Annotated in this window: 62 protein-coding genes (1 of these 62 running past the window's edge); 55 read left to right on the forward strand and 7 right to left on the reverse strand. The window is 45.7% G+C overall.

The window, feature by feature from the left end:
* The 3 genes in view from AYY16_RS19165 to AYY16_RS19175 are tightly spaced (at most 60 nt apart) and all read left to right on the forward strand, a layout consistent with a single transcriptional unit that may run on beyond the window.
* Positions 1-22, forward strand: partial view of an AAA family ATPase gene (locus tag AYY16_RS19165; protein ID WP_067370539.1) — the 3' end only. 632 nt of this gene lie to the left of the window's left edge; the window shows 22 of its 654 coding nt (coding positions 633-654); the start codon falls outside the window, past its left edge; it ends in the stop codon at positions 20-22.
* Positions 23-82: 60 nt separating this feature from the next.
* A complete protein-coding gene (locus AYY16_RS19170) occupies positions 83-547 on the forward strand; it encodes a hypothetical protein (RefSeq protein ID WP_067370543.1) in 465 nt (154 codons plus the stop codon).
* The gene (locus tag AYY16_RS19175) at positions 544-1155 is read left to right on the forward strand and encodes a 3'-5' exonuclease (RefSeq protein ID WP_223861257.1); all 612 of its coding nucleotides are present in this window, start codon (positions 544-546) and stop codon (positions 1153-1155) included. The genes AYY16_RS19170 and AYY16_RS19175 overlap by 4 nt, the downstream gene beginning before the upstream one ends.
* A 234-nt stretch (positions 1156-1389) precedes the next feature.
* On the opposite strand, the gene AYY16_RS19180 is transcribed toward AYY16_RS19175, so the two are convergent.
* Positions 1390-1959 carry a hypothetical protein gene (locus AYY16_RS19180; RefSeq protein ID WP_067370546.1) on the reverse strand — a complete coding sequence of 190 codons (570 nt, stop codon included), beginning with the start codon at positions 1957-1959 and terminating at the stop codon, positions 1390-1392.
* Between the two features lie 234 nt (positions 1960-2193).
* Here AYY16_RS19180 and AYY16_RS19185 point away from each other — a divergent pair, with 234 nt between their 5' ends.
* The 3 genes from AYY16_RS19185 (at position 2194) to AYY16_RS19195 (ending at position 4222) form a co-directional block, all read left to right on the forward strand.
* A complete protein-coding gene (locus tag AYY16_RS19185) occupies positions 2194-3081 on the forward strand; it encodes a hypothetical protein (RefSeq protein ID WP_067370550.1) in 888 nt (295 codons plus the stop codon).
* Between the two features lie 172 nt (positions 3082-3253).
* The gene (locus AYY16_RS19190; RefSeq protein WP_067370552.1) at positions 3254-3862 is read left to right on the forward strand and encodes a phage N-6-adenine-methyltransferase; all 609 of its coding nucleotides are present in this window, start codon (positions 3254-3256) and stop codon (positions 3860-3862) included.
* Between the two features lie 132 nt (positions 3863-3994).
* Positions 3995-4222 carry a hypothetical protein gene (locus AYY16_RS19195; protein WP_067370555.1) on the forward strand — a complete coding sequence of 76 codons (228 nt, stop codon included), beginning with the start codon at positions 3995-3997 and terminating at the stop codon, positions 4220-4222.
* Between the two features lie 44 nt (positions 4223-4266).
* On the opposite strand, the gene AYY16_RS19200 is transcribed toward AYY16_RS19195, so the two are convergent.
* Positions 4267-4554 (reverse strand): hypothetical protein, encoded by a 288-nt coding sequence (locus tag AYY16_RS19200; RefSeq protein ID WP_067370558.1) that lies wholly within the window; start codon positions 4552-4554, stop codon positions 4267-4269.
* 747 nt (positions 4555-5301) lie between these two features.
* On the opposite strand from AYY16_RS19200, the gene AYY16_RS19205 reads away from it, so the two are divergent.
* From AYY16_RS19205 to AYY16_RS19285, 20 genes are all read left to right on the forward strand, one after another.
* Positions 5302-5772: an SLOG family protein gene (locus tag AYY16_RS19205; RefSeq protein WP_067370560.1), complete on the forward strand. Its 471-nt coding sequence runs from the start codon at positions 5302-5304 to the stop codon at positions 5770-5772.
* Between the two features lie 247 nt (positions 5773-6019).
* The gene (locus tag AYY16_RS19210) at positions 6020-6334 is read left to right on the forward strand and encodes a hypothetical protein (RefSeq protein WP_067370564.1); all 315 of its coding nucleotides are present in this window, start codon (positions 6020-6022) and stop codon (positions 6332-6334) included.
* Between the two features lie 20 nt (positions 6335-6354).
* Complete coding sequence (locus AYY16_RS20670) at positions 6355-6729, forward strand: hypothetical protein (protein WP_067370569.1); 375 nt, start codon at positions 6355-6357, stop codon at positions 6727-6729.
* Between the two features lie 4 nt (positions 6730-6733).
* Positions 6734-7105, forward strand: a complete 372-nt coding sequence (locus AYY16_RS19220; RefSeq protein ID WP_067370572.1) for a hypothetical protein — start codon at positions 6734-6736, stop codon at positions 7103-7105.
* Positions 7106-7360: 255 nt separating this feature from the next.
* Positions 7361-8269, forward strand: coding sequence for an HD domain-containing protein (locus AYY16_RS19225; RefSeq protein ID WP_067370575.1), 909 nt, complete (start codon positions 7361-7363; stop codon positions 8267-8269).
* The gene (locus AYY16_RS19230) at positions 8247-8687 is read left to right on the forward strand and encodes a zinc-finger-containing protein (protein WP_067370579.1); all 441 of its coding nucleotides are present in this window, start codon (positions 8247-8249) and stop codon (positions 8685-8687) included. Before AYY16_RS19225 ends, AYY16_RS19230 begins: the two co-directional genes overlap by 23 nt.
* Positions 8684-9139, forward strand: a complete 456-nt coding sequence (locus tag AYY16_RS19235; RefSeq protein ID WP_067370583.1) for a deaminase — start codon at positions 8684-8686, stop codon at positions 9137-9139. The genes AYY16_RS19230 and AYY16_RS19235 overlap by 4 nt, the downstream gene beginning before the upstream one ends.
* Positions 9140-9185: 46 nt before the next feature.
* Positions 9186-9899, forward strand: coding sequence for a hypothetical protein (locus AYY16_RS19240; RefSeq protein WP_067370589.1), 714 nt, complete (start codon positions 9186-9188; stop codon positions 9897-9899).
* Between the two features lie 107 nt (positions 9900-10006).
* Positions 10007-11704 carry a DUF4942 domain-containing protein gene (locus AYY16_RS19245; RefSeq protein ID WP_067370592.1) on the forward strand — a complete coding sequence of 566 codons (1698 nt, stop codon included), beginning with the start codon at positions 10007-10009 and terminating at the stop codon, positions 11702-11704.
* Between the two features lie 70 nt (positions 11705-11774).
* On the forward strand, positions 11775-12146 hold the full coding sequence (locus tag AYY16_RS19250; RefSeq protein ID WP_150385159.1) for a hypothetical protein: 372 nt from the start codon (positions 11775-11777) through the stop codon (positions 12144-12146).
* A gap of 161 nt (positions 12147-12307) precedes the next feature.
* Entirely contained in the window at positions 12308-12901 is a 594-nt protein-coding gene (locus tag AYY16_RS20060; RefSeq protein ID WP_156665036.1) for a hypothetical protein, read from the forward strand.
* Positions 12902-12962: 61 nt separating this feature from the next.
* Positions 12963-14453, forward strand: a complete 1491-nt coding sequence (locus AYY16_RS21305) for an AAA family ATPase (RefSeq protein WP_235846354.1) — start codon at positions 12963-12965, stop codon at positions 14451-14453.
* Complete coding sequence (locus AYY16_RS21310) at positions 14383-14868, forward strand: hypothetical protein (RefSeq protein WP_235846355.1); 486 nt, start codon at positions 14383-14385, stop codon at positions 14866-14868. Before AYY16_RS21305 ends, AYY16_RS21310 begins: the two co-directional genes overlap by 71 nt.
* A gap of 1077 nt (positions 14869-15945) precedes the next feature.
* Positions 15946-16152 (forward strand): hypothetical protein, encoded by a 207-nt coding sequence (locus AYY16_RS20385; RefSeq protein WP_150385158.1) that lies wholly within the window; start codon positions 15946-15948, stop codon positions 16150-16152.
* Positions 16153-16554: 402 nt separating this feature from the next.
* On the forward strand, positions 16555-16908 hold the full coding sequence (locus AYY16_RS19260) for a hypothetical protein (protein WP_067370599.1): 354 nt from the start codon (positions 16555-16557) through the stop codon (positions 16906-16908).
* A 328-nt stretch (positions 16909-17236) separates the two neighbouring features.
* Positions 17237-17668: a hypothetical protein gene (locus tag AYY16_RS19265; RefSeq protein ID WP_067370604.1), complete on the forward strand. Its 432-nt coding sequence runs from the start codon at positions 17237-17239 to the stop codon at positions 17666-17668.
* Between the two features lie 150 nt (positions 17669-17818).
* Positions 17819-18136, forward strand: a complete 318-nt coding sequence (locus tag AYY16_RS19270) for a hypothetical protein (RefSeq protein ID WP_067370606.1) — start codon at positions 17819-17821, stop codon at positions 18134-18136.
* 389 nt (positions 18137-18525) lie between these two features.
* Positions 18526-18837 carry a type II toxin-antitoxin system HigB family toxin gene (locus tag AYY16_RS19275; RefSeq protein ID WP_067370609.1) on the forward strand — a complete coding sequence of 104 codons (312 nt, stop codon included), beginning with the start codon at positions 18526-18528 and terminating at the stop codon, positions 18835-18837.
* Positions 18834-19259 carry a helix-turn-helix domain-containing protein gene (locus tag AYY16_RS19280; protein WP_067370611.1) on the forward strand — a complete coding sequence of 142 codons (426 nt, stop codon included), beginning with the start codon at positions 18834-18836 and terminating at the stop codon, positions 19257-19259. Before AYY16_RS19275 ends, AYY16_RS19280 begins: the two co-directional genes overlap by 4 nt.
* 249 nt (positions 19260-19508) lie before the next feature.
* Positions 19509-19814 carry a hypothetical protein gene (locus AYY16_RS19285; RefSeq protein ID WP_067370614.1) on the forward strand — a complete coding sequence of 102 codons (306 nt, stop codon included), beginning with the start codon at positions 19509-19511 and terminating at the stop codon, positions 19812-19814.
* A 783-nt stretch (positions 19815-20597) separates the two neighbouring features.
* Here the strand turns inward: AYY16_RS19285 and AYY16_RS19295 are convergent.
* Both AYY16_RS19295 and AYY16_RS20390 read right to left on the reverse strand, forming a co-directional pair.
* A complete protein-coding gene (locus AYY16_RS19295; RefSeq protein ID WP_067370621.1) occupies positions 20598-21272 on the reverse strand; it encodes a hypothetical protein in 675 nt (224 codons plus the stop codon).
* 481 nt (positions 21273-21753) lie between these two features.
* Positions 21754-22179, reverse strand: a complete 426-nt coding sequence (locus tag AYY16_RS20390) for a hypothetical protein (RefSeq protein WP_156665037.1) — start codon at positions 22177-22179, stop codon at positions 21754-21756.
* Between the two features lie 414 nt (positions 22180-22593).
* Here AYY16_RS20390 and AYY16_RS19300 point away from each other — a divergent pair, with 414 nt between their 5' ends.
* Positions 22594-22860 carry a hypothetical protein gene (locus AYY16_RS19300; RefSeq protein WP_067370624.1) on the forward strand — a complete coding sequence of 89 codons (267 nt, stop codon included), beginning with the start codon at positions 22594-22596 and terminating at the stop codon, positions 22858-22860.
* A gap of 40 nt (positions 22861-22900) precedes the next feature.
* On the opposite strand, the gene AYY16_RS19305 is transcribed toward AYY16_RS19300, so the two are convergent.
* From AYY16_RS19305 to AYY16_RS19310, 3 genes are all read right to left on the reverse strand, one after another.
* Entirely contained in the window at positions 22901-23539 is a 639-nt protein-coding gene (locus AYY16_RS19305; RefSeq protein WP_067370627.1) for a hypothetical protein, read from the reverse strand.
* Positions 23540-23630: 91 nt separating this feature from the next.
* Entirely contained in the window at positions 23631-23804 is a 174-nt protein-coding gene (locus AYY16_RS20395) for a hypothetical protein (protein ID WP_162271081.1), read from the reverse strand.
* Between the two features lie 150 nt (positions 23805-23954).
* The gene (locus AYY16_RS19310; protein ID WP_067370630.1) at positions 23955-25601 is read right to left on the reverse strand and encodes a DEAD/DEAH box helicase; all 1647 of its coding nucleotides are present in this window, start codon (positions 25599-25601) and stop codon (positions 23955-23957) included.
* A gap of 201 nt (positions 25602-25802) precedes the next feature.
* On the opposite strand from AYY16_RS19310, the gene AYY16_RS19315 reads away from it, so the two are divergent.
* The 28 genes from AYY16_RS19315 to AYY16_RS19445 all read left to right on the forward strand — a co-directional run bounded on the left by AYY16_RS19315 (position 25803) and on the right by AYY16_RS19445 (position 45651).
* Positions 25803-26417, forward strand: a complete 615-nt coding sequence (locus AYY16_RS19315) for a ParB/RepB/Spo0J family partition protein (protein WP_455565432.1) — start codon at positions 25803-25805, stop codon at positions 26415-26417.
* Positions 26417-27091, forward strand: a complete 675-nt coding sequence (locus AYY16_RS19320) for a ParB/Srx family N-terminal domain-containing protein (protein ID WP_067370636.1) — start codon at positions 26417-26419, stop codon at positions 27089-27091. Before AYY16_RS19315 ends, AYY16_RS19320 begins: the two co-directional genes overlap by 1 nt.
* A complete protein-coding gene (locus AYY16_RS19325) occupies positions 27088-27732 on the forward strand; it encodes an ATP-binding cassette domain-containing protein (protein WP_067370639.1) in 645 nt (214 codons plus the stop codon). Before AYY16_RS19320 ends, AYY16_RS19325 begins: the two co-directional genes overlap by 4 nt.
* A complete protein-coding gene (locus AYY16_RS19330) occupies positions 27719-28288 on the forward strand; it encodes a hypothetical protein (RefSeq protein ID WP_067370641.1) in 570 nt (189 codons plus the stop codon). Before AYY16_RS19325 ends, AYY16_RS19330 begins: the two co-directional genes overlap by 14 nt.
* A complete protein-coding gene (locus AYY16_RS19335) occupies positions 28278-29171 on the forward strand; it encodes a hypothetical protein (protein WP_067370644.1) in 894 nt (297 codons plus the stop codon). Before AYY16_RS19330 ends, AYY16_RS19335 begins: the two co-directional genes overlap by 11 nt.
* Before the next feature lie 16 nt (positions 29172-29187).
* Positions 29188-29454: a hypothetical protein gene (locus AYY16_RS19340; RefSeq protein ID WP_067370646.1), complete on the forward strand. Its 267-nt coding sequence runs from the start codon at positions 29188-29190 to the stop codon at positions 29452-29454.
* A gap of 151 nt (positions 29455-29605) precedes the next feature.
* A complete protein-coding gene (locus AYY16_RS19345) occupies positions 29606-30211 on the forward strand; it encodes a hypothetical protein (RefSeq protein ID WP_067370649.1) in 606 nt (201 codons plus the stop codon).
* Complete coding sequence (locus tag AYY16_RS19350; RefSeq protein WP_150385180.1) at positions 30211-31470, forward strand: phage terminase large subunit; 1260 nt, start codon at positions 30211-30213, stop codon at positions 31468-31470. Before AYY16_RS19345 ends, AYY16_RS19350 begins: the two co-directional genes overlap by 1 nt.
* A gap of 45 nt (positions 31471-31515) precedes the next feature.
* Positions 31516-33066 carry a hypothetical protein gene (locus tag AYY16_RS19355; protein ID WP_067370652.1) on the forward strand — a complete coding sequence of 517 codons (1551 nt, stop codon included), beginning with the start codon at positions 31516-31518 and terminating at the stop codon, positions 33064-33066.
* A gap of 23 nt (positions 33067-33089) precedes the next feature.
* Positions 33090-33938, forward strand: coding sequence for a DUF6651 domain-containing protein (locus AYY16_RS19360; protein WP_067370655.1), 849 nt, complete (start codon positions 33090-33092; stop codon positions 33936-33938).
* A 58-nt stretch (positions 33939-33996) separates the two neighbouring features.
* Positions 33997-34881 (forward strand): major capsid protein, encoded by an 885-nt coding sequence (locus AYY16_RS19365; RefSeq protein WP_067370658.1) that lies wholly within the window; start codon positions 33997-33999, stop codon positions 34879-34881.
* A gap of 67 nt (positions 34882-34948) precedes the next feature.
* A complete protein-coding gene (locus AYY16_RS20400) occupies positions 34949-35158 on the forward strand; it encodes a hypothetical protein (RefSeq protein WP_150385179.1) in 210 nt (69 codons plus the stop codon).
* A 59-nt stretch (positions 35159-35217) separates the two neighbouring features.
* Positions 35218-35646, forward strand: coding sequence for a hypothetical protein (locus AYY16_RS19370; RefSeq protein ID WP_067370661.1), 429 nt, complete (start codon positions 35218-35220; stop codon positions 35644-35646).
* Positions 35646-36485: a hypothetical protein gene (locus AYY16_RS19375; protein WP_067370664.1), complete on the forward strand. Its 840-nt coding sequence runs from the start codon at positions 35646-35648 to the stop codon at positions 36483-36485. Before AYY16_RS19370 ends, AYY16_RS19375 begins: the two co-directional genes overlap by 1 nt.
* Before the next feature lies 1 nt (position 36486).
* Positions 36487-36840 (forward strand): hypothetical protein, encoded by a 354-nt coding sequence (locus AYY16_RS19380; protein WP_067370667.1) that lies wholly within the window; start codon positions 36487-36489, stop codon positions 36838-36840.
* The gene (locus AYY16_RS19385; RefSeq protein ID WP_067370671.1) at positions 36825-37322 is read left to right on the forward strand and encodes a hypothetical protein; all 498 of its coding nucleotides are present in this window, start codon (positions 36825-36827) and stop codon (positions 37320-37322) included. Before AYY16_RS19380 ends, AYY16_RS19385 begins: the two co-directional genes overlap by 16 nt.
* Complete coding sequence (locus AYY16_RS19390; RefSeq protein ID WP_067370676.1) at positions 37319-37699, forward strand: phage tail terminator protein; 381 nt, start codon at positions 37319-37321, stop codon at positions 37697-37699. Before AYY16_RS19385 ends, AYY16_RS19390 begins: the two co-directional genes overlap by 4 nt.
* A gap of 16 nt (positions 37700-37715) precedes the next feature.
* On the forward strand, positions 37716-38210 hold the full coding sequence (locus tag AYY16_RS19395; protein ID WP_067370679.1) for a hypothetical protein: 495 nt from the start codon (positions 37716-37718) through the stop codon (positions 38208-38210).
* Positions 38207-38347, forward strand: coding sequence for a hypothetical protein (locus tag AYY16_RS20405; RefSeq protein WP_156665039.1), 141 nt, complete (start codon positions 38207-38209; stop codon positions 38345-38347). Before AYY16_RS19395 ends, AYY16_RS20405 begins: the two co-directional genes overlap by 4 nt.
* Before the next feature lie 148 nt (positions 38348-38495).
* Positions 38496-38759, forward strand: coding sequence for a hypothetical protein (locus AYY16_RS19400; protein WP_067370682.1), 264 nt, complete (start codon positions 38496-38498; stop codon positions 38757-38759).
* Positions 38760-39112: 353 nt separating this feature from the next.
* Entirely contained in the window at positions 39113-39958 is an 846-nt protein-coding gene (locus tag AYY16_RS19410; RefSeq protein WP_067370684.1) for a tape measure protein, read from the forward strand.
* Between the two features lie 50 nt (positions 39959-40008).
* Positions 40009-40749, forward strand: coding sequence for a hypothetical protein (locus tag AYY16_RS19415; protein ID WP_067370686.1), 741 nt, complete (start codon positions 40009-40011; stop codon positions 40747-40749).
* Positions 40718-41014 carry a hypothetical protein gene (locus AYY16_RS19420; protein WP_067370689.1) on the forward strand — a complete coding sequence of 99 codons (297 nt, stop codon included), beginning with the start codon at positions 40718-40720 and terminating at the stop codon, positions 41012-41014. The genes AYY16_RS19415 and AYY16_RS19420 overlap by 32 nt, the downstream gene beginning before the upstream one ends.
* Positions 41015-41375: 361 nt before the next feature.
* The gene (locus AYY16_RS19425; RefSeq protein WP_156665040.1) at positions 41376-43160 is read left to right on the forward strand and encodes a phage tail tape measure C-terminal domain-containing protein; all 1785 of its coding nucleotides are present in this window, start codon (positions 41376-41378) and stop codon (positions 43158-43160) included.
* 5 nt (positions 43161-43165) lie between these two features.
* Positions 43166-43498, forward strand: a complete 333-nt coding sequence (locus AYY16_RS19430) for a phage tail protein (protein ID WP_067370697.1) — start codon at positions 43166-43168, stop codon at positions 43496-43498.
* A 52-nt stretch (positions 43499-43550) separates the two neighbouring features.
* Positions 43551-44258, forward strand: a complete 708-nt coding sequence (locus AYY16_RS19435; protein WP_067370702.1) for a phage minor tail protein L — start codon at positions 43551-43553, stop codon at positions 44256-44258.
* Positions 44255-45028, forward strand: a complete 774-nt coding sequence (locus AYY16_RS19440) for a C40 family peptidase (RefSeq protein WP_067370706.1) — start codon at positions 44255-44257, stop codon at positions 45026-45028. Before AYY16_RS19435 ends, AYY16_RS19440 begins: the two co-directional genes overlap by 4 nt.
* Positions 45025-45651: a tail assembly protein gene (locus AYY16_RS19445; protein ID WP_067370710.1), complete on the forward strand. Its 627-nt coding sequence runs from the start codon at positions 45025-45027 to the stop codon at positions 45649-45651. Before AYY16_RS19440 ends, AYY16_RS19445 begins: the two co-directional genes overlap by 4 nt.
* Positions 45652-46318: the final 667 nt, after the last annotated feature.

Raw genomic sequence — 46318 nt, forward strand, 5'->3', positions numbered from 1 at the left:
CCAAACTCAAGCCGCTCACTAATCCTTTAACGCCTGTGTGGTTGGCTGAAAATATACTGACCACACAACGGAGATTTACACAATGTCAGACGAAACTTTTTACGACGAAGACAACCCGGATGCCGGTGTTACCATGCTGGATCTGCGTGAGGAAATCGACCGCAAGGCGATACTTTCTATCGAGAAGATTGTTGACCGTTTTGAGAAGAATTTTATTACCCGCCGTGAAGCATCTACCGGTATTAATGCTGTGTTTGATGCGGTACAGGGACTGGTCAGTTCAGAAATCGGTGAAGTGCTTAACACGGTTCTTACTGAAATCGATAAATCAGAAAAGGCAGACAAATTCCCGATGGTATTTGGTCACAAAGGCAATGTTGTGATCCTCAGACCGGATATGTTCAGCTTGACCCTGAACACCATCATGGTCAATGCCGGCGGTGGCAAAGCGGAAAAAGTAGAACCGTTTGAAAATGAGACTATGCTGCTGAAAGCAGCGGTAACGAAAGCCATGACGTTCAGCAAAAACGGAGCTGTGCGGTTATGATGCCGGCAAAGACAAAAATTGCTGTCGGCATTGACCTTGAAACTACCGGTCTGGAATATGCTGACGGACACCGTATTTTTGAGATTGCTATCTGCGCCCGTGATCTGCTTACAGGGGCGGCTGTTAAGGATCTCGTTTTACGGTTCAATCCACGGCGGGAAATATCAGCAAAAGCGCAGGAAATTACCGGGGTTAAGCTGGCTGATCTGGTCGCAGAGCCGCTGTTTGAAACCAAAGCGAAGTCGATAGCAACAATCCTGAATAACGCCTCAGTCATTGTCGCTCACAACGGGTTAGGGTTCGACAAACCGTTTCTGGATCATGAGCTGGGTCTGTGCGGTGAGCGTCTGCGTTCAAATCTGATCTGGATGGATACCATGCTTCACGGGTTATGGGCGACACAGGACGGGAAACGCCCTACCCTGCGTGAACTGGCATTCTCGCTGGGTTATGAGTATGAAGAGGAAAAAGCCCACGGGGCGCTGTACGATACTCAGCTTATGATGGATTGCTTTTTCACAGCCCGGAACAAATACGGTCTGTTTAAGATACCGGATGAGGAAATTCTTTTGGAAGATAAACTGTCTGAAATGAGCGGTATGTTTTAGTTATACGGATAGCCGTAAATATTTATGGCTATCCGTTAAATTCATCAGTAGTTTTGTAAATCTGTATACCAACTTTCTTTGCCTACAGTTTTAAAAATATTCTCTTGAGATTTTTCAAAAACGGCTTCAAGTTTGGTTCTGTTATTCACGAGTGTCCTACCTTTTTTTTCGCACGTAGATTGAAGTAAGTCCCTATTAATTATTGATATGGATTTATTTTTAAATAAACCTAATTTATGAAATAAAAAAACAACCGTCACGGCCTTTCAGCTTTGCCTTCCAACCGCTATCAGTTGAGAATCCATAAAATATATCACTGCTGTTTTTTATGTTTATGATTTTATCTAGGTTTTCTGTATTTGTTGGCAGCAAGTCTGTTGGTGTTTTTTCCGTATCATAACCTATCGTTAGTGAAATGTTTTCACCATCAAATTTTGTTTTTTCAACTACGCGGAGTATTTCAATATAACTTCTGAGTAAGGAAATTTTATTTTTTAACTTGTTAGCTTTATTGCTTGGCTCTTTACGACTTGCAAAATCATCATAATCATGGCGGTTAACGGAAAATGTCTTGACGAAAAAATCTCGTTCTTGTAATGCACCTTTTGATTTTGCATATTCAACAGCATCTATATATACGGTGTCATAAAATAGTGGCCATGTATTTAAATAACCTGTTTTTAATTCACTCCGTTCATCTGCCTTAGTTTTTACCACCCTGACCATAGATAATTTTGACAAATAGTATTTTATATTTTCTAGTGCTTTTTCTTTGTCTGTTAAAAAAAACAGAGGTTTTATCATAAACGGTCAATTTTTAACTCCATGAGGTTCTGATTATTTATCTATATTACAACATCAAACGAAATAGTTGCCTTGAGTTGTAATAATGTTGAGTTACATCACAAGAAATTGACAGTACGTAAATGGCTAAATAACCTTTTGATTTTCAGTGCCTGTTAAACCATCTTTTCCGCCTGTTTGAGTCGTCCATAATTAGTGCATCAAACGAAAACACTGATTACAGGAAAATGTAAAATGACTATGAACACCACCTCTGTTACTTCCGATAGCGGTCTTTCTCTCGATGAAATGATGGCACTGTTAGATCCGGTTAGTCCTGCTGAAATTGCAGACGAGCCTGTTGCAGAGAAAACCGGCGCTATGGCTGATCTTGATAGCCTTTCTGCACAACTTGATGCGCTTGACGCGGCAGTTGTTACGAAGCAGGTTTCAGCGGTAGAGGCTGTTATCCCTACGACCACTGTAGACAGTAGCGAGGATTTGGATGCGGTGCTGTCAAAACTATCTGATGATTTAGGCAGTGAAGAACCTGACCTGAATAAGATTATTGAGCCTGAACCTGAGCCGGAAGAAGCAAAGGCAGAATCTGTTGCAGTTGCAGCAGCTGTTGTTGATCCGGCTGATGCTCCTGTTTACACAGTTGCAGCAAAGCCACGCCGTAAACGCAAGGCTGCTGCTGAAACAGGCGGGTCTACTGAGCCGGCTAAACCACGCGAACCGCGCAGTAAAATGAGCCTTGATGATCTGACTGACGAGGACTGCGGAAAAATCGGCGTTGATAAAGCGGCGCTGGTTGAGGCATACGAAAAATGTCCGGTAAAGGCGAAAGATAAAGTCGTCAATCTGATCCAGTGGGCGGTCAAAGGCAATGAACTGTCAGTCTATACGCAGTTGTGCATTGAGAACCTGATCAAAAATAACACCTCAACGTCTGAAATGTTCCGTCTTCACATGATGAGCAACCCGACACGTCCATATCCGGCAGCGACGGCTGGTTCTCAAGCGGGTCAGTTAATGGCGGTTCTGCCGGCACTAAATATCGCAGATCGCGTCGGTAAAAATCTGACGCTTAAAGCTGACAGCCCTATCGTCAAATTGTTCGTCTCACAAATGGCAGCGTAACGCCAGAATCGACTCAGGGGAGCGTATTGTGTAGTAGCAATACGTTTCCTCATCTTGTATCTGAAATCCTCTCAGAATTGCATACAGACACTCTACCGGACTTTTAAAACAATGCTTGCTGATCGATCCGGATGTTATAAACTCAATTCTTTTAATAGGTATTTAGGTACGTATGGGAACGACAACGACAGAAACATCCAGAAAAAGGGACAAATCACTAAAAGACCTGTGGCGAACGCCAGGTTGGTGTGTCACGGCAATACAGAAGTTATTGGCGCTGACTTTTGATGTGGATGTTGCCTGTAACAAAGATAACGCGCTTTTCCCGAATTACATCGGTCTGGAAAAAAATGCGCTGATATCCGAATGGGGAGCGTCGGACACGAAAGCGTTTCTGAACCCACCCTACTCCAAAATTGAGCCGTGGATTCACGCTGCTGTCCGGGAGCAAAGTCGAGGCGTGACAACCGTAATGCTGATACCGCAGTCCATCGATACAAAGTGGTATCTGCTGGCACGGGAACACGCTAACGAGGTTGTTTTCATCGTTGGTGGCCGGATAGCGTTTCTGGAGCCGGACGTTATGCTCGGATTCAAGGAGAGTCGTGAGAATACCGGCGGAAGCATGCTGGTGGTATTCCGTGGCTATTCTGGCGGTGTGGGCTGTATCAGCCGCGAAGTCGAAATAAACGTGATGAAAAAGCTGGGCGGGTATGTTCCGCCAGTCAGAGCAAAAAGAGTACCAAAGAAGAAACCCAAAAAAGAGTGTGCCGCTGTGTAACAACGCAAGCCGTGTTCCCATAATATATATTTAGATCTTTATTGGTTTTTCCTTATAAAAATCTCTTTAAATACTATCGGAGCACGGCTTACGAGAATCACTGCGGTTCGATAATAACTGCGGAGAAAATTTATGACGGAAACCGTAAATGTAGTCGCTTTTGTTGAAACCCCGTTCACGGAAAATGTCCGTGATCGCCTACAGGATAAAATGAAAAGTTTTGAACTCGCGGAATGGGCGTTTCAGTGTATTGAAACCGGTGAGAACAAAGACAACATGCGGCAGCTTGTCGGCGTTCTGGTGAATGAGGTGTTTGCACAAAGGAAATTGATCACTGACATGTGCAGTATTGGTAAATAACACATACGGTGTAGCGGGTTGGGCGCCCAACCCGCATTACTAAACTATGCTAAAACAGTATCATCTCCGAGGGTTGACGATGATGCCGGTTTTGGTTTTGGTTTCAAACCTTTCACACCGTCAGCTATGACGGTTTTATATTCAGTTATACCTGTAAGATACTCAACTTGCTGCAACGCCTTGCTCAAGTCAGCAAACTCATTACCAGTGCTGTTTACTCTTGCAATTTCAGTAACAATTTCACCGACAGAGTAACCATTTTTTTGAGCCTTTTTCAAGGCGCGAACCTCTTTTCGGAGGGTTGAAGTTTGGGTTTCTGGTAAAAATCTCATTTCATTTGACCTTTTACTTATTTGACACAGAATTCTAAACGGGGGCAGTGGCTATGACCCGTTTACTCCTAATCAGATGAGTATCTGACTTCAAGATGTAATAACAAAGGTTCGCTGATTACACAATAAATCCTACAGAAAAAGCGTGTTTTCTACCCATTTCTGCATGGAAAGTGTTCGTTGTGCTTGCTTTGTGAGCTGGTTAGGTTTTGAACGTAAATGTCTTATTGACCTTATGGTGGCATGTATTACGGAGCTTGTGGCTTTCCGGTCTTTATACACAAACATCATAGAAATCATGGGTGATAAAATACAGGCATCAGATATGCAGAACCTCTTTTGGGCGGGTCGTCCCGGCATCCATACAGCCTAAGTAGTGTGTGGTAATCGTTCACACCGGCAATAGCATGGTTTGTTATTACTTCGCTGCCACCATCTCCTGCTTTATCCTCGGTCAAAAGTCATTCGCCTGTAAGTTTCCGCATTTGTCACTGGTCATGAGCGCCGTTTTGATTGTTTTCAGGGGAGGATGCGCTAACACCTAACCATCATCACCGTTTACTGCATAATATGCGGTATTTATGCAGTCATAGAGTGATTACCAGCGCGATGATAATAGTTACATTGCATTATTTAATCAATAAGTGAATACATACCTTGTGATTATCGATTGCAATCTGAGCCGACAACTTGATCGCCGCTTATAAGGCGGAGAATTGTTTTATGGATGATTGAAAGGATGGGATTTTGAAACTTGTAGTAACAGGTCACAGGCTGAATAAACTCGGGTATGGGCGATTCGATCAGTTTTTGTGTGACACGCTGGCGGAGGTGTATCTTAAATTCCTCAACCCGGAAGTCGTGTACACCGGCGTTGCTTTGGGGTGGGACACCAATATTGCCAGAGCCTGTATATCTCTTGGTATACCGTTTATTGCCGCCGTACCGTTTGCCGGCCAGGAATGTAGATGGCCGGATCAGGCTCAGGCCGAATACCGGCGAATTTGCGACGCCGCCGAAAAGGTAGTGGTTGTTTGTGCCGGCAGTTACTCCCCTTTCAAGATGCAGGCCAGAAACGAATACATGGTGGATCGCGCCGACAAGGTTTTGGCACTGTTCAATAAAACAACCGGCGGGACGTTTAACTGCGTGAGATACGCTAAAAAGACAGGAAAAGAGGTGATTAACGCTTGGCGTGAGTATGAAATATTTCATTAAATAATGCTGGTGGTATGCAAATACCTATTGAATTAAAAATGTAATTGAGTCATATTAATCCTGTCACGGGATGGACGCATAATGGCGGAAGCCATTTTTACTCAGGACGAGTAAACCGGGTGAGTTGAGTCCGGTATATCCAGACTCACTCCCCAACCTGTTATGCGGGTTTGCACGACACATTGCCATAGCTCCCCTGAAAGCCCACTACGCCACGGTGGGCTTTCGCTTTTCCAGAGGTGACTAAATGTTCTCAAAATTATTCAATTTCTTTTTCGGCAAAAACACATCACGCAGTAATCAAACAGCCAAAAATGACCGCCGGTTATCATCAGGTCTTTACGGTGGCAACAACCGCTTCCGTGCCTCATCAAATTCACAAGGTACGTCCAGCCGCTCGCATCATATCGACCCCCTTTCTGACGATTATATCATTCATACAACAAGCACCAGCAGCACCAGCAGCACATCACCTCGCAGCTTCTCCTGTGATTCGTCCTACAGTGACAGTGACAGCAGTAGCTACAGCGGCGGTGATTCAGGCAGCAGTAGCTGCGATTAATCGAATAAAAGGAAAGGAAAATGCAAGAAGTAACGGTTGATCAGGTACATGAATTTTTGAAGCAGCACTACAAACATGACCGGTTTGAAGGGCGTAACACGGAAACGTGGGGTATTGATTATTCAATGACGGTAGCGGCCGGCGTGACAAAACAACTGAATCACGGCATTTACTCCCTGATCTCACACCATGATTCCAAAACCGGCGAAGCGGTCTGGTTTAACCACAAATTGATCGCTCAGGATAATCCGCCGAGCAGATGGTGGAAGTCTGCCAACCCGAAAGATTACCTGTACGGCGCTTACATCCACACTGATGGCTGCGGGAATTGCGGTGCGGAATTTACCGGCCCGAAGCACGCTGATATCTGTTACGAATGCGTTCTGGAGAGTTAAGGCAATGACATTATCAGAAATCTATGGCGCTTTTGCTGTTGGTCTGACCGGCGTTGCCGCCTGGAAAACTGGTTTTTTTCTTGTATGGCAACTGGGTTATAAGCGGCTGTACAGAAAAGTTTCGTTCAGAAAGCAGAGCTTTGACGCTGCTCTACAGGTGCTTATCCGTGCCGGTGAAAAAGTGAGTCAGAAAACGATGGAGCAGGTAAAAATCTCCTATTCAGACGACTCATATTCGATTTACTCAATCGGGGAATCAGCAGATCAGCTTGAGAGAGTCCTCAGCGGGTTTAACCGGCTGTCCGACGAAGACAAGGTAAAGCTGGATGCCGTGATGAAAGAAATCAGACCGTTTGAATCAGAGGTGAAACATTGAAAGCGAAGCGCGGTTTGATCCTTAATACTTTTCGTTACCTGTATGCCTTTACGTTCATCGTACCGTTGTATGTTGTTTCGGTATGCCTGTATTACCCGTCTAAGGCGGCAATCGCGGTGTTTCATTTCTTTCACCGCAACGGCATGAAAATCTTCTTCGAGCGTAATTCAGATCTCTGACATGCCTTTCAGTGCTGGTTGCTCACCTCGCCAGCACTGTCATCATATCCATATCGAAAAATGAAAGAGAAATCCCATGATAGACCTGATTAAGAAGTCGCGTGACTTTGCAGAAAAAGCACATGCCGGCCAAAAGCGGAAGTACACCGGTGAGGATTACATCACCCACCCTGTTCATGTGGCGCAGATCGTCGGTGGTTTCGCCGGCTCGACGCAGGAAATGACAATTGCCGCTTTACTGCATGATGTGGTTGAGGACACTGGTGTAACACTGAGTGAGATCCGTCTGAATTTCGGCGATGAGGTGGCAGAGCTGGTTCACTGCCTTACCAATATCCGTTTTACCGAAAAACAGAAAGAATCAGTATTTAGCCGCCCGCGACGTTACGGTATGAACGCGGCGAAGATTTTCTTTCAGGATAACCGCGCTGCAAACACGATTAAAATCGCAGATATGATGAGCAACCTCAGCAATGTCTTTGATCATGACCGGAAGTACGGTACACGGTATCTGGCTGAGAAAACATATCTGTGCGACAACATTATCAGCCGAAACTGCAATCCTGCTGCTGTTCACGAGTTTTACGCTCTGGCTTCCCTGCTTTACGACGATTTAAATCAGGACGAAAAGACCCGTTACGGAATGCACTACAACACTCTCGATAACGCGACCAAAGATGAAATCCTTCGCCGCGACCCGATGGTTACTGTTTCATACTCTGCTGCTGTTGGCTTGAAGCCGGCAGAGCCAGTCTTTAAATCAGCAAAAGACCTGCAACCGAATGATGTGATCAACATTATTGGCGGCTGGTATCGCGTTCGTTATATCAATTACAGACCATACGAAATTTCGGTACAGCTACAGCGTAAAGAGCATGAACTGTCGCCGTTACTGGATCAGACCTGCATGACTCTTTCGGTTGACCGTAATCTGAATGTTCTTTTCCCTGTTGAGGTTAGCAATGAAAGTAAAGACACCGTTTAACCCCAGCAAACGCGCCGAATGCCGTGTGAAAGATCCGGTTCCGGCTCCGACGAGCTGTCACTACTGCTCAGGCAATGTGGCGGTCGCCAGTAATGATTGCATTTACGGTCGTGAGTATGGTGTATGGCCGTGGGTGTATCTCTGTGGATCTTGCGGTGCGTATGTTGGTCTGCACCCGTTCACGGCTATTCCGTTGGGGTCACTGGCTGATTATGAAACCAGAGAGGCGAGGAAACACAGTAAACGCTATTTCAGCAACCTGCTTACTGTACGTAACCTAAAACGTAGTGACGGTTATAAGATCATGGCTGATGAAATGGGTATAGACCGGTCGAAATGTCACTTCGGTATGTTTGATATCGAAATGTGTAATCGTGCCGCAGATGCGTGTGAAAGATTGTTAAAGGTGCAGCAATGAAGTTCAAGCCAGAAACTCTGATGGATATGGCGGTACTGGTATCACGCGAATCAAAGTGCGTTAAGTATCAGGTTGGCTGTGTTATCGAGAAAGACGGCAGGATTATCGCCACCGGCTGCAATGGAACGCCAGCCGGTGCGTTAAACTGCTGTGATGTATCAGCGTCGAAAGGCTGGGATATGTCAAAATCAGCAGACCGGCTCAAGCATCGTGAATGGTCGGATGTGAACGAGATCCACGCAGAAATGAACGCCGTCATGACAGCCAGCGAAAGCGTCAAAGGCGCGAACGTTTATGTCACCGTCGAGCCGTGTAACCAGTGTGCGAAAAATCTTGTCCAAGCGGGTGTAAAGTCGGTCACATTTATTCAGTCAAAAAGCGGCAGTGGTGTGTTTATGAGTAAGCATGGCGTTAGTGTATATGGTATAAAAACATGTTTGTTAATTGGTTAATCCGCTAGTATTATTTTTGTGAATTTATAATAACTTTGAGGTAATTATGAATAGTGTTGATTTTTGGGGGTTATTAATAGGTAATGGCGCTATATTCACCGCCGTAGCTGTAGCGCTTAAATTTTTGAATGACAAAAATACGGCAAAACAAATAGATAAAGCGATTAGTAGTTTACATAATTTATCAGAATCTCAAATTGCTAGTGTTATACAAGATAATATTAAAATTTATGAAAATAGAAAGTTTGTTGAGCAACAAATTGTAACGGGCAATATAGCGCACATGCGTCAGGCGTGGATTATTGATCTAAGAACAAAGTCTGCTGATTTTCTTGATAAATCTAGATATTGCCGCATTATTTTGGAAAGAATACTGAGGATAAAAGTCAGTTATAGGGACGTATTTTCTGAAGAAATAAATAATGAGATTAATGATTTAAAAACTAAGTTTGAAAACTCAATTTTATCCATAGGTGGTATAAGCTCGTATATTGATTTATTACTTCCATTCGCATTTAAAAATAAAGAGAGAGAAAAAGATGAACTTGAGGCTGAAAGTGTAAGGGAAGATATGCTTTCTATTGCAGGTAAATTATACGAAATTTATAGTTTAATTGATGAGGATGACGAACTGGTCACAAGAAATATTGAAGAAATATTACAACTGGAAATTTCCATGACCGAGCAACTTAAAGCATTACTTTATAAAGAATGGAAGGTAACCAGTAGCCTTCAAGCGTTGAAAGAAATATATAAGTAGTAATATATCAATGTGTAAATGCCGTCATTAAATAATTATCAGCCTTTTGCGATGTGAGACAATAACATCAATGAGAAAACGAAATTATTTACATGGCGGTATAAACAATGAGCACAGCATTAACCCTTTCCACTCCGCATTTAGATTTCTCCGGTAGTGACTTTGTTTTCCGCGAGGAAATGAATCAGATCCGCAACGTGATTTCAGACTTTCAGGCCGAAATAAAAGAGCGTGAGATGCTGCATTCAATTCTGTTCGCCGGTGATCGCGTTACCAAAATAAACAATCTGCTGGATGAGGCGGCAAAGCCGGGTGAACACAGGCACGGCTCATACCGTCTGCCATACCACATTGACCTCGATTACGTTCGTGGCAACCTGAGAGCCAAATACTGGCAAAAGGTTGTTGATATGACCAACGTCCTGCAACTGATGCCGGCAAAACGCCGTGATGAGTGGAGACGGCAGTTTATCGAGGGGAAAGTCACTATGGATAAGCCAGATCCGTACTGCGGCAGCATGCGGTCTGTTGTCGAGTATGTCGGCGTGCCGGAGTTCAGCGAGGACTCGGTGTTTCCCACCCTGCTTGCGTTGCTTAATGAGCGAAACGTATTCCTGAATGAGCGGGTTTACGGGGTGTTCTGCGCTCTGAGTCCGAAACACAAAACGAACAAAAGCTATGGTTTTTCTGAGCGTCTTATCCTTACGGATGTAATTAGTGACCGCTGGTATGACTCTATTTCGACAACCAGTTACCGTGAGGACAGCATTGACGACCTGCGGATGGTACTGCGGTTTTTCGCACACGGTAGCTTATCAAGGGTAGAGCGTTTGCAGACTGTCCTGAGCGCGGTATACCGTGAAGATGCAGAAAACCATAACTTCGGTAAGTGGGTATCGATAGACGGCAATTTGCTCCGGGTGAAAATGTTTATGAATGGCAACCTGCATATCGAGATCCATCCTGATGTTGCGTGGAAACTTAATGAGGTCTTGGCAGCATCACTGCCGTATGCCATTCCGACCGAGTTCCGCAGTACGCCGGCAAACCGCCGTGTTGTTAAAGATTTCGGGGAGATCCTGACGCCTATCGATGATGAAGTGATAACTCTGATCACGACCCTGGACGGCTCAGAATATGAATTTACGGCTTCTCACTACCATTGGGACAGCGCAAAGGCAGATACAAAGGCGGAGTTTGTTGAAGTCATGAAGAAACTCGGTGGATTCCCCGGCAAGCACAGCAGCGCATGGTGCTTCCCCTACCCGTTCAGTGAAGTGAAAAACTACATCACCAGAAGCCGCTGTATGCCGGAACAGAAATCACACCAATTCTATCCGACACCTGAGCCTATTCAGCGCGTGGTGGCAGATCTGATTGAGTTGCAGGACGGCGATAGACTGCTTGAGCCGTCAGCAGGACGCGGTGATTTACTCACGTTTATCGACGCACCGGATCAGACAACCTGTATCGAGCTGTCACCGATATTCTGCAAAATCCTTGAGTCGAAAGGCTACAAAGCTACAAATGGTGACTTCCTGAAATGGTCAGACGAGAATACCGGCGTTGAGTTCGATAAAATCGCCATGAACCCGCCATACTCAGAGGGGCGTGCCAAGGCACATGTAGAGGCTGCGATACGCCACCTCGAACCGGGCGGGCGCTGTGTGGCAGTTATGCCGGGAAGTGAACGGATGCAGTGGCTGGATGCCGGGCAGTACAGGGTTGAAGACTGCGGAACGTTCAGCGGGGAGTTTGAAGATACGGGTGTAACTGTGAAAGTTTTCAAAATCGTTAAGATGTAACATTTTTAAGGGATAAAATAATATATAATTTTAAGAAAATAGCATATTGGCATGATATATGGTGATTACTGTGAATAAAATGATTGTAGGTATGAGTGTGGCTTTGTTGTCTTTTTGCACAATTGCAGAAGAAATAAAATGTGAGCCTCATAAATCGGGAATTTTAAAATTTGCTAGTGGAACAGATATCGTCGAGAAAATGAGTTTCCATCAATACCTTGATAGTAATATATATAAAGTGTCTGGGAACAAGGATCCGTCGGAAAATTATGATGAAAATAAGGCAATTTTCTGTCAGGCTGCTGATGTTAAGGAAAAAAAAGAATGTGGGGATCTCATAAGTAACTGTATTTCTTGGTATGGTAATTTGTCAAAAAATGAGAAAGATGAATTAATATTTAGACATATAGCTAGCTATTTGGATGCTTTATCGAAAAGTTAAGATATTTATAATATCTAGTTCGGTAATTTTTATTGTGCATATCAGCAAATTGCTGAGAACTATTGGTAATGTTCGTCTCTGTACCAAAATGCATATAAAAGTATTTGAGTCTACGGATTGATGCTGACTTTTTTGAACAGTGATCCCAGAGAGTGATAATTATGGATATAAAAACGGATATCTGTACATGGCTGCTTAAACAGCAGGAATGGTTCCAGGTTCTTGCGGAAAATCTTATCGCTAAAGGTAGTTTGTCAGTTGAAGATATCAACTGTATAGTTGCTTTGATTAAAACTCCAGAAGGTCAAAGTGTTACGAAGAATCGAACATTTGATGGACTTGCATCTCCGGAGGCAAATGACGATACTCTCCGGATCATCAAAATTGATACAGTTCGAGGAATCGAAAATCTCGCTCCTCGTATACCTCTTGACTTTGGTACAGGTAATCTCACAGTTATTTATGGCCACAATGGTTCAGGTAAATCTAGTTACACTCGGGTGCTGAAACGTGTATCAGGTAAGCCTCGAGCCGCCCCATTAAAGCCAAATGTCTTTCAGCCGACGCCACCCGAACAAAGTTGTCATATTACGTGGGAAATAAATGGTGTTAGTGAGAGTGAAAGCTGGACATCCAATAGCGCCGCTATCAATGCTCTTAAGGTGATCGATATTTTTGACACTGATGAGGCTCAACATTATCTCACTCAAGAAAGCACCGCTACCTATATTCCAAGTGTAGTGAGTTTTTTTTGAAAAATTAGCCCAGTATACAAAAATTATTCGTGAAAAACTTAGCAGCGAGCAGGGATTACTAGTGAGCCAACTTCCTATGCTTCCTGACTCTTATCGGCGCTGTATTATCTCTGGGAATTATAGCGCATTAGGAGGTGTCAGCGCCGAGAATATCTCGATAATGACCAATTGGTCAGATGTCGATGAACAGATGCTGAAAGTACTAAATGAACGACTCAGTGTGCAAGATCCTACTGAACACGCTCGACAAAAATTGGCTCTACGTACCTCTGTTATACAAATCATAACCAAACTGGAACAAACGGCACGTGCGTTTAGTGTATCTGGTATCGATACAATTCGAGCCTTGAGAGCTGATGCAAGGACAAAACGTATTGCCGCACAGGAAAGTCAAAAAATTAAAGATGGTTCTCTTGAGGGGGTTGGTACTTCGACATGGAGAGCTATGTGGGAAGCCGCTCGGATATATTCACAGCTGCCTTATCCCGATGTAGCGTTTCCTGTTACAGCCGGAGCGAGCTGTTTGCTTTGTAATCAGGAACTATCCGCAGAGGCGCAACAAAGGTTAGTAAATTTTGAAGCATTCGTGCAATCCCGTATCGAGATCGAGGCTAACGCGGCAGAAGATTATTATGTGCGTGCACTCAGTAATTTAATGGTTTCTCCTTCCACGTCTGAGATTGCTACTCTTTGCGCTGGTGCTGCCCTCCCTGACCAGTGGAAGGAGTACTTGTCAAGTATATGGACCTTAGCATCAGCTTCTCGTCAATCATTAATTGAACACGAAGCGATTCAGAATGCGCAACCAATACCTGATTTGAGTGATGCGATAACAAAATTAATTGTATATCGCGATAAACTTCAGGGTGAAGCTGACCAATTTCAAAAGGATGCTGCTGGATTTGACAAAGCTAAAGCGATACTGGACAAAAATGAAGCAGAGGCTCGTAAGTGGGTCGCTAGTCAAAAAGAATCAATTGAGGCTGAATCAGTTAGGCTTAGAAGATATGACGACTACGATAAATGGATAGGATTTACCAATTCCCGTTTTATTTCATTAAAATCTACTGATGTAACTCAAAAAGTAGTAACGGACGCCTATGCCGCGAGGTTTAATCAGGAATTGAGAGCGCTAGGAGCCGGCACTATTCAGGTTGAGCTTGTGAAAATCAGGACTGAAAATGCGAAGGTTTTACACCAGCTACAATTGATTGGCGTTCAGAGAGATAAGCCGCATAACGTTCTTAGTGAGGGGGAAAGGCGAATTATTTCGTTAGCGGCATTCTTAGCTGACGTAAGTGATAGGCCAGGATCTGCTCCATTTATTTTTGATGACCCTATTTCTTCACTGGATCATGATTTTGAGTGGCATGTTGCGAAGAGATTGGTGGAGCTTGCAAAATCTCGTCAGGTTATTATTTTGACACACAGATTGTCTCTTTTTGGTGTAATAGAGGATTTGGCTAAAAAAAGAAGGCGATGTGTGGAAAAAACAGCATCATCTCTCTATATGTATCGAATCTTACAACGGTGTCGCCGGCCAACCAGCTGATCAGGCTGCTTGGAACGCAAATACTAGATCAGCTAATAATATTCTTCTAGAAAAATTGAGTAAGGCTTTCCAGATTGGTGAAGAACATGGAGCAGAAGCATATCGTGGGCTAGCTCAAGGCATTTGTAGTGATTTTCGAAAACTTATTGAACGCTCTGTTGAAGAGGACTTACTTAATGGGATTGTTTTACGGCACCGCCGAGGCATTCAAACAGATGGGAGGCTTCAGCATATACCAAGTATTTCTTTAGAGGATTGTAAATTAATCGAAAGTCTGATGACTAAATACAGTTGTTTCGAACACAGTCAATCAACCGAAGTGCCTATTTTCATCCCTGAATTTTCAGAGTTGCAAGCTGACCTCACTTGTTTAAAGGAATGGCGCGAGCAACTTAAAAAGCGGCGGACACAATAGAAATATAGTGACTAAAACCACCTCAGCGTTGACGTTTTCTATAAGTGCGAATTGACTATCATTTAAAGCCTCTTTTTGAGGCTTTTATCGTATATAAATCAGATAGATATAGATGTATAAGGATTGCAAAGTCATGATCAACGAATAGTCAACGAAAAATTGACTTTTGAGGGGCAAAAAATTGACCATTTCGCAAAGACATTCTTACAGAGATTCCGGCGATATATCCGAGGAAAAACGAAACCGGAGCAATTCCCAAAACGTAGAATCAGGCAGTCCGGAACAATCAGAATATCCAGCCCAAAACAGCGAACCATAAACCCCAAATCTGGAGAGGAAACAGACCAAAGGCAAAACGAAACCGGAGAGTAATCAGCAGGAGCAATATCGAACCAAAGAGACAACCGCCCTGCCCCACCAATTCCATTCCCAAAGCAATCCCTGAAACAACCCAACCTGATTACCACAGGCAGACCAACCCAATATTTCAAGGCAACCTGATTAACCCAGGCAATCCCAAAGAGTAAACAATCCAGCCAGTTTCCTGATACGTCATTAAGGTATACACGGAGAAAACAACAGAGTGTCAAAACTAACGGGAAAGCCCAAACGTCAACCATTACGATAAGGAAAGCAAGTAAATAACAAAACTACGGCAATAACTAAATAAGATAAATAATCAACACGTCAACGATAACGACAACACGAAAATGACAGCATTTAAATAACGCCAGAAATAACGGGAACAAGACCATCACCCAAAGGAATACCAGTAGAGCCAATAAGACAACAAAGACAATCCCTGAGCATACAGATAGGAATACACGCGGAACAATACAGCCATAGAAAGCAGCAGTAATCAGCAAAGCAACAGAAGCATATCCCTGTAGTAAAGCACCTCAGAAAGAAGCCACCTGAACAGTAGCAGGAGAAGCAGTAAAGCTACACTCCGGAAGCAGTCATACAGAGCAGTAAAAGCAGCAGGTGTGACAGTACGTAGAGCAGCAGTAGAGACAGCAGATATAAGGGTGGCGGGATTGGAGAGGGCGCGAACCTTTACCGTAGAAATTACCCGGCTTGCCTCGCCTGACCGATCTCCACCTTAAAATCAGCCCTGCGGTGAACGCCCTGCGGCTGGAAACGGCGAAAGGCTGGAAACGGGGAGAGGCTGGGTTCGGGAAACGGGGAGAGGCGGGGCACCTGTACTGGCGGATAAGGCATACACGCGGCTTTACCTGCTCTGCCTTAAAATCCGGTGCGGCGACTCCTGTCCCTGTCCGGTAGGCAATTAGGTTGGAATGCGACTGCGCTGCCCCGGCTGCGAAAAGAAGTTGGGTTTGCCTGAACAGCACACTCGCTGAGAATAGTTTACCAGAGGGGCGCAGGGGCACGAAGTGAAACAGTGAGGCATCAGCAGTGAAACCACGGCAGATAAAGCCGGAGGCTCCCTGCGGCGCAACCAGCCCTGCGGCGGATAGATTGTTCTGCCCTACGGCAACCTGCGGCGTGTTTCGCAGAGCATTGTAAAAAGTGCTCCCGAGTGAACGAACGCAGACTCACTGAAAAGGTTCGCATATACCAGATAATATTCTTAAATACCTTATTTGTAATGTTTACAGCCTCATCAGAAGTGCGAAAATAACTTCATTAACGAAATGGCGATAATTGCTAATTGGGGGAAATAAGATGGGCTACTTATTTACTGTGGACACTAAAAGTGAAGATTGTTACGTCATGGTCTGCAACAAGCAGACCCGCGCAAAGTTGGTTGTTCGTGTCAATCAGCGCGGAGTCTTGTCCAACGTGTTCCAGATTGGAGATATCGCCATTGATCAGCAGGAAGTGATCACGATGCTGCCTGTACTGATGAAAGAACGTGAGGATTTAGATATTGAGCTGGGAGAAAGCAGGGCAGATTGGAATAGCTTCAACCTCAGTGCGCCAACAATGGGTTTGGTAGAACGTGAAGTTCAGGTGTTTTATACAGTGGGTGATTTGCACGTTGGCGGTGATGGTCTGACCCGTATCGGGTCGGATTAAAACAGTAATTTAAAGGACTGTACAACAGGTGAAAACCTGTTTTTTGGGAGAGTGTTACCTGCGGCACTACCATACTAACTTGTCAGGGATTTCTGATATTCTCATTTGAACCGCAGGTAACGGAGCGCATTATATTTAATTGATAATAGTTAACAAGTAAAAATGCGTATCATTCTAACTGTTTGATCATAAAGTGATCATGTTGAATAAAATCCAGTCTAGCGCTTGTTAAGAAAATAACATCAATAAGAAAATGCCTTGAATAAGTAAATGACGCAGGTAAGATAATAACGCCAATGACGGCAATATAAAAACAAGGTAAATAATCATGGAACAGATTAACCGCAGCGATTTAGTCTTTGACCTGTTTTACGGTTCCCGTAAGAACGAAACCACTGGCGACCGCATCGCAGAAATCACCGCTGTCGTTCGTGACCGTATGAACGGCAAAGATGTGACCACCGCCGTATTCCGCCGTATCACGGACGCGCAACGCAAGAAAACCTATGAGTTAGGCGAAGTGCGTATGCTGTTAGGTAAAGACGCATTCTGTACTGCCGTGATCGAGCACTATCGCAAAAACCCGCAGGCGCAGTTTGATAATCTCATGACAGAGGTTTCTGAGTTCCTTGAGAGCGGCCTGAATAACTCAACCTGGATCGGAACGTTCGGTCTGCGCGTTATGGGTGATATGGATGTGTCGCTGCATCTGCTGGAAGAGATTCTGAGTATTGCCGGCAAGAAACCCGAAGCGGCATAATACGGTAAGCTGAAATTACGAAAGGCGCTGACTTGCACTCAGTGCCTTTTTTTTTATTCCGCCAAAGCCTGTCACGATTTCTTTTACCCCTGATCGCTGGTGGCAAAATGCATCCATCAAAACGAGAACGAGTAAAAAGGAATACAGCGCATGACCAGTTTAATCACCACTAACACACATCCAGTGATTCATGAAGCGCGTGAAATTGAGCGTGGTGACGTTATCATGTCAGTTAGCATCTCCGGATCTGAATTTGAGCTGGTGGAAGAAGAAGTATACCGCCGTGGCGAGAGCACACCGGTTGATACACGGATTGCGCTGATCCGGAAAGTGTGGAACGGAACGGCAAACGTCACTGCGGTCGCCAAACACTTTCCGATTTCAGATCGGGATAATGCGATTAATGAATTTGTCACCCTCAGCCAGTGGGCTATCGCAGAAATGGCAGTGCGGAAGAAAAGCGCATAACAGAATTATCGGGGGTGGCATGAATTTCAGGTTAATTGAAATGCTGTGCAGACAGGGATGTTCATTAGGTCTTTGATTGGGCGTTTTGCCTGCTCCAGCCGCTGCGGAAACGTGGCGGTTTTTTATTGTGCCTGCAAAACTTCAATGCCGCGCTCCCATAATATTTAAACAGATTCTACTTAATTACTTATTTTCACCGCCTGATAACTGATATCAATATGCAACGGTTATAAACAAGATAATCAATAAAAATAGGAAAATAACTAATCTACGAAAACAACCAACGGTCGCCACACAAAAACAGGACTAGCTGCGGCACTGTCAGATATCTGTTGTTTACGTTATGTAAACATGCTACGATGTTCACATATTGTAAACTATGGTGGTGTATGCACGTCATATCAAAACTTGTATTTGTGGAAGCTGCGGAAACGTATCCTAAACATAAATCATCAATACTGAGTACGTATAAAATTTTGGCAGGCGGGGACTTCAACGACCCGCAGGAAATGAGGAGAGTGTTTTCAACTCTGGATAATTTCAAATACAGGGACAAATGGTGGGTGATCGATATCGCCGGAAACCATTTAAGGCTGATAGCGTATATCAACTTCACGAACAAACGGTGTTTTGTAAAGCATATCGTCACCCACAAGGAATATGACCAGTTAACGAAATACTACCGGGAAAACAAAGAATGAATACTATCATCCAAAAGAACGCCATTGCCGCAATGAACAGTGTCATGCAGTCAATACCGTTTCTCGGCGGGGACAGCTCAGAACAAGCCTATCGTGAGGCACTGGTTTTCGTTGAATACCTGATCGAAAACGACGAATCAAGCCCGCTGATTGATCTGCTGACTATCAAAATTCAGGACTATGAAAACGCAGGTGAGAAATTCACTGCATTCCAGAAAGAGGTCGATGATATCCCTACGGGCGTGGCTGCGCTGAAAGTATTAATGGAGCAGCATGGCCTGAAATACACTGACCTTTTTAATGAGATTGGTTCTAAATCTCTGGTCAGCCTGATCATGTCAGGTAAACGTATGCTGACTGTAGGGCACATCAAAGCCTTATCTGCCCGGTTCCATGTAAAGCCGGAACTGTTTTTCTCCTGATACACACAATCAGATAAAGGCGACCACCGGTTGCCTTTACATACCCACCTTTGTTTTACAGGCAGTACCAACCTCTTTTTGTCAGGCAATCACGGATACTAAAGTTAGTAGGCACTTGTACGTATTTGTTTACCTATCACGGTAAATGCTGTATTTTCTCGCCGACGTTAATCGCTGTTACCCCTGTTTTGTAATGGCACAATTACATCATTAAGAAAAACAAGTAAATTACATAATGGAGTAAACAACATGCGACCTAACGCATTCAGCCACAGCAGCAACGAAACCTTTTTTATTGACCACGCAGCCTTAGATCGCGAAGTTGAACTGGATAAGCAAATTGAAGAACAACGGCAGGAAAGCCGTCGTCACATGCAGTTAAAACTGCGGATCGCGGATAAGCGCCGCGCAGAGCTTGAAACCCATAAACATCCGTCAGCCTGTGAAAAGTTGGTACAGCACCTGTGTCTGTTAGATAAGACAGTTGTGTATTCAAACGGTACTGAGCTGTTTACCTTAAACAAAGATTTTAGCCGTAACCTTGTGACGTTGTAGCCTTGTGTGAAGTGTGTGGAAACCAAATAGCGGGTGACTCCGCTGCAAAGAAAGCCTCGCGTAAAACCGGGGTTTCTTTTTACGCCAAAAAACGCCGCAGGGAAGTAAGCGGAGAAAGTCAGAGCACGCCGACGGGAACCGCAGGGGAGCGGTGAGAAAAGGGAGCCGACGGCAAATCGGGAAACGGGCGGTCGCCGGGAAAGGGGAAAGGGTCGCATCAGGTAAAAGAACGAAACGCTGGAAATCGCAAATAAGGGCTGTTCTCAAATGAGGGACAGCCTCAAATAAGGGCTATTCTCAATTGAATTTGCTGCCATAGCCAGTCATAAATGACAAGTAATTTCTTGATTTATTTTATTTGTGATCCTCGCTATCTGTAAAACGGATTAACACTATAAGCCATTAAGCCAGCCAGACAACGCAAAACAGAACGGGCGTAACGGGTGGAGATACAAAGCGCTAAAACACGCTGTAATCAATTCTGAGCCATTTTTCTATAATCTAATATGGTTTGTTATTTGTAGTAATAAAACTGCGTATAATCGCTTACAAGTGGATTAAAGTAATAGTCTGATACTTTAATCAATGCACTTAACGCCATATAAGCCAATACAAGCGATTAATAAGATCAGATTGTGGGATGATTCAGCAGATGCTTGAAAAGCGTTTACAGCGTGATTGGTGGCATTTATAGCGCGGATCGTGCGGAGTGGTGACATACCAGAAAAAAACAAAAAAAATCCGCTGGCAAGTGCCAACGGATTCATAATTTTGTGATTCAGATTACGCAGCAATTAACAGATTTAATTCCTCTTGCGTCTCTTTATCTTTGGTGAATACAGATTTTAAATATTTGACTAACTCATTATCTGTATTCACTTTAAAATCTGCATATCCTAATGATAATTTTCCGCCAACATGCTCAACTAATCCGAGACGCTGACACAATTTTAACGATTGGGAAGTTTGGGTAAATCCTGAATCCGCTTTCCGTCCTGCGTTCTCTTTATGATGCGCCATTTGTGAACGATATTCACGCATAGTAAATTTGTCTTTTCCGTCGCGGATGAAATCAAGCGCAGCCATGATATTACATGCACTCATGTTAACAGTATCATAAGCATAGGAACTAAGCGCAACAGCATTAAGAATGAATCCGAATTTATCTAAGCTATAAGAATTGCTTGCTATTTCTTTTAATAAATCCGCTGCGTCTGTTTTGGTATTCTTAACAACATAGTAAAGCGCGGAAACTACTTTATCATTACTGTTTACCAGAAAAGCAAGATGATCAAAATATTTAACTTTGGTTTGAATCGCTTGTAATTCTGCTTTTTCCTCGCTTGATTTAATTGGAAGCGCGGATAAACGCTGATCTGTGTCTTTTAATTGTGTGTTTAACAGTGAAGCAACGGAAGCAACGGAAGCAACTACGGAAGATTTAGATAATTGTGCCATGATATTAATCCTTTGATGTTATGCGTATAAATACGCTTTAAGTTTAATTTTATTATCCGCTGCGTTGTTCGCTTTGGATGAGACTTATAATAATCATTTAAAAAACCCGATCAAGTTTTTTTTTGCACTTTTTTTATTATTTATTTTACGTATAAGAAAAGAATAAAAGTCTTAGAAAAAACAAGCGTTTGCTGAAAGGTGTTCCCTCAATAAATTCCCTTTTATGGCGTTTGGCCTTATATATATTTTAAGTCGCTAGTATTGTATGTTTTGTGAAAAGTCCGGCTGGTTAGGTGAGATAGACTGAACAGGCAGAACAAGCAAAGAGTCTGGTTAGGTTTATTCGGCATGACAGACAGGTGAGAGTGGTGCGTAAAATAATACCGACAGGCAGGCAAAAATGACCTTATAGAAATCCCGAGCCGAATAAATAACAAAGCCGGGTTGTCACCCGGCTGTTTGTGGCTATGCAGCAGGGCGGCTACTCAGCAAGAGAACCGTCTGCTTCAAGCGGGACGATACGTTTGACGGAATCGTACATGATAATCGTAAAATCAGATTCATTTTTCTTCAGCACCACAGAGTCAAAATCGTGAGAGCCGGCAAAACCTTTGATTACAGAACCGTCTTTCATAAAAACGGCAACATCTTTCTTCACTGCGTATGCCTTTTCCAAAATCAGATGAAATGTTTTTGGAAAAGGTAAAGAGGATTTGTCAAATGGGGCAACAGTTGACTTGCGCTCGTCAAACTCCTGCCTATTGACAGTTTTTATAATGGATATTTCGGCTATAAACAAACGACGGTCTGAAAAAACGATAACGCCCGATTTAGAATTTGTTTTTATTGGGTTTGAAATGAAACTTTCTGAGCTAATTTTGGTTATTTCAAATGAACGATTGTTCATTTGAGAAGATATTGATGCGTAAAAAAAGAACGTTTTTTATAACTTCTCTCGCCGTGCCGTTTTGTGCCGTATGTAATGTCTTTAACAGGTAGCTGCTGATTCATTTTTGTTCTCGTTGCTCAATTCAAATTAACGCAATTATACCAGATACATAGAGGGTACATCACGATAGCCAAAAAGCCTTGATATAAATACTTATACAAATATACAATGAGACGCATTATCAAGAAACGAGAATTTGTATGAAGAATAAGGCTATTATTGCAGCGGCATGTGTTTTGGCTTTGTCTGCTTGTTCGTCTACCCGTGTAGATCAGGCGTTCTCAAATGAAGTCCCTACTGACCGGATGTTTTGGGAGAAGGGCAGAGATGAATCGAACGGTGACAGTCGTGTGGTTGTAAAAAGAGACTCAGGTGCTGTTTATTCCGCTTGTGTTGCGAACATTTTTTTTTGATGGTGTGAGAGTGGCGGAATTACTACCTAACGAAAAAGTAACTTTGCACGTCAATTCCGGAGAGCATTTTATAGGTGAATTTCTTACTGGCGGCGGATGCTCTCCGTTTTTAAAAACAATACGAGCTGATATCAAATACAATTCGTTCAATGTATTCAGGGTAAAAACTCAGTTCTTAGGGGTTAATGGCGGAGACGCCCTTATAAGAGATTACGATTTGCCGTAAAATAAAGGCGGCGAGTCAATAACCCATCGCCGCCATTGCATCACCGTATCGTAATCCCTTTCAGAACAGCCATACCTTTCTCAGTAATCACTGTCTTCACGGAATCCGTTCTCACGTCCAGCCGGACAAAGCCGTCATTGAGCGCATGTTTTGACGGCATCCCGTCCGAATCTTTTACCCATTTCAGCGCGGAAAGGATATTTTTAAGTTTTACCGGTGTGGTGCTTAACTCCCGTATTGCATCAAGGCGGGAGTAAACCCGAGAATTATCAGACTTCTCAGCTTCTGCCAGTTCATCAAGCAGACTGAGTTCGACAACAATCCGACGTGAGGTTTCGTTCTCTCTTTCTATCTTCCCCAGCATTTCTTTGACAGAACCCCGCGTAACGCACTGATTAACGATCACATGTTCAATTATATCAACGAAGCCTCTCACCGTCAGAGTTGAAAATTGATCTCCGATATCGGTCATTACCCGGTGAAGAATGCCCGAGCCGGAGACGTGAGGATACGCTTTCAGCAGATCAATAAAACATGCGCCGTAGTGCATACCGAGACGACGACTGTTGTCAGATTCGGGTGACCAGAAAGTCAGTCGATCTGAGCACTCCGGTTCAGCCATGAACGGAAGACAGCGTAGTGCGCTTTCAAAATCAGGGTTAGTTTTAGCGTTTTTCATTGTATTCACTCCGTTTAAACTTGCTTGTGTGTGTTGACGGAGTGAATATTAAATGAGTGAGATAGGGTAAGAATGTCAGATGGTAGGGTGGTTACTTTTCCCGAGCTTCAATATTTGGTTTCAGTGCATCCAGCATTTCCTGAGTTAACTGACCATTATTAAACATTTCCATGATCTGAGATTTGACACTATTTGAAGCGATCAGATTTTTAGCCAGACGGTCAAAATCAGCCAACGTGATATTTTCGATAATAGTATTCAGCACTATATCGATACTGGGCTTTACGCCACCCTCTCTGAGACGTTTTTTTGAGCACATCCAGTTTGCTCTGCGCTTTCGGCGTAGCGCGGAATTGAGTAACCTTTAACTTATCCATATATATGATACCTGTAAAAAAAATACCTATAAAAAAAATTATAGTGATTGTGTAAGTAAATGAAAAGGAAATTCAGCACCATCCGGAAGAATCCCCTGAACAAATCCGTCAGTCTCCCGGATGATGTTACGGCGTTCAAAAGAATGCTGTAACAGGCAGTTGGCGTGATGATCCATAAAGTCAGCCACAAAGCAGATATTCGCCTGACCGGTTTTCTTACGCAGTCCGCGACCGACACGCTGTCTGATCGCGACTTCTGCTTTACCACCACCTGCTAGAATCACACCACCCACACCTGGCACGTCAACGCCAACATCCAGAATGGTAGAGCCTATCAGTACGTCGATTTCCCGGTGTCGTAGTTTGTTCAGCTGCTCCATGCGTTCTTTCTGGTTGCTTTCACCAAAAATAAACTCAGTACGGATTCCCTGCGTTTCAAGCATTTCTTTCAGGATCTGTCCGTGGCGTTTCAGTCTGACCAGCATCATTACGCTCAGATTGTGCTTCACCATTTTGATTGCTGTGTGAACGCTCATGCTGTTACGGGCAAGGTTGTAGGTGATGCCGAGTTGTGACGCTCTGGAATAAGGGGAATTACGCCCAAGCCGCGAATTGCCTACTTTCTCTTTCAGATCCAGTTTGATGTGATAATCATCAGGCGTGTAATCAGTGCGGATATACATGAAATAAGGCTTCGCCAGAATACCTCGGTCAATAAGGTACTTCTCAGTCACTTTGATACCGATAGAACCGGTAACTGCCATGAGACGCATGTTTGCCTCAGCGGAATCTTTCATGAACGGTGTTGCAGTCAGTCCGAGACGATAATCAGCTTTCGGGCACATGCGGCAGATATCGTAAAACGAGTTGCCGGAGGATTCATGCGCTTCCTCAAGGATCAGCAAGATGGTTTCTTTCAGCAGTGTTTTAATTGCAGCCTGACGGCGGTAATGAAATTCACGCTTTTTCTCCCACTCCGCTCTTTGTTCCTCTTTCGACGGGTGCGGCTTTTTGGTTGGTTTTTTCGGGGGCAGCTTTTCGACGAATCGCGGAAATTCATCAAGGAAACTGGCTAACGTCTGAATGGTCGCCACATTGATATAACGTGAAAAATGGAAATACCCGTCACCGATAATCCCGACTTTCTCACCTTTAAGATGCGGTTCGCCATTTTCAGCCCGGTAATCGAGTGACTTCTGGAAATTGTCGCGCATCTGGTGCATAAGAACAGATCGCGTGGTGATAAACAGGGTCAGCTTTCCTATTCTGGCAGCGGCTTTACACGCAATATTGGATTTCCCGCCACCGGTGGCGATTTGGGCGATCATCCCGCCAATTTTAACCATGCGTTCAACGGTTTCGTCCTGATAAATGTAATCAGGGTTAGGCGGAAAGTCATTAATCTTCGGATTTGGCTGACCCAGCGGCTCCGCCATTGGTACACGCCGCAACAGAACTCGATGCCCCTCTTTTTCCAGTCTGTTTTTGACCACTTGGACAAAACCTGACGGAAAACTGCGTGTCGCCCAATTAAACATTGTTGATTTTCCGTTCCAGCCTGAAGACTTGAACTCCGCACCGTCTATTTCATAACTTAAAGCGTCCTGCACTGCGGAAAGCACACTTTCGTCGGCGTTTTTGCTGACAATAGTGTTCACAGCGTTGTAGACGAGAACAATATCCATAAACAAGACCTTATATTTTTAGAAACTATCACTATAATAAGTAAGTGGGTACATATTGACAGGCATTCACATTATCTGTATTCAGATACTTATATAAAGTATGGAAAAACTACTATGGAAAGTAAAACTAAATTTTTAGAGGTAGAGACTGGAAAGCTGATTCCTAACGGCTGGAACACAAACAGCGTTCCCGTCCTCAACATGGATAAGTTGAAAGCATCGGTAACACGTCTCGGACTGTTTAAGCCGGTCATTGTCCGTGAAACGGGAGAACAATACGAAATACTTGGCGGGGAGCACCGCTGGAGAGCTGCGGTTGAGCTGGGTATGCCAACGGTGATGATTGCCAACCTCGGTGTCATTGACGACAACACAGCAAAGCAGATCTCTGTAATCGATAACGAGCGGTACGGGGAAGACGACGCAGAGAGCTTCGCACGGCTTTTAGAAGAAATTCAGAACGACATTTCATACAGCTTTTCTGACCTTGCGCCGGTAGAGGACATTCTGCGTGACGTAATGCCGGCCATTTCCGGTGATGCCGCGTTCCGTGAACTTGAAGCGTTGTCAAGTGAAATGGGTATGGGGTCAGGAATGGACGAATCCGCCCCTGAATCCATGCGTGAACGTGCCGAACGTGCCGAAGCTGATTCACACCAGACGATGCGATTCAAAGTCACCACGGATGCCGCAGAGCTGATTGAGTCAGTTATCGCTGCTGTGATCCGTGACGAAGAAATCCGCACCGGAAACAAAATGGAAGATGCCGGGGAAGCCCTGTTTGTCATTGCTGAGAAGTACAAGGAAATCCGTTGATGGAACATAAATTTGAGATCGTCTATTTAGATCCGCGCAAACTCATCCCCTATGAGAAAAACGCAAAAAAACATAACGAGCAGCAAATCAAAGACCTGTCAGAAGCTATTAAGAAACGCGGCTTTGACCAACCGATCACCGTAGACAAAGACATGGTGATCATCACTGGCCACGGTCGCACCGAAGCGTCCATTGCTGCCGGGTTGAAAGTTGTGCCGGTTATTATCCGTGATGATTTGGGCGAAAAAGAGGTTGCCGCAAAGCGACTGGAAGATAACCGCCTTGCCAGTACCGACTATGACGCTCTGCTGTTGCAGGAAGAACTGAAATCACTGGTTGACGACGACATCGCGGTATACGGCTTTTCCGAGCGTGAGCTGAACGTGCTGGTAGAGGATATGACCGGTTCTGTGGCGACCGATGCACTGGTGTCCGATCTATCTGCGGAAACCGAACGCCAGAAAGACGAACACGATGAAATCACCCGCACTGTTGCAGATGAAGATGTTCGCCTGACTGACGTAATGGGCTTTAAATCGATTCCTGCGAGTGCCGCAATCATGGTCGGGGATTTGCTCGCCCACATGGAAGAAATCACGGGAAAAATGGGTCTGGACGCTTTTCTGACGTTTGCCGGTGACGTTTCCGCGAAGATGTACGGAGAGCAGCAATGAGCACCTACACCATCAATGTTTCGTTTGATACGCGGGTGACGAAAACAACCCGTACTCTGGAAGTGGCTGAGTCGTTCGGCTTAGGCATGGATGATAAGAAATTCACACTGTATGACAACCTGCCGGTCGATATTGAGCAGGGTGATGTGGTGTATATAACCGGTCAGTCAGGGTCGGGAAAATCTGTGATCCTGCGTGAACTGCAACGCCTGATGAAAGACGAGGGTAAAACAGTCACGTCAATCGAGGATATCTCTTTTGACGACGACAAAAACGTGATCGATCAGGTAGGCAGTACAACGGCAGAAGCACTGAGTCTGCTGTCTATGGCCGGCCTGAATGACGCATATCTGTTTATCCGCAAGCCGTCTGAAATGTCTGACGGTCAACGTTACCGTCTGAAAATTGCCAAGCTGATTGAATCGGGCGATCAGGTGTGGGCGGCGGATGAATTTGGGGCGGTTCTGGATCGTGTAACTGCACAGGCTGTTGCATCAAACTTCCAGCGGGCAGCGCGAAAAGTCGGGGCAACCGTGATGGTGGCGACCACACATGAAGACCTGATCAACGCACTGCGGCCGAATGTCACTATCACCAAACACTACAAAGAGCGCGTAAAGGTGGACTATGAAAAAGAATAACCTTTACGAGCACTATCCGACATTTACCGGTGAAAATTGGAAGCGGGTCAAAGGAACGTATGCAGCGTGGCAGGAGTGGTGTAAGAGTCACGGTGCATACGGGTTCCGCGCCGCACCTTACCCGTTCTGTATTGTTTGCGTGATCGGCGACGAACGTTACCTTGAGACGCTGAAAGCCATGTACGGCATCAACTATGTGAACAGCTACGCGGACAGCGCCGGTGGTTTAGTCACTCAAGGCGGTTTCGCAGATGGTCACAAATCGATGCTGACTGTGATGTTACAGGAGGGCTATGACGAAGAAATCCTGTGGCATGAGGCGCTGCATGTTGCGCTGATGGTCTGTGAGTATGTCGGAATTTCCCTGCATGAGCAGGAGGCTCTGACGTATTTACAGGGTTACGTGGCGGAGCATCTTAAAAAGGCGTTTCTGCTTCACGAAGTAGCGAAAAAAACCAAGAATCTGAAACCGGTTCATGAGATTTACACAGGTGACGCAGCTGCGCTGACTGTTATCGACGCGGGTTGCGTCAGAGGCAGACGATATGGACGTTAATATCACCCGCCACCAGCCGGAAATTTTCCCGAAGCACCTCGACTTCATGAAAGAAATGGTCGTGTCGAAAGGCACGATTGAGGACTGGCACGAGCTGAAATCCCTGCATTACAAAACTGACGGTAAGCCGTTTGCGCCGTGTTATTACCGCTGTGCCATCGGGGATCGTCTGGTTGGTGTGGTGGTTATGGCATATCCGAAACTGCTTCTTGCGCCGCGTCACCGCATGTTTCCGAAGTTGAAACCGACAACCAACACCACGGTGGCAAACCAGTATTGGGGAAAGTATGTCAACGCCAACTTTGCAGTAATCAGCCGCTGTGTGGTCGATACGCTTTATCGCGGTTTAGGCGTCAGTTATCGGTTTATCAATATTGTTTCCCGGATGCACGACAAACAAATCATTGAGATCCAGTCCTCAATGAGCAAGTACAACCCGTTTGCCATGAAAGCCGGTTTTGAGTTCATCCGTCCAGAGCGTCCGAAGACTTACGAAAGTGCGCTGCGAGTGTATCAGCGCCATTTCCGATCTGATGCCGGTGACACTGAGGCGATTGTCCGGGAGTTGTTTGCCATGCCGGAGACGCGCCGCCGCCGTGCATTATCGGATCTGGTAGCCAACTACCACAAAAATTCATCTCTGGCGAAGGCGGGACGTAATCGGGGGACAACGGTTCAGGACATTCTTGACACTATGACGACCGAGGAATCTATCGTCAAATTGCTGAAAGAGATCCACAACCTCAGTTTCACTACACCGTTGTATGGCGCGTATCGCAATCCAGACTTCGGGAGAGCGTTGCCAAGTGAAATCTCATTGTTGGCATTTGATAACCAAGATATGCGCTCAGAATTGGATTTAGAGTGCTTAAAATCGATTTAAAGAAAGGATTCGCAGAATGTTAGTAACCGACAAGCAAAAAATGATTATCCGTGTGGTCTGGATGGGTATGGAGCGCGGTGATCCGGTGGACATGGATGAGCTGCTGGAAATGCTGCCATACAGTACGACAAAACAATCAATGCAGTTCTCAGTCCGCGCATTAATCAAAAAAGAAATGCTGGTTAAGGGCGGACTGCGTAAACGTTCCGCCGGGGATTTTTATAACCGAGTGGTGTACGAGCTGACAGATCTCGGAACCGCAGTAGCAAAAATGTACAGCTAAATAAAGCCGTGTTGTTTATAAAAATAGGTAAACAAGATAATTATCTAATTCATATTGTTTGTTTATTTTTGTGTTTTTCCAAGTAAGAAATCTATATAAATACTATGGGAGCACGGCTTAGAGAAAACACTGCGGAAAAAGGAATTTTCGAGTGACGGTTAAAGAAGAAAAACTGCGGCTTAGTGCTGCTAAATGGGCGGAGGCAGAAGCTGCATGGTCTTCTGGTGAGTTTTCGCTGTCACAGCTTGAAGAACGTTTCGGGGTTCGCCGTGAAACGCTATCCAGGCATTTTAAAAAGCGCAAAATTGAGAAAGGAACGGATGCAGTAGGGAAGCTGGTTCGTGACTCTATCAAATCAGAGGCAGAGATCCGCGCCAAAGAGCGGACGGCGCTTATCGAAGAACGCCGCGGTAAGTATGACCGATTTGCTTTTAACATCGCGGCTTTGCTGATGCGTGAGGTTACAGAGGGATCAAAAGCTGCGGCAACCGGCGCGGAGGCGGCATTCGCCAAGCGGGAGGGAAATATAAAGGCACTGCAACGGGCATCGATTACGCTCGGCAAATGCTTTGAAGTTTCCAGCAAGGCGCTGAATATGGATAAGGTTGATGTTGAGGAAGATGATTTACCGGCACTGATGTTCGGTGAGCTGACGCAGGGGCAGGTGGCAGAGCTGCGTAAGGCAGAAGAACCTGTTGATCTTACGGAGGATCTTGATCTGGAAGACGAAGACAGTGCCGAAGATGGGGACGAGTGATGGCAAAGGCAAACAAAGGCTTGCAGCTTGTCCAGTTACACGGCGGTCAGATGGAAGTATTCAAATCCCCGCACCGGTTCAAAGTGGTTTGCGCCGGCCGTCGATGGGGTAAGTCGCGGCTGTCGATTTCAAAGCTGATGAAAGCGGCTATCAAAGCGCCAAAGCAGCGAGTCTGGTATATCGCACCGACTTATCAAATGGCGCGACAAATCCTGTGGGACGATTTGCAGGAAATGATTCCGATAAAGTGGATCAGAAAAAAGAACGACACGACAATGACCATTGTCCTGAAAAACGGCAGTGAGATTGCGCTGAAAGGGGCTGATAAACCCGACACCCTGCGAGGCGTTGCGCTCCATTTTGTCGTTCTGGACGAGTTTCAGGATATGAAGCCTGATACATGGTACAAGGTAATCCGTCCGACCCTTTCATCAACGAAAGGTGAGGCGCTGATTATCGGTACGCCCAAAGGCTATTCTGCGTTTCATAAACTCTGGACTATTGGTCAGAGGCTGTCGATGCAGAAGAAAGGCCACTGGAAAAGCTGGCAGTTTGTTACCGCCGATTCTCCGTTTGTGCCTGAATCTGAAATCGAGGCAGCGCGTGAGGATATGGACCCTAAATCGTTCGCGCAGGAATATCTTGCCTCGTTCGAGAACATGTCAGGTCGCGTTTACTATCCGTTTGAGCGAAAAACACATGTCAGACAGTGCGAGTTCAACCCGAAACTGCCTATCTGGATTGGTCAGGACTTTAACATCGATCCTATGTCCTCAGTCGTACTGCAACCACAGCCTAACGGAGAATTATGGGCGGTGGACGAAATCGTACAGTTTTCCTCGAACACGGCGGAAGTCTGTGACGAGATTGAACGCCGGTACTGGCGCTGGAAAAGTCAGGTTGTGGTATTCCCCGATCCGGCAGGTAGTTACCGTCAACACGCGCGTGGCGAATCGGATATCGATATCTTCAAGGAAAAAGGATTTACCCGGATAGACTTTCCGAAAAAGCACCCGCCGGTTGCTGACCGTGTGAACGCAACAAATCGGATGTTGATGAGTGCAGCGGGCACAGTTAGACTGTTTATCGACCCTAAATGTAAGCACCTGATCGAGTCATTTGAGAAAGTGATTTACAAGCCGGGTTCGCGTGATATGGATAAGTCGGCAAGTGTGGAACACAGTACGGATGCGATAGGCTATCCTATTCACAGACGATTCCCGGTAAAAGAGCGCACAATTCTCGGTGGTTCTCGCTGATAATAATAGGTATTTAAATACCTACATAAGGATTGATATATTAATATGGATATTGATAGCAAGAAATTACAGGAGCTGGTGAATCGCCGGCATCCTGAATACGAAAACCGCCTGAGTCACTGGAATTTCCTTTCAGCGACATACGCAGGTGGTCGTAAATGGTTCGGGGATAATATTTTCCGCTACTTCAAAGAGGGCGATAAAGAGTTTAAAGAGCGTCTGGAGCGGGCATACCGCTTCAACCACACGCGGGAAGTCGTTAACCTGATCAACAAATACATCTTCCGTGAAAATATTTCGCGTGAGCGTGATGATGCCACGGATGCGGTAACAAAGTTTTGGGACAGCGCAACCCGTGAAAAGATGACCATCGACGAGCTTATGTCTGCTATCGATATTCAGACCTCTGTATTCGGGCGGATCTGGATTGTTGTTGATTCAACCATGAAAGACAGCGATATCACTTCTGTTGCAGACGAGAAGAAAGCGGATGCCCGTGCCTACGCCTACTGGTTGCCGCCGCCGCAGATGCTGGATTTTGCGTATGACGACGACGGTAATCTTTTGTGGGCGCTGACGCATGAGCTGGCGCGTGATGATGCTGATCCGTTTACTTCATCCGGCAAGCAGCAGAATCGCTATCGCCTGTGGACGCAGAACGAATGGTATCTGTTTAAAGAAGTTAAGAAAAAAGCATCTGACAGAAAAGGTCAGATCGAAGTGGAAGCCTGCGGTGAGCATAACCTCGGTGTTGTGCCGGTGTTTCCGGTGGATTGTATGGGAAATGCAGAATCGCGGTATTTCAGCCCGTCCTTGATCGACGATATTGCCTACCTTGACCGTGCTGTTGCCAACTATCTGTCGAACCTTGATGCGATTATTCAGGATCAGACATTCAGTCAATTAGCAATCCCAGTTCAGTCCATGATGCCAGGCGATGAAAGTCACCAAAAGGTGCTTGAGTTCGGAACGAAGCGAGTATTCACCTATGACGCTGAGGGCGGATCACAGCCGTTTTACATGTCTCCTGACCCGAAACAGGCATCTATGATCATCCAGACGGTACAAACGGTCATTAATGAGATTTACCACTCAGTAGGTGTTGCAGGTGAGCGGACTAAACAGGACAACGCCAAAGGGATCGATAACAGTTCCGGCGCAGCCAAAGCCTACGACTTCCAGCGTGTGAACAGTCTGCTGGTGACAAAAGCGGAGCGACTGCAACGCGCAGAGCGTCAGATGCTGTTTCTGGCGGCTAAGTGGATGGGGCAGGAAAAATCACAGGAAGAAATCGACCAGATCGTTTCTTACCCTGAGAGTTTCGACGTTCGCGGCCTGATGGATGAATTTGACGTCTCACGTCAACTTAAAGAGATTGATGCGCCTGACTCTGTACGCCGTCACCAGATGGAAATTCTGATTGAGAAGATTTTCCCGAATGTGTCAAAAGCCATGAAAAAGGCATTTGAGACTGATTTGAAGGCATATCCGCCGAAAAATGTTGAAAATAATCTTGATAATAGGTATGTAAATACCTATGATGCAGATATACAGGGTCGAGAGACTGACCCGAAATCGACTCAAGAGACAGAGTGATTTTTTTAAAAAGGAATTAAACGATGGATTTTTGGTTAAAGATGCTGGCTAAACGCGGCGTTCTGATGGACAAGGCAGACGATGGTTCACAGGGCGGTGCAGGTGGTGCAGGTGGTTCTGATGGGAAAGATTCTGGCGATGAATACGCCAATCTGACTCAGGAAGAACTGGTTGCCCGTCTGAAAGCGCAGGACGAGGAAAAAGCGAGTCTGGTTAAAGAAACCATGAAACGCAAAGGCGAAAACAAATCGCTTTCCGACAAACTGGCCGCTTTCGGTGACGCCACCCCGGAACAGATTGCCGAGCTTCTGACCGCTAAGAAAACTGCGGAAGAAGAAGAACAGCGCCGTCAGCAGCAGGAACAAGAGAAACGTGGTGAATTTGAAGCCGTTAAAAAACAAATGGTCGATGCTCACAAAGCGGAAATGCAGGGTAAGGACGAACTGATTGCCGTACTTACCGGCGAAAAAACGGCTTTAGGTTCTCAGATTCTGGAATTAACCGTAGGTTCAGCGTTCACCGGCTCAAATTTCTTACGTGAAGAAACGCTGGTCACGCCAAGCAAAGCGCGTGTGATTTACGGCAGTCACTTTGAAATCAATGAGCAGGGGCAGGTTGTCGGTTACGACAAACAGGCTGGTGCAGCAGAGCGTACAGTCCTTGTGGACGGCGCAGGTAATCCGCTGGCGTTTGAAGCGGCTATCGAAAAGATCCTGAAAGCCGATCCGGAAGCAGATGCACTTCTGCGCAGCAAAGCAAAGCCCGGCGCGGGTTCAAAGACAGAGCCTAACGGCAGTAAACAGCCTGAAAGTAAAAACCTGAGTTCGCTGGATAAAATCGCAGCGGGTATGGGTAAGTTACGCGCCAAGTAGTCTGAGACGGGGGCGGGATGCCCCCGGTAATTCGTGAGCATGTTAAAGGGAATTAATAATGCCATTACTGCGAGAAGAAGCTGAAAAGCTGTCTAATAACACCCTTGAACAAGGTGTGATTGAAACCATTATTGACCGCGAAGACCTTTTCGCAGTCCTGCCGTTCATGAAAGTCGATTCAAAGGCGTATTTGTACAACCGCGAATCAGAGCTGAGTGAAGCGGAATTTATCGACGTGAATGATGTTGTGCCGGAAGGCGCTGCTAAGTTCACTGAACATGTCGCTAAACTGCGTATTTTAGCCGGTGATGTGGATGTGGATAAATTCCTTGCCACCACGATGGCAGACACGAACAGCCAACTGGCTATTCAGATTCGTTCCAAAGTGAAAGGTCTGGCTCGTGCATTCCGCCGCAACCTGATTCTTGGCGATTCGGCTACCAACACCAAATCGTTTGACGGCATTCCTAAGCTGATCCACAAAGACCAGAAAATCATTGCGGATTCTGCTATGACGTTCTCCATGCTGGATGAGTTGGTAGATGCCGTAAAAGACCTGGGCGCAGATGCGATTATGATGCGTTCTGAACACCTCCGCGCTTACCGTGCGCTGCTGCGTACCGTGAATGTCGGCCCGCAGGAAATCATGATCGAAAACTTCGGTCGCCCGATGCTGACCCACAACGGCATTCCGTTCCTCGTGAACGACTTCATTCCGGTTGCAGGTGACGGCAATGCGAAGAAATCAGACATTTTCTGTCTGCACATGAGCGAAGAAAACGGCCTGACAGGTCTGTACGGTGGCGAAAACGCAGGTATCGTCGTTGAAGATATCGGCACCGTACAGAACAAAGACTCAACCCGTACCCGTGTTAAATGGTATTGCTCTCTGGCAAACAAACACGACAAAGCACTGGCCGCACTGACCGGCGTTGCTCTGTAAGGCACGGACTACCGGAAAAGGGTGAGGCGAAAGCCCACCCTTTTTTTATATCTGAGCGAGGAAAGATATGACAGACAAGAAAGTAAAAATCACGGAAAGTTCGATGCGCGGCTATACCGGTCATTTGTTTATGACTGAGTTTGAAAACGGTGAAACCAAAACGCCGGTTGGTAAACGTAAACAGGATCGCATTCTGGCGACTGTCCGTTCGGAAACTGTGGATGGTGTCTCGGTCAAACCAAAGCCGGATCCAGAACCAAAGCCGGAAAAAGAATAACCTGAATCAGCGGAATAAAAGTGCGGTCATAACGACCGCACACTCTTAGGGAAAAGAAAATGAAGCCAGCAAAAGTAAGACTCCTTGAATCAGCATTCGCCGGTTATACAGGCGTTATGTCCGGTGTGATGTTCAAAGACGGCGTAAGTCTGTCAGAAATTCCGTTCATTGATCAGCAACGTATCTGTTCTGTCATGAAAGCCGAAACCATCGACGGTAAGAACGTTAGCGGAGCCGCCGCGCTTTCAGAGTCACGCAACGTCTCAGCAAAGGATGCTGTTGCAGCAGAGAAAGCCGCTGCGCCTGTCGTTACGATGGAACGTGAGTCAGATAGCGTTGAAGTACGTTACACCCGTGCTGAACTGGAAGCTCTGGCAGACAAAGGCGGTATCGCTGCCCTGCGTAAAGTCGGCAACGAACACGGTGTACGTGAAAAATCCATCGAAGCCATGATTGAGGGCATTCTGAACGTAGCGGGCGGTGAATAATGGTGGAAATGGACGTAATTAAATCAGGCGGCGTAAAAGACGTGACAGCCATGTTTGATGCACTGGATGTAAGCAAAGCGTCCTACTCACTGTTTGATATTACCGGCAATCCGGTTGTTTCAGATCAGCCGCTGGCAATCAGTGATGGGGATCTGAGTGTGTCGTTTGTTGTTGACGGTGAATACAACACACTGAAAGACGGCGTTTCAAAGGATATGCGGCGTGTTGTTGTCAAAGCTGTGACAGATAGCGGCCGGGTATCGGAAAGCGAGCAGTATTACGCTGTGTTGGCCTCGTCTGAACTTTCCGTGCCTGGTGACTCGTTTATTACAGTCATGGAAGCAAAGCTGTCTGCAATGGACATGTACGGGTCAGAGGCGTTTTTGCTACTGAGTGATCATATTCAGCGACAGGTGCTGATGGAAGCGACTCAGCGTCTGAAACACATGCGTTACAGCCTGAAACGTATTTACAAAATTACAGATGATTATAAGGCACGGCCTCAGAACATACTGACCGCGAATACGCTGCCATTTTATCTGACCGCTAACCAGTCTGGTGAGTTTATTGACTTCACGGAACTGACAGATGAGCAGTATCAAATCCTGCCAGCCTATTTTGTCAGCGACATGGCTAAAGCCTGTCTGACAGAAGCAGTGATGATTGTGTCTACCGGCGGGGCCGCTGATGCGCGTGACGAGGGGCTGTTGTCTGAGTCCATCGGTGAGACGACAAATATGTACCGCAGCGGGCGTGCAGCTACTCAGGCTCTGGCGCGGAAAACATGGCGGATCGTTGCACGTTATACCGATAACACAATCCGGATTGGCCGGGGGTGATATGAAAATTAGCTGGCAGTCAGAGGCAACGATATATCGCAAGTCAGAAAAGACGAATATGTACGGTGAACCGGCGCTGTCATTTGCCGGCAAATCACCGGTGGGTTTTGTGAGATTCATCGAGTCATACGATAAAAGTTCTGTCCGGGCTGACAGCTCGGCATCGAGAGGAAAGGCGGATATTGACCTGTTTGATGCAGTGATTATTTTCCCGAAAACCGCCAATCTTAAAATCGACGATGTTCTGCTGATTGAGGGCGTTAAGCTGGAAGTGAAGCGCGTTCATAACCGGTTCGGACTTCGCGGAAAGCCGGGTCATTACGAAGTGGGGGCTGATTTGTGGGTATCACAGTAGATATCGGGTCGTTTCGCCGCGCTCAGTCAAAACTGACACACAGCCAGAACGCACTGAAACGTAATCTGCTTAACCAACTGCGGAAAATGGCGGCAGAAATGCAGCGATACGCCAGGGCAATGAGTCCGCGTGAAACCGGTAGCTTGGAGAAAGCGATTTTCGCCCATGTCGAGAATAGCAAAAACGAGGTACACGTTAACCTGTATGTCTCAGAAAACACAATGCGTTCAGGGGCAAACGTAAATGGAAGACCTGTTCCTCGTGTACCGGTCGGACGGTATGCGGACTACATGCACAACGCTCAGTATCGGCTTGGGGCTATTTCCCGCCTTAAACAGCAGCACAATTACGGTTTGGGTATGAAAGTGAAAGTCGGCAAAGGCTTTATTGAACGGGCTGGTAACACCGTTTGGAAACGCTTTCGTGATGATCTGAAAGATGCCGGTATGAGAGCCGGATTTGGACGGGGGCGCTGGAAATGATTTTGGAAGCATTCACTCGGTATCTTGAGAAACAAGGGATCGGCAAATCCGGAAAAGACCTGTTTTGTTACTACATGCCGCCAAAGACCCCACGCGGATATCTTGTTATGTCGCCTACGGACGGCATCAGAGTAGATCCTGAATTAAAAGGCTATTATCAAGATATTTTTCCGTTTATGATTAGAGCGGAAAATATATCAAAGCTGAATCAAATGAGTACGGCTGTTATGGATGCTATTAACGGGCGTGATATTGATATGGTCGATGTATATTTCAATGTTATACAGGCGATTACATTGCCGACAATCTACCCTCAGAATGACGGGGGTTCTTTTGAAGCAGGTGTTGTGATAGAGTTTAGTTGTTATATCAAATAAGTAAGGGAATACTTATATGTCTACAGGAAACAAAGTAGAGAACATCAAGCTCGGTGCTTGTAACGTCTCTTTTAACGGTGTTGATCTCGGTTACACCAAAGGCGGTGTTGAGGTTGAGGTAACAACCGACACGCTGAAAGTGACCGTTGACCAGTTCGGTGAAACAACTGTTTCTGAGTTGATTCAGGGTCGTAATATCAAAGTGACTGTACCTCTGGCTGAAACCGTGCTGGAGCGCCTGGCATCCGTTATGCCGGGCAGTGAAGTTGAGGGCGGTGGGGATGAAATCACCATCAAGACCGGTATCGGCATCAACCTCGTTGAAGTCGCTCAGTCTCTTGTGCTGACTCCGCTTAACAAAGACGACTACATTCTGACCCTGCCACGCACAGCAACAGCGGGTAGCTTCACAATGGCCTATAAGCACGATGATGTTCGCGTGTTTAACATTGAGTTCAACGCCTATCCGGACGACAGCGGTGTACTGGGTAAAATGGGAAAAAAGGTGTGACCCCGCCTGTCACCAAGCCGGAAGATAAAACCGGTGAGGCTGACAAGGACGATAAACTGACAGACGACAAGACGGAAGAAGTCAAAAAGCCGGATGCTGGTGAATCGAAAGAACTCGGGGATATCGATCAGGACTGAAACATTTTTCAGTTAAAGTTGTAAGTAAGTAAATACCTAATGTAATATAGGGCTTCTTAAATGAAGCCCTTTTTATTACATGGAGAGTACCACATGGCGAAGTTACTTGATCTGAACGCAATCGCACCAGCCAAAAAAAGAAGTTCTGTTGGGTGAAAAAACGTTCACCATCCTGCCGCTAACTGTAGGTCTGTTTACGGTAGCGCAGCAGTACCAAAGTACAGATATCGAGTCGAAAACTCCGGCAGAACAGTTAGAAGCCGGGATTGAAATTATCCGCAAGCTGATCCCGTCTATGACAGAAGATGAAATTCAGACTCTGCCTTTGGAAAGCGTACAGGCGATTATCGTTTTTGCTTTCAATGAGGGGGAAGAAGTTAACGCTCAACATGCAGGTGAAGAAGCAAAGTAATATCCCGCAACGACGATGGTGTTGAAGTTGTATCAATCGACTTCGGCTTTTATTTTTGCCGGGTACTTTCTTTTTATGGCGAAACCACGGAATCGGTTATCGCCATGCCGCTTGAACGGTTCTGGATGTTAAGCAGGAATATTGACCGCATCAGGGCAGAAGAAGATCTGAGGGGGTTGCAGATTGCACGAGTGGCAGGTGCAACCGCTGAGGGTTACGAGGCATTTGCGAAAAGCCTACAGCAGAGATTGGGACAGCCAGTCGTCACAAAACAGTCGGCGTTACCATTCAGTGCCGAAGCCGATCCTGATGCCGAATCAAGACTAATGAGAATTTTTGGCAGAGGCTAAGGAATGGCTGACACATTAGGATTTAAGTTAACGCTGGACGACAGAACCTTTGAGATCAAGATGGAGAATGCGGAACGGCTTCTCAATCGTTTTTCTCAACGGGCAGTAAAATCAGGTTCTGGAATTAAGCGTTTTGAAAGCGGGCTTGCTGGTTTCGGCAGAACGTTGTCAGGTGTGATTACTACAATCGGCATGGCAACGTTCGCTGTTTCCGGGTTAAAAACAGTCCTGTTCGACACACAGAAAGCGATTCTCGACAGCGCAGGTAAACTTGAAAGATTGCAGGTCATGCTCAACGGCCTGGCTGAATCATCCGACAAAGCTGCCGAAGCGTTGCGTGACTTCAATTACATCGTAGATAAGGCAAAAAGTGCCCCGTTTTCTATCGATGCCATTTCAGATAGTTTCGTCAAACTCAAATCAGCCGGTATTGACCCGACAAAGGGATCGATGAATGCGCTTATCGATTCTGTAGCCCGGTTTGGTGGCGATAGCGAGCTTCTTAAACGAGCCACCGTTGCTATTCAGCAAATGGCAGGTAAAGGCGTGGTTTCTATGGAAGAACTACGTCAGCAGTTAGGTGAAGCTGTGCCTACAGCCATGAAAGCTATGGCGACAAGTATGAACATTTCAATGGGTGATCTTGTTAAGCAAATTTCATCCGGTCAGGTCAGAGCTACAGAGGCTATTGACGGGATGTTGGCGGTAATGGAAGTTCAGTACGCCGGCTCCGCAGAGCGGATGATGAACACCTACTCCGGCCTGATTTCTCAGATGCAAACAAATGCCGCGCTGCTGGCTAAAACCATTGGCGACTCCGGATATATGGATGCGGTAAAGGATGCCTGAGAGATATTAACACTCTGCTCGGTAGTGATGCCGCTCTCTACTACGGAAAAATGTTCGGTGATGCGATTGAGAAAATTATCTCCGTAGTCAAAGAAATGACAGTTTGGGTTGTCGATAATCAGGCAATGTTGAAGTCATTGTTTTCTATCATTATGCAAATTGCCGGAGCTGTAGTTTTTGTCTCATTTATAAAATCAGTTATCGGTGGGCTGGTATCGTTAAACCGCTCAATTGCAGGTGTCATCGGCGGTGGTGGTGCAGGACTTGTCGGCATGGCAAGCAGTATCGCTGAAGTATCACGTCGATCCCGTGCGATGGGTGGTAGTTTAAATATCGGTTCAATAGCCATTGGCAGAATGACACATGCCTGGCGTGGACTTAATGCGGCAATGAAAGCCAATATCATTGTGGCCGCGATTATGACGGTTGTAGAAGTGTTATCACTTCTGGCGTGGTGGTTTGATAAAAACAAAGAGAAAGCTGAGGCTGCTGCTGAGGCTGCGCGTAATATGCCGAGCATGGTAACTGACGCGCAGTTAACTGAATTAAAAAATGTTCAAAAAGACGCGGAACAAAAATTTAAAACCTACTTGAAAGCTGTGGAGGCGTGGGAACAAAAATTTGAGGATGCAAAAAACAACAGGAAGTTTATTAAGCCAAGTGATTATCGCAAATATGAAATTTCCAAGAAATTACTTGAACAATACAAATCGGAGTTTGAACAGGCTTCAAACCTCGTTAACACGACCCTGATTGCGCGTGAAGAAGAAGCTGCGCGTAAAAAAAATTGAAGTAATGGAAGTGGGTCTGCAAAAAGAACGGGAATTGCGTCAGGCTGAATTCAAAACAAAAGTTGATGAGCTGGATAAGCAGCAACAGGTTGAATTGGCTAAGTACACTACCAATGCGGAAAAGCAAAAGGAGATCCGGGAGCAGTTCGGTAATCAGATGCGAGAGGCGTATTCGTTAGTGCTGGAAAGTGACAAAAAAGCAATTGAGCAAAAACGAACCCTTTTGGAAGATCAGCTTAAAAAAATTACAGGAAGACCTCCGTAAAGCCAACAGCAAGATCACAGGACAGATAACCAATGACGAAAAAGTCCTGATAAACAACCTTGAATCTCAAATCATCCATGTAAGCAGGGGTTTAAATGGACTTGAAACAGAGTATACAAACGTCCTTCAACGGTTAAAAAATGCAGTAAATCTGTTCAGAGGCGGGATCATTGATGTTAATGGCGCATTCACACAATCAACCACTGATGAACTTGCAAAACAGCTAGAAACGTTAGCTAAAAATGAAGATCGTTTATCAGTAGGAACTCGCCTTAAAAATGGCGAAAAAATAAAATTAATCGACGGACGGATCGCTAAAACAGAGGAAGAAGCAGAAGCCAATTTTCAGATTCTTGAAATTTTGAAAAAACAGGGAGTTGAGGGGGAAAAACTGGCTGGTTTTTATAACGAAGCCAACGAAGCGCAGAAAAAGCAAATAGACCGTGCATTAGAAAGTGCAAGAATCCGTGGTCAGGCGAAAGTCGATAAAAGCGCTGCATCCTCTGCCCGGGTTGGTGAATCCAAAGCCGCCAAAGCAAAGCGGGAAGCGGAAAGGCTGGCAGGACAGCACAAGAAATTACTGGAAGACGCTGAGTCAATGTCGGAAAAAATCGGCTTCGGCAGTCAGGAAGTTGCGAAGTACGATCAGGCTCTAGGCAAGCTGAAAGAAAGTCTTGGGGCGCTGGCTACGGCTGTTCCGAAAGAGGGCATTCTTTCTCAGAAGCAGATTGATGAAGCTAAAGCGCGTCTGGCAGAAATCGATAATGAACTGAGCAGCAAAGAGTACCGCAATGCGCTGGCGCAGGACTCAGCTGATCAGCTTATCTCAAAATGGGCGGGGTTCGCTAATACCGTAAAGGGAAACGTCACGCAGTCCGTCTCTGAAATGCGCCGTGAGTTTGAGAAAAACTACGACGAGGCTGACAAGTATTTCCAGAAGATTATCACCGCATCTGCCGGAAACAACGAAGTCCAAAAGAGGCTGATGGAAGAACACCAGCGTTTCAAAGCCGGAAAGACAGAGGCGATGGTTCGTCTGACGGAAACAGCCACCGCAAGAATGGCAGAGGATTATAAAAACGTTGCGGCCATGATTGACGATAACATTAAAAATGTATTCGACAGTCTGGAAGACCGCCTGATGGATTTCCTCAAAACCGGTACGTTTTCTATCAAAGATTTTGGCGATTTCATTTTCGCGGAACTGCAACGCACCTTTATCCGCAGCATGGTTATTTCGCCAATGATAAACGGGCTTGGGTTGGGTGCCGGCGGTCAGACCGGTGAGGGGATGATTGGCGCACTCGGATCTGCAATCGGAGGTATGTTTGGTTCCGGTGGAGGTAAAGCCGATCCTAATGCTAAGGCCACAGCAGCACTCGGTAAAGCTGCAACAGAAACCACCGAAGCTATGCAGGATATGCAGGAACAGGGCATTTTCACTACCATCGCAGGTTACGCAAAACAGCTTTGGGCGATGATTACCGGTACGGCGGCAACCGAGGTTAAAACAAGTGCAGACGTAACAGCTACTGCAACGGTCGGGACATTTACCGGTGCGGTTTCAATGGCAACAGGTGCGATAACTGCATTTGCAGCCTCTCTTGCCGCACAGGGCACAGCCTCTGCTGCCAGCGGATTTCTTGGCATGGCGTCCTCTATCGGTGGCGCGGTGGCTGGTGGTATGGGCGGTGGTGTGGGTGTAGGTGCGGCATCATCCGGTGCGACCGGAGTTTATGATCCGGCCAAATACAGTTCCGCTTTCGGTTTCGCAAACGGCGGGATCATGAGTTCTCTTGGCTCATTGCCGCTGAAAGCCTACTCAAAAGGTGGGATCGCTACAACACCACAACTCGCTCTTTTCGGCGAAGGCAGTCATAACGAGGCTTATGTCCCTCTGCCTGATGGTCGCCGTATTCCTGTGAATATGAATATTGACGGCATGCAAGGTGCTGACAGGAGTGCGGAGAGCGCCGGCAACTCCGTCATGATCTCAATTCAGATTGAGAATAACGGCAGTGAAAAAGATGAAAAATCTAATGACAGTCAGGATTCCACATGGAACGCGGCGGCACAAAAAATTAAAGCCATTGTGCTTGAAACTATCACGGAAGAAAAACGCCCGGGCGGGGCACTGACGGAGTAACACAAATGGAAAAACGGCTTTTTAAATGGCACCCGAAATTCCAGTCACGCAAAACGTTTAAGCCGACAATCAGCAAACAGGTCTTTGATGATGGTTACGAAATGCGTATGACCTCGGGATTCAACTGGCGCAGATTCGAGTGGAATCTCACATTTGAAGGGGCGCGAGAGTTAATCACAGAAATTGAAGATTTTCTTTTTGAACATGGCGGCAAAGATTCCTTTAAGTGGATCTCGCCGGACAAAAAGGAATACACGATTGTCTGTGAAGACTTCAACGTAGGGCGGGACAACGGCAGCAATAATCTGACTGCCACATTCCGGCAGGTATTTGAATGACAGCAATCTGGTGTCCTCACGGATGAGGACACCACTTTTAAGGGATTAAACCATGACAAAGAAAACTATCCGGCAGCAGATTCAATTGTTATCCCCGGAGTCTATCTTTGAGTTATTCGTGATCGATTTGCCGAAGAAAACAGGCAGCGGACGGTTCTACTTCCATGCCGGGACAAACGAAATCCAGCAGCCGGTTATCTGGCAAGGAAAAGCCTATCAGCCGATGCCGATTCAGGCGACCGGTTTTGATATCAGCGGCGAGGGTAAGCTGCCGCGTCCGAAACTGAAAGTGGCGAATTTTGGCGGCATGATCTCCGCAGAGTTACAGGCAAAAGACGATCTGCTCGGGTGTCAGGTAACACGCAAGCGCACCATGCAATGCTTTCTGGATGCAGAAAACTTTGAAAGCGGTGTAAACGACGAAGCAGATCCTAACCAGCATTTCCCTGATGATGTGTGGTTTATCGATCAGAAGACGATTGAAACGCCTGAAATGGTGGAGTTTGAGCTGGCATCTGTTTACGACCTGATGGGTGTTCAGCTGCCTAACCGTCAGGTGATGCGTAACTCGTGCCAATGGGATTATCGATCACCGGAATGCGGTTATACCGGCCCCGCTTTTGACAAGAACGACAAACCGACCGCTCTCTCTGGTGCCGACTTTTGCCCTAAGCGGTTATCGAGCTGCCGTGCGCGGAGAGATTACTTTGCTGACGGCATTATCATGTTTGGTGCTTTCCCGGGGGCAACACGCTCATGATGAAAGAAATGATGAGTGCCGGGTTGTACACAGCAATGCAGTCGGCCGCAGTTGCAGCTTACCCGAATGAAGCCTGCGGGCTTCTTGTCAGCGCAAAGCGGGGCAAGTATGAACTGGTGTTATGTCGTAACGTGGCAGACGACCCTGTTAATTTCTTTGTGATGGACGCAGACGACCAGATTAGCGCAGAAACACAGGGGGAAGTGGTTGGCGTATGGCATAGCCACACGGACGGATCGAACAAAGCCAGTGATGCTGATATTGCCGGCTGTGAGTCCTCGGAGTTGCCGTGGTTTATTATCAACGTCACAAGAAACTACAACCCTGATATTGAGACGGACTTTGTTATCAGCGATGTAAACGTAATAGCTCCCTGTGGCGCTGTAACGCCACTAGAGGGTCGTGCTTATGCATTTGGTGTCTTTGACTGCTGGACACTGTGCAGGGACTATTTGAAGCGCGAATTTGACGTGTCCGTTGATATCTGCGCCCATCTTCACATCCCTAACTGGTGGAACGGAGACAGAGACATTTTGACGGATAATTTCTCCGGTCAGAGGTTGGTGAAGTTGCCACACGGAACACCACCGCAGAAAGGCGATCTGTTCTTCATGAAAATCGGGGCGAAGATGCCGGATCACTGCGCGGTTTACGTGGGTGGCAATCTGATTCTGCATCACCAGACAAACCGGTTAAGCGGAAAAGCAATTTACGGCGGAATGTATAAAAAATGCACCGTTCACCATTTACGACATAAGGATTTGTTATGAGCGCGAAAAAAAATCGGGTTACGTTTGAGTTTGGCGGTGTGCTGGCGAAGAAATTCGGTAAAGAGCATAAGGTGCGTTGCTCCACTGTGAAGCAGGGTTTGGGGATTATCAACGCCAATCGTCCGGGGTTGGTGGGCTGGATGAAAGAGAATGCATCAAAATATCGGAAGTACCATATACGCGTTACCCGCGCTGACGGTCGGGTAAAGGATATGAGCGAAGCTGAGTTTCAGTTACAGAATAACGGTGATATGACTCACGTTCGTATTACCCCTATTTATCGCGGAGCAGGCGGCAAAATCATGAGTGTTTTGCAGGTCGTTGTTGGGGTTGTTCTGATTATCGCCTCGTACTGGCTCGGGCCGTCTTCATTCGCGGCGGGTATGTCTATGCTGGCATCTGGTGTCATCGGGCTTCTGTCCAAACAACCGAAACCGTTTACGGGAGGGTCGGATAACCGGAAAAATTCAACCTACTTTGACGGGCCGCAAAATACAGTGGAGCAGGGCGCGCCGGTTCCGCTGATTTACGGGGACGAAATTCTGGTGGGATCGCAGTTAATAAGCCTGAAACTGTCGGTTGAGCAGTTAATACCTGAAAGCAACAAAATGGCGTTATATTAGACAAGGTTTTGGAGTATTTTATCCAATATTTAGATTGACCATTTTTTAATAATAGATGACCATCAGTTATGGTGGTCTTTAAATTTAAATCAAGGAATAGTCGTGAAAAAAAATATTGGTTTTATCATTATCCATTATTGCTTTGTCTGGTTGTGGTGATAGCAATGTTGATATTGTAAAAAAATGTTACTTTAAATGATGGCTCTAAACTTGGATACGTTTTAGAAAATAGAAAGATATGTAGTGATATAAAATGGATATCTTATGAAGATGAAAGAGGAAGAGGGCGAGTTAAATATACATGTGTTATATCACCGGAAAATTATCAGTTATTTGTTGATAAATATATCCCTGCTTATTCAAAATGGAAGAACTACGAAGTTGACAGTCTAAATAATAAAATTAAAGGAATGGATGCAGATGATATAAGTAGAGTATCCACAACAAAAAAGACTCGAACAAGTTGAAACGTCGTTTTCTTTCAATAGAGTAGATGAGTACAAGGATGTTATTGAGTGGATTATTCCTAACGGTAATACAAAAAAATGTAATACCACAAAAATCAGAACAATATTCATGCTTAAAATTTGATAATGGTGGCGTCTTATTTTTCGGGAATAACTATGATAAAGGTGCTCCTATATATCAAGAACATAGCTCTCGTTTT

Source organism: Morganella psychrotolerans (genome assembly GCF_001676155.1).
Lineage (GTDB): Bacteria > Pseudomonadota > Gammaproteobacteria > Enterobacterales > Enterobacteriaceae > Morganella > Morganella psychrotolerans.

What these genes read in the sequence shown, in the direction of transcription:
- AYY16_RS19415 (WP_067370686.1), top strand. Translation starts at nt 40,009, where the DNA reads ATGTTCGGTGATGCGATTGAGAAAATTATCTCCGTAGTCAAAGAAATG.
- AYY16_RS19305 (WP_067370627.1), bottom strand. Translation starts at nt 23,539, where the DNA reads ATGAAAAACGCTAAAACTAACCCTGATTTTGAAAGCGCACTACGCTGT.
- AYY16_RS19330 (WP_067370641.1), top strand. Translation starts at nt 27,719, where the DNA reads ATGAAAAAGAATAACCTTTACGAGCACTATCCGACATTTACCGGTGAA.
- AYY16_RS19315 (WP_455565432.1), top strand. Translation starts at nt 25,803, where the DNA reads ATGGATAAGTTGAAAGCATCGGTAACACGTCTCGGACTGTTTAAGCCG.
- AYY16_RS19380 (WP_067370667.1), top strand. Translation starts at nt 36,487, where the DNA reads ATGAAAATTAGCTGGCAGTCAGAGGCAACGATATATCGCAAGTCAGAA.
- AYY16_RS19285 (WP_067370614.1), top strand. Translation starts at nt 19,509, where the DNA reads ATGCGACCTAACGCATTCAGCCACAGCAGCAACGAAACCTTTTTTATT.
- AYY16_RS19225 (WP_067370575.1), top strand. Translation starts at nt 7,361, where the DNA reads ATGATAGACCTGATTAAGAAGTCGCGTGACTTTGCAGAAAAAGCACAT.
- AYY16_RS20400 (WP_150385179.1), top strand. Translation starts at nt 34,949, where the DNA reads ATGACAGACAAGAAAGTAAAAATCACGGAAAGTTCGATGCGCGGCTAT.
- AYY16_RS19325 (WP_067370639.1), top strand. Translation starts at nt 27,088, where the DNA reads ATGAGCACCTACACCATCAATGTTTCGTTTGATACGCGGGTGACGAAA.
- AYY16_RS19210 (WP_067370564.1), top strand. Translation starts at nt 6,020, where the DNA reads ATGTTCTCAAAATTATTCAATTTCTTTTTCGGCAAAAACACATCACGC.
- AYY16_RS19275 (WP_067370609.1), top strand. Translation starts at nt 18,526, where the DNA reads ATGCACGTCATATCAAAACTTGTATTTGTGGAAGCTGCGGAAACGTAT.
- AYY16_RS19260 (WP_067370599.1), top strand. Translation starts at nt 16,555, where the DNA reads ATGGGCTACTTATTTACTGTGGACACTAAAAGTGAAGATTGTTACGTC.
- AYY16_RS19235 (WP_067370583.1), top strand. Translation starts at nt 8,684, where the DNA reads ATGAAGTTCAAGCCAGAAACTCTGATGGATATGGCGGTACTGGTATCA.
- AYY16_RS19445 (WP_067370710.1), top strand. Translation starts at nt 45,025, where the DNA reads ATGAGCGCGAAAAAAAATCGGGTTACGTTTGAGTTTGGCGGTGTGCTG.
- AYY16_RS19240 (WP_067370589.1), top strand. Translation starts at nt 9,186, where the DNA reads ATGAATAGTGTTGATTTTTGGGGGTTATTAATAGGTAATGGCGCTATA.
- AYY16_RS19180 (WP_067370546.1), bottom strand. Translation starts at nt 1,959, where the DNA reads ATGATAAAACCTCTGTTTTTTTTAACAGACAAAGAAAAAGCACTAGAA.
- AYY16_RS19340 (WP_067370646.1), top strand. Translation starts at nt 29,188, where the DNA reads ATGTTAGTAACCGACAAGCAAAAAATGATTATCCGTGTGGTCTGGATG.
- AYY16_RS19410 (WP_067370684.1), top strand. Translation starts at nt 39,113, where the DNA reads ATGGCTGACACATTAGGATTTAAGTTAACGCTGGACGACAGAACCTTT.
- AYY16_RS19200 (WP_067370558.1), bottom strand. Translation starts at nt 4,554, where the DNA reads ATGAGATTTTTACCAGAAACCCAAACTTCAACCCTCCGAAAAGAGGTT.
- AYY16_RS19335 (WP_067370644.1), top strand. Translation starts at nt 28,278, where the DNA reads ATGGACGTTAATATCACCCGCCACCAGCCGGAAATTTTCCCGAAGCAC.
- AYY16_RS19395 (WP_067370679.1), top strand. Translation starts at nt 37,716, where the DNA reads ATGTCTACAGGAAACAAAGTAGAGAACATCAAGCTCGGTGCTTGTAAC.
- AYY16_RS19280 (WP_067370611.1), top strand. Translation starts at nt 18,834, where the DNA reads ATGAATACTATCATCCAAAAGAACGCCATTGCCGCAATGAACAGTGTC.
- AYY16_RS19270 (WP_067370606.1), top strand. Translation starts at nt 17,819, where the DNA reads ATGACCAGTTTAATCACCACTAACACACATCCAGTGATTCATGAAGCG.
- AYY16_RS20390 (WP_156665037.1), bottom strand. Translation starts at nt 22,179, where the DNA reads ATGAACAATCGTTCATTTGAAATAACCAAAATTAGCTCAGAAAGTTTC.
- AYY16_RS19245 (WP_067370592.1), top strand. Translation starts at nt 10,007, where the DNA reads ATGAGCACAGCATTAACCCTTTCCACTCCGCATTTAGATTTCTCCGGT.
- AYY16_RS19365 (WP_067370658.1), top strand. Translation starts at nt 33,997, where the DNA reads ATGCCATTACTGCGAGAAGAAGCTGAAAAGCTGTCTAATAACACCCTT.
- AYY16_RS19390 (WP_067370676.1), top strand. Translation starts at nt 37,319, where the DNA reads ATGATTTTGGAAGCATTCACTCGGTATCTTGAGAAACAAGGGATCGGC.
- AYY16_RS19175 (WP_223861257.1), top strand. Translation starts at nt 544, where the DNA reads ATGATGCCGGCAAAGACAAAAATTGCTGTCGGCATTGACCTTGAAACT.
- AYY16_RS19295 (WP_067370621.1), bottom strand. Translation starts at nt 21,272, where the DNA reads ATGGCACAATTATCTAAATCTTCCGTAGTTGCTTCCGTTGCTTCCGTT.
- AYY16_RS19355 (WP_067370652.1), top strand. Translation starts at nt 31,516, where the DNA reads ATGGATATTGATAGCAAGAAATTACAGGAGCTGGTGAATCGCCGGCAT.
- AYY16_RS19170 (WP_067370543.1), top strand. Translation starts at nt 83, where the DNA reads ATGTCAGACGAAACTTTTTACGACGAAGACAACCCGGATGCCGGTGTT.
- AYY16_RS19440 (WP_067370706.1), top strand. Translation starts at nt 44,255, where the DNA reads ATGATGAAAGAAATGATGAGTGCCGGGTTGTACACAGCAATGCAGTCG.
- AYY16_RS19310 (WP_067370630.1), bottom strand. Translation starts at nt 25,601, where the DNA reads ATGGATATTGTTCTCGTCTACAACGCTGTGAACACTATTGTCAGCAAA.
- AYY16_RS19320 (WP_067370636.1), top strand. Translation starts at nt 26,417, where the DNA reads ATGGAACATAAATTTGAGATCGTCTATTTAGATCCGCGCAAACTCATC.
- AYY16_RS19185 (WP_067370550.1), top strand. Translation starts at nt 2,194, where the DNA reads ATGACTATGAACACCACCTCTGTTACTTCCGATAGCGGTCTTTCTCTC.
- AYY16_RS19195 (WP_067370555.1), top strand. Translation starts at nt 3,995, where the DNA reads ATGACGGAAACCGTAAATGTAGTCGCTTTTGTTGAAACCCCGTTCACG.
- AYY16_RS19265 (WP_067370604.1), top strand. Translation starts at nt 17,237, where the DNA reads ATGGAACAGATTAACCGCAGCGATTTAGTCTTTGACCTGTTTTACGGT.
- AYY16_RS20670 (WP_067370569.1), top strand. Translation starts at nt 6,355, where the DNA reads ATGCAAGAAGTAACGGTTGATCAGGTACATGAATTTTTGAAGCAGCAC.
- AYY16_RS19360 (WP_067370655.1), top strand. Translation starts at nt 33,090, where the DNA reads ATGGATTTTTGGTTAAAGATGCTGGCTAAACGCGGCGTTCTGATGGAC.
- AYY16_RS19375 (WP_067370664.1), top strand. Translation starts at nt 35,646, where the DNA reads ATGGTGGAAATGGACGTAATTAAATCAGGCGGCGTAAAAGACGTGACA.
- AYY16_RS19220 (WP_067370572.1), top strand. Translation starts at nt 6,734, where the DNA reads ATGACATTATCAGAAATCTATGGCGCTTTTGCTGTTGGTCTGACCGGC.
- AYY16_RS19350 (WP_150385180.1), top strand. Translation starts at nt 30,211, where the DNA reads ATGGCAAAGGCAAACAAAGGCTTGCAGCTTGTCCAGTTACACGGCGGT.
- AYY16_RS19430 (WP_067370697.1), top strand. Translation starts at nt 43,166, where the DNA reads ATGGAAAAACGGCTTTTTAAATGGCACCCGAAATTCCAGTCACGCAAA.
- AYY16_RS19230 (WP_067370579.1), top strand. Translation starts at nt 8,247, where the DNA reads ATGAAAGTAAAGACACCGTTTAACCCCAGCAAACGCGCCGAATGCCGT.
- AYY16_RS19370 (WP_067370661.1), top strand. Translation starts at nt 35,218, where the DNA reads ATGAAGCCAGCAAAAGTAAGACTCCTTGAATCAGCATTCGCCGGTTAT.
- AYY16_RS20060 (WP_156665036.1), top strand. Translation starts at nt 12,308, where the DNA reads ATGGATATAAAAACGGATATCTGTACATGGCTGCTTAAACAGCAGGAA.
- AYY16_RS19435 (WP_067370702.1), top strand. Translation starts at nt 43,551, where the DNA reads ATGACAAAGAAAACTATCCGGCAGCAGATTCAATTGTTATCCCCGGAG.
- AYY16_RS19190 (WP_067370552.1), top strand. Translation starts at nt 3,254, where the DNA reads ATGGGAACGACAACGACAGAAACATCCAGAAAAAGGGACAAATCACTA.